The sequence below is a fragment of the Pseudovibrio sp. WM33 genome (assembly GCF_001623165.1).
Taxonomy (GTDB): domain Bacteria; phylum Pseudomonadota; class Alphaproteobacteria; order Rhizobiales; family Stappiaceae; genus Pseudovibrio.
Map to the genome: position 1 here is coordinate 73851 of NZ_LMCK01000055.1, position 45404 is coordinate 119254.

38 protein-coding genes and 1 pseudogene (2 of these 39 cut by a window edge) are annotated in these 45404 nt (G+C 51.3%); 15 read left to right on the forward strand and 24 right to left on the reverse strand.

Features of this window, described 5'->3' with window-relative positions; translation table 11 throughout:
- Together PsWM33_RS10130 and PsWM33_RS10135 are read right to left on the reverse strand one after the other, a co-directional pair.
- A protein-coding gene (locus tag PsWM33_RS10130; protein WP_208994501.1) for an alpha/beta hydrolase family esterase crosses the window boundary here: on the reverse strand, positions 1–559 show its 5' portion. 272 nt of this gene lie to the left of the window's left edge; only the first 559 of its 831 coding nucleotides appear in the window; its start codon is at positions 557–559; its stop codon lies off the left edge, out of view.
- 160 nt (positions 560–719) lie between these two features.
- Positions 720–1505, reverse strand: coding sequence for a potassium channel family protein (locus tag PsWM33_RS10135; protein ID WP_063300130.1), 786 nt, complete (start codon positions 1503–1505; stop codon positions 720–722).
- A gap of 209 nt (positions 1506–1714) precedes the next feature.
- Here PsWM33_RS10135 and PsWM33_RS10140 point away from each other — a divergent pair, with 209 nt between their 5' ends.
- The 3 genes from PsWM33_RS10140 (at position 1715) to PsWM33_RS10150 (ending at position 7198) form a co-directional block, all read left to right on the forward strand.
- Complete coding sequence (locus PsWM33_RS10140) at positions 1715–2635, forward strand: SDR family NAD(P)-dependent oxidoreductase (protein ID WP_063300131.1); 921 nt, start codon at positions 1715–1717, stop codon at positions 2633–2635.
- Between the two features lie 219 nt (positions 2636–2854).
- The gene (locus tag PsWM33_RS10145) at positions 2855–4009 is read left to right on the forward strand and encodes an efflux RND transporter periplasmic adaptor subunit (protein WP_208994502.1); all 1155 of its coding nucleotides are present in this window, start codon (positions 2855–2857) and stop codon (positions 4007–4009) included.
- A gap of 3 nt (positions 4010–4012) precedes the next feature.
- Positions 4013–7198 carry an efflux RND transporter permease subunit gene (locus PsWM33_RS10150; RefSeq protein ID WP_063300132.1) on the forward strand — a complete coding sequence of 1062 codons (3186 nt, stop codon included), beginning with the start codon at positions 4013–4015 and terminating at the stop codon, positions 7196–7198.
- Positions 7199–7250: 52 nt separating this feature from the next.
- Here the strand turns inward: PsWM33_RS10150 and PsWM33_RS10155 are convergent, their stop codons facing one another.
- A complete protein-coding gene (locus tag PsWM33_RS10155; RefSeq protein WP_063300133.1) occupies positions 7251–8501 on the reverse strand; it encodes a cyclic nucleotide-binding domain-containing protein in 1251 nt (416 codons plus the stop codon).
- A 289-nt stretch (positions 8502–8790) separates the two neighbouring features.
- On the opposite strand from PsWM33_RS10155, the gene PsWM33_RS10160 reads away from it, so the two are divergent.
- A complete protein-coding gene (locus PsWM33_RS10160) occupies positions 8791–9786 on the forward strand; it encodes a hypothetical protein (RefSeq protein ID WP_208994503.1) in 996 nt (331 codons plus the stop codon).
- A gap of 200 nt (positions 9787–9986) precedes the next feature.
- On the opposite strand, the gene PsWM33_RS10165 is transcribed toward PsWM33_RS10160, so the two are convergent.
- The 6 genes from PsWM33_RS10165 to PsWM33_RS10190 all read right to left on the reverse strand — a co-directional run bounded on the left by PsWM33_RS10165 (position 9987) and on the right by PsWM33_RS10190 (position 16957).
- Positions 9987–10766, reverse strand: a complete 780-nt coding sequence (locus PsWM33_RS10165) for an ABC transporter ATP-binding protein (protein WP_057461711.1) — start codon at positions 10764–10766, stop codon at positions 9987–9989.
- The gene (locus PsWM33_RS10170; RefSeq protein ID WP_063295022.1) at positions 10763–11518 is read right to left on the reverse strand and encodes an ABC transporter ATP-binding protein; all 756 of its coding nucleotides are present in this window, start codon (positions 11516–11518) and stop codon (positions 10763–10765) included. The genes PsWM33_RS10165 and PsWM33_RS10170 overlap by 4 nt, the downstream gene beginning before the upstream one ends.
- Before the next feature lie 12 nt (positions 11519–11530).
- Entirely contained in the window at positions 11531–12685 is a 1155-nt protein-coding gene (locus PsWM33_RS10175; protein ID WP_446737446.1) for a branched-chain amino acid ABC transporter permease, read from the reverse strand.
- Positions 12686–12692: 7 nt separating this feature from the next.
- Positions 12693–13721, reverse strand: coding sequence for a branched-chain amino acid ABC transporter permease (locus tag PsWM33_RS10180; protein WP_057461714.1), 1029 nt, complete (start codon positions 13719–13721; stop codon positions 12693–12695).
- A gap of 119 nt (positions 13722–13840) precedes the next feature.
- Positions 13841–15187, reverse strand: a complete 1347-nt coding sequence (locus PsWM33_RS10185; RefSeq protein ID WP_193778206.1) for a substrate-binding protein — start codon at positions 15185–15187, stop codon at positions 13841–13843.
- Positions 15188–15622: 435 nt separating this feature from the next.
- Positions 15623–16957 carry a globin-coupled sensor protein gene (locus PsWM33_RS10190; RefSeq protein WP_082826960.1) on the reverse strand — a complete coding sequence of 445 codons (1335 nt, stop codon included), beginning with the start codon at positions 16955–16957 and terminating at the stop codon, positions 15623–15625.
- A 333-nt stretch (positions 16958–17290) separates the two neighbouring features.
- Here PsWM33_RS10190 and PsWM33_RS10195 point away from each other — a divergent pair, with 333 nt between their 5' ends.
- Both PsWM33_RS10195 and PsWM33_RS10200 read left to right on the forward strand, forming a co-directional pair.
- Positions 17291–17755: an RrF2 family transcriptional regulator gene (locus PsWM33_RS10195; RefSeq protein ID WP_208991675.1), complete on the forward strand. Its 465-nt coding sequence runs from the start codon at positions 17291–17293 to the stop codon at positions 17753–17755.
- Positions 17756–17951: 196 nt separating this feature from the next.
- A complete protein-coding gene (locus tag PsWM33_RS10200) occupies positions 17952–20870 on the forward strand; it encodes a putative bifunctional diguanylate cyclase/phosphodiesterase (protein WP_063295024.1) in 2919 nt (972 codons plus the stop codon).
- A 775-nt stretch (positions 20871–21645) separates the two neighbouring features.
- On the opposite strand, the pseudogene PsWM33_RS28850 reads toward PsWM33_RS10200, so the two are convergent.
- Both PsWM33_RS28850 and PsWM33_RS10210 read right to left on the reverse strand, forming a co-directional pair.
- Positions 21646–21840, reverse strand: a pseudogene (locus tag PsWM33_RS28850) (2Fe-2S iron-sulfur cluster-binding protein); the annotation flags it as partial.
- A gap of 161 nt (positions 21841–22001) precedes the next feature.
- On the reverse strand, positions 22002–22820 hold the full coding sequence (locus tag PsWM33_RS10210) for a methyltransferase (RefSeq protein WP_063295026.1): 819 nt from the start codon (positions 22818–22820) through the stop codon (positions 22002–22004).
- Positions 22821–22983: 163 nt separating this feature from the next.
- Between PsWM33_RS10210 and gltS the strand changes: the two genes are divergently transcribed.
- Positions 22984–24240, forward strand: coding sequence for a sodium/glutamate symporter (gene gltS / locus PsWM33_RS10215; RefSeq protein ID WP_208994504.1), 1257 nt, complete (start codon positions 22984–22986; stop codon positions 24238–24240).
- Between the two features lie 38 nt (positions 24241–24278).
- On the opposite strand, the gene PsWM33_RS10220 is transcribed toward gltS, so the two are convergent.
- Complete coding sequence (locus PsWM33_RS10220; RefSeq protein ID WP_063286638.1) at positions 24279–24755, reverse strand: hypothetical protein; 477 nt, start codon at positions 24753–24755, stop codon at positions 24279–24281.
- Positions 24756–24995: 240 nt separating this feature from the next.
- Between PsWM33_RS10220 and PsWM33_RS10225 the strand changes: the two genes are divergently transcribed.
- Positions 24996–25592 (forward strand): DJ-1/PfpI family protein, encoded by a 597-nt coding sequence (locus PsWM33_RS10225; RefSeq protein ID WP_063300137.1) that lies wholly within the window; start codon positions 24996–24998, stop codon positions 25590–25592.
- A 50-nt stretch (positions 25593–25642) separates the two neighbouring features.
- Here PsWM33_RS10225 and PsWM33_RS10230 read toward each other — a convergent pair whose 3' ends face one another.
- The 4 genes from PsWM33_RS10230 to PsWM33_RS10245 all read right to left on the reverse strand — a co-directional run bounded on the left by PsWM33_RS10230 (position 25643) and on the right by PsWM33_RS10245 (position 28933).
- Positions 25643–27421, reverse strand: coding sequence for a M10 family metallopeptidase C-terminal domain-containing protein (locus tag PsWM33_RS10230; RefSeq protein ID WP_153039922.1), 1779 nt, complete (start codon positions 27419–27421; stop codon positions 25643–25645).
- A 41-nt stretch (positions 27422–27462) separates the two neighbouring features.
- Positions 27463–27666, reverse strand: a complete 204-nt coding sequence (locus PsWM33_RS10235) for a hypothetical protein (protein ID WP_063300139.1) — start codon at positions 27664–27666, stop codon at positions 27463–27465.
- Positions 27667–28144: 478 nt separating this feature from the next.
- Positions 28145–28597 carry a cysteine rich repeat-containing protein gene (locus PsWM33_RS10240; protein WP_063300140.1) on the reverse strand — a complete coding sequence of 151 codons (453 nt, stop codon included), beginning with the start codon at positions 28595–28597 and terminating at the stop codon, positions 28145–28147.
- Between the two features lie 24 nt (positions 28598–28621).
- Positions 28622–28933 (reverse strand): hypothetical protein, encoded by a 312-nt coding sequence (locus tag PsWM33_RS10245; protein WP_063300249.1) that lies wholly within the window; start codon positions 28931–28933, stop codon positions 28622–28624.
- A 371-nt stretch (positions 28934–29304) separates the two neighbouring features.
- Here PsWM33_RS10245 and PsWM33_RS10250 point away from each other — a divergent pair, with 371 nt between their 5' ends.
- A complete protein-coding gene (locus PsWM33_RS10250) occupies positions 29305–30279 on the forward strand; it encodes a hypothetical protein (RefSeq protein WP_063300141.1) in 975 nt (324 codons plus the stop codon).
- Between the two features lie 81 nt (positions 30280–30360).
- Positions 30361–30846, forward strand: a complete 486-nt coding sequence (locus PsWM33_RS10255) for a RidA family protein (RefSeq protein WP_063300142.1) — start codon at positions 30361–30363, stop codon at positions 30844–30846.
- On the opposite strand, the gene PsWM33_RS10260 is transcribed toward PsWM33_RS10255, so the two are convergent.
- On the reverse strand, positions 30843–31835 hold the full coding sequence (locus PsWM33_RS10260) for a GlxA family transcriptional regulator (protein WP_063300143.1): 993 nt from the start codon (positions 31833–31835) through the stop codon (positions 30843–30845). The two genes, PsWM33_RS10255 and PsWM33_RS10260, sit on opposite strands and share 4 nt — an antisense overlap.
- Positions 31836–31949: 114 nt before the next feature.
- Here PsWM33_RS10260 and PsWM33_RS10265 point away from each other — a divergent pair, with 114 nt between their 5' ends.
- Positions 31950–32741: an MBL fold metallo-hydrolase gene (locus PsWM33_RS10265; RefSeq protein WP_082826962.1), complete on the forward strand. Its 792-nt coding sequence runs from the start codon at positions 31950–31952 to the stop codon at positions 32739–32741.
- A 30-nt stretch (positions 32742–32771) separates the two neighbouring features.
- Here the strand turns inward: PsWM33_RS10265 and PsWM33_RS10270 are convergent, their stop codons facing one another.
- Positions 32772–33653 carry a LysR family transcriptional regulator gene (locus tag PsWM33_RS10270; protein ID WP_063300144.1) on the reverse strand — a complete coding sequence of 294 codons (882 nt, stop codon included), beginning with the start codon at positions 33651–33653 and terminating at the stop codon, positions 32772–32774.
- 128 nt (positions 33654–33781) lie between these two features.
- Between PsWM33_RS10270 and gstA the strand changes: the two genes are divergently transcribed.
- Positions 33782–34390 (forward strand): glutathione transferase GstA, encoded by a 609-nt coding sequence (gstA, locus tag PsWM33_RS10275; protein WP_063300145.1) that lies wholly within the window; start codon positions 33782–33784, stop codon positions 34388–34390.
- 142 nt (positions 34391–34532) lie between these two features.
- Here gstA and PsWM33_RS10280 read toward each other — a convergent pair whose 3' ends face one another.
- The 3 genes from PsWM33_RS10280 to pyrC form a co-directional block, all read right to left on the reverse strand.
- Complete coding sequence (locus PsWM33_RS10280; RefSeq protein ID WP_063300146.1) at positions 34533–37406, reverse strand: M16 family metallopeptidase; 2874 nt, start codon at positions 37404–37406, stop codon at positions 34533–34535.
- 359 nt (positions 37407–37765) lie between these two features.
- A complete protein-coding gene (locus PsWM33_RS10285; RefSeq protein WP_057461032.1) occupies positions 37766–38461 on the reverse strand; it encodes an orotate phosphoribosyltransferase in 696 nt (231 codons plus the stop codon).
- 195 nt (positions 38462–38656) lie between these two features.
- Positions 38657–39703 carry a dihydroorotase gene (gene pyrC, locus PsWM33_RS10290; protein ID WP_063300147.1) on the reverse strand — a complete coding sequence of 349 codons (1047 nt, stop codon included), beginning with the start codon at positions 39701–39703 and terminating at the stop codon, positions 38657–38659.
- Between the two features lie 409 nt (positions 39704–40112).
- On the opposite strand from pyrC, the gene PsWM33_RS10295 reads away from it, so the two are divergent.
- Both PsWM33_RS10295 and PsWM33_RS10300 read left to right on the forward strand, forming a co-directional pair.
- Complete coding sequence (locus PsWM33_RS10295; RefSeq protein WP_208994505.1) at positions 40113–40784, forward strand: nucleotidyltransferase family protein; 672 nt, start codon at positions 40113–40115, stop codon at positions 40782–40784.
- A gap of 340 nt (positions 40785–41124) precedes the next feature.
- Complete coding sequence (locus PsWM33_RS10300) at positions 41125–41781, forward strand: nucleotidyltransferase family protein (protein WP_063300149.1); 657 nt, start codon at positions 41125–41127, stop codon at positions 41779–41781.
- Positions 41782–41879: 98 nt separating this feature from the next.
- Here the strand turns inward: PsWM33_RS10300 and PsWM33_RS10305 are convergent, their stop codons facing one another.
- The 3 genes from PsWM33_RS10305 to PsWM33_RS10315 all read right to left on the reverse strand — a co-directional run bounded on the left by PsWM33_RS10305 (position 41880) and on the right by PsWM33_RS10315 (position 44626).
- On the reverse strand, positions 41880–43085 hold the full coding sequence (locus tag PsWM33_RS10305; RefSeq protein WP_063300150.1) for a hypothetical protein: 1206 nt from the start codon (positions 43083–43085) through the stop codon (positions 41880–41882).
- 94 nt (positions 43086–43179) lie between these two features.
- Positions 43180–43947: a creatininase family protein gene (locus tag PsWM33_RS10310; RefSeq protein ID WP_244276681.1), complete on the reverse strand. Its 768-nt coding sequence runs from the start codon at positions 43945–43947 to the stop codon at positions 43180–43182.
- A gap of 31 nt (positions 43948–43978) precedes the next feature.
- Positions 43979–44626: an NAD(P)H-dependent oxidoreductase gene (locus PsWM33_RS10315; RefSeq protein ID WP_208994506.1), complete on the reverse strand. Its 648-nt coding sequence runs from the start codon at positions 44624–44626 to the stop codon at positions 43979–43981.
- Positions 44627–45062: 436 nt separating this feature from the next.
- On the opposite strand from PsWM33_RS10315, the gene ctlX reads away from it, so the two are divergent.
- Positions 45063–45404, forward strand: partial view of a citrulline utilization hydrolase CtlX gene (gene ctlX, locus PsWM33_RS10320; protein WP_208994507.1) — the 5' portion only. 636 nt of this gene lie beyond the right edge of the window; the window shows 342 of its 978 coding nt (coding positions 1–342); it begins with the start codon at positions 45063–45065; the stop codon falls past the right edge of the window.

Here is a 45404-nt window from a genome sequence, read left to right on the forward strand (position 1 = left end):
CGTGGGTGTGATAAAAGTAGGTCAGCGGAGAAGGACAGGTTGCTGGGATCGGATCCCAAAAGGCACCGGCAATCGGTGCGAAACCGGCATAGTTCTCGCCCTTGTAACAGGCCAGATTCCAAACCATGGACCCCCCCATTGAAAAGCCTGAGAGTAGAATTTTTTTGCGGTCGATTGGGAAACGATCGGAGACATCACTCAGCATCTCATCAAAAAATTTAAACTCGTCACGATCCTGACTTGGAGAGCCGGGAAAGGACCAGGAACCGCCGATGCCCTGCGGGACAATGAGGGCAACTCCAAGCTCGTTTGCAAGATTGCGCAGAGCTTTATTCTGGATGGCGCGATCAGCTTTGCCCTTCCACCCGTGTAGGTAGATTATGGCGCCAATCTGTTCATCATCAGCCGGAGAATCCGGAAGTGCAACATAGTATTCACCGCTCTCAACTTCACAGGGAGCAGTCACACCACAGGTCGCTTCCTCTGCCATTGTCGCATTGGGAACCAACCCGGAAATAACCACGGTAGCAAACGTAATCGCACTTGTAAGAAGGCTCATGCCCATTCCACTTCTTGCCGCTCTCTCGGATTAAACCTATTGAAACTCATGGATAAATCCAGGAATTGCCGAGATTAATTTTGTTTATGCTAACATACGCCTCAAGGGCGGTCTTACTCTCAAAATTGATGCCGTCATTTACAGCTTACCGCGAGAGGGCCTACTGCCATTCCCCTTCCGTGGGAATGTGCAAAGTATTGCCGCAATGCTTGCAGTGAACGGCGTCATTATCGTGACGATTAAGGCCACAATCAGGACAGGCATATTTTACTTTAGACGGACGGAAAATGGTCTGGATCAGTCGCAAAAACAGTGCCACGCCAAACACCATGATGACGATTGTAATCCCGCGGCCCATCGTATCCGTCATGGTGATGTCGCCATAACCAGTCGTCGTCAGCGTTGTGACGGTAAAGTACAGCGCATCCATGTAGGAGTTGATGTCCGGGTTCAGGTGTGCCTCAATTACATAAACAATCGCGCTCACCATAAACACGAAGACCAGCAGGTTCATCGCTGAGTTGATGATCTCTTCATGCTCTTTGAACCACGAGAACGTCTCCCGCAAATCCTTCACCACATGGTAGGAGCGCAGCAACCGCAACATGCGGATCACGCGCAGGAAGCCGAGGTTCTCGATGAGGGCTTCAGCAAACAAGGACAGGATCACAATGAGGTCTGCAATGGCCGTGCTGTCAAAGGCCGCTCGGATAGGCCTTAGCGCAATTGTGAGACGGAACCCGTAGTCAATCAGCAGAATGAACCCGATGGCCCAGTCCAGCCGCGGATAGCCTTCCAGCTGGGGAAGCGTTGCAGAAAGCACGAAGTAGAGGATCGTGACCACATCAAACATCAGCAAGCCGATACGCCAGGAACGTCCAGCAGTGGTCTGCCCGAAGTACAGACGTCGCAAAGCACCCCTGAAATCGGTTATTGCTTCCTGCATAAAATTAGATCCCTCAATCCCGATAGCGTGCCCAGATAAAATCTACTAGCAAATGTGGGCATTTCTGCAAAGTCACTCAAGCTCGTCACGCATAAACTTTCGTGTGAGCGGTGCTATCTTGACCTGGCAAGAAAACAGTTACGCTTTCCCTCCGTGAGTTTATCGAAAAATTCTGCAACTGATTAAAGGGTTTCTGCTCTACTTCTGGCATGAAGAAAGCCAAGGCCATTCCGGTGCCACCACCTCCCGGGTATTTGGAGGAATGGCGGGCAACCAACAACACCTGTCTGGTAACGGGCGCGACGGATGGCATCGGCAGAGCGCTTGCGATCCGTCTGGCTGATGCTGGCCAAACCCTCGTCATTGTGGGGCGTTCTAAGGAGAAAGTGAGCGCCGTCCTCAAGGATGTTGGCGACGCCGGCCCCCATCGCTCCCACCGTGGCTTTGTCGCAGACCTCTCCCTCATCTCAGAGGTAGATCGTCTTGCCGATGAGATCTCGCAAAAGCTGCCGGACCTGAGCCGTATCGTCCTCTGCGCTGCCGAAACGCCGGGGTTTCGCGGCATTACAGGAGAGGGGATTGAGGCGGGGTTTGCGGTCATCTACCTCAGCAGATTTCAGCTGCTGAACAAACTCACACCTCTCCTCAAGCAGCAACAGGCGCCAAGGATTGTCTCCTTCGCCAGTCCGGTCACGAAGTTCGAACGACCAGACACGAGTGCGCTCAATGATCCTGATTGCACACTCGACAGCTGGGATCGCAGAACAGCACACACCAACTGTAATCTGCTCTTCTTGATGGAACTGGCTGAACAGTTGAAGAACACAGACATCTGCATCAACGCGTTCGGTCCCGGCCTTGTGCTGACCAAACAAATGCAGGGGTACAGCGTCATGAGACGGTTCTGTCTTGGCATGAAAAGCTCGCTGGTCGGCAAGTCCGCCCCCTATGCGGCCTTACCAGCTATGCACATGCTGCTCTCTCCGGACTTTGCGGACAAAACCGGAGGGTTCTATGAATGCGGAACAAAAATCCCGCCGGACAAGCAAATCCTGAGCAAAGAAATCCGCCAGCAATTCTGGACAGAAACCTCTCAGCTTGTGCACCTGGCACAGGCAAACAAGGGGTAAAAATTTCCAGAAACCGCTTTTTGTGACACCAGTCACGGGCTTTCCCTCGCGAAAGTGGGAGGACAAATGCACTTCTCAGTCTGACTTGATTTGCACGTTGCCAGGGGACCTTGGCAGCGAAGAATCGAGCTGTGCCCAAAGCCATCAAGGATTGAGTTACTTCCCTAGGGTAATGTTAGGCAAGTGCTGCCAGCAATTCTCAATGTGTAAGAGTAAAAAATGAACAACAAAATGGAATTCCCTGCCGGCCGGAATGGAAATCTGCTTTCATCAACGCGCAAAGCCGCCCTCGCATTTCTGGGAGCGTCTCTTGGCACATTTATTATGTCCTCGGCAGTCTTCGCTCAGGAAACTCCCCCCCCTCCAGGTGTTATTGTTGAGCCTGCACGCGAAGAAGTTATTGAAGAAGAACGTGTTTTCTCTGGCCGTACCGAGGCAATCAGTCAGGTCGCACTCATTGCCCGCGTTGGCGGGTTTCTGGAACCGCTGGAGTTCAAAGAAGGCCAGACAGTTCAACAAGGCGACCTGCTTTTTGTGATCCAGCAGGAACCCTATGAGTTCTCAGTAGAGCAATCCCAAGCCAATCTGGAAAGTGCTCAGGCAAAGGTCGATTTGGCAAAAGTTGACTTTGACCGCAAGGAGCAGCTCGTCAACCGGGATACGATCTCGGTCTCTGAACTTGATACAGCCCGCGCGAACCTGAAAGAGGCCAACGCCACTCTTGCTCTGCGTCAGGCAGATCTGAAACTCTCTGAACTGGATCTGAGCTACACCGAAATCCGCGCTCCACTGGATGGTCAGATCGGAACTGCTGCCTTTAAAGAAGGTGCCTACGTCAATGCCAACAGCGGAACTCTGGCAACCATCACGTCATTGAACCCCATTCGCGTGGCGTTCCCGGTTCCACAAGCACTGATCTTGCAATCTCAGCGCGCCAACAACTTCGTCACCAATAACATACTCATCCGAATCCGCCTGTCAGATGGCAAGTTCTACCAGCACAACGGAAAACTGGACTTCCTTGAAGCAGAAGCCAACCCGGGCACAGACACCGTCACCGCTTATGCAATCTTTGAAAATCCTGACCACCTGCTTTTCGATCACCAATTGGTTGATGTTGTTGCCAACGCCAAAGATGCCACGCCTGTATTGGTTGTTTCTCAATCCGCACTGCTGCTGGATCAGGAAGGCCCGTATGTGCTGAAGGTGAATGACAAAGACGTGGTCGAGCAGCAGCGCATCGCCGTTGTCGACCAGATCAACGGTCTTGTGATTGTTGGAAGTGGCCTCGAAAAAGGTGACCTGGTGATCACATCCGGCATCCAGAAAGTCCGTCCCGGAATTAAAGTCAACGCACAGCTGGCAGGTCAATAAACCATGATCTATGACATGTTTATTCGCCGACCTCGGCTGGCGATGGTGATTTCGATTCTCATAGTCGTGGTCGGTGCGATCTCGATTTACTCAATTCCGGTATCTCAATACCCGACCATTGCTCCCCCAACCGTGCAGGTCAACGCCACTTACATCGGTGCGGATGCGTTGACGGTGGAAGAGAGTGTTGGCCAGCTTGTTGAAGGGGCAGTCAACGGCGTAGACGGCATGCGCTATATGAAGTCGTCGTCTTCCAGTGATGGCACCTACTCGCTAACGGTCTACTTCGATCTGACAACGGACCCGGATATCAATGCGGTGAACGTTCAGAACCGAATAAGTACCATCGAGAGTAAGCTCCCGCAGGAAGTTAGGGATCAGGGCGTCAACGTCACCAAAAAGGCCGGTGATCTCCTGCAGGCGATTTCTTTTTATTCGCCGGATGAGACACATGATGGCCTCTTCATTTCCAACTACGTCACCATCAACATCGTAGACGAACTGAAGCGTATTCCAGGTGTGGGGGACGCCAGCGTATTCGGCGCGCAGGATTACTCCATGCGCATCTGGCTGGACCCGGTCAAACTCAGAGCCCTCAACCTGACAGCAGAAGATGTGATCTCTGCGGTCCAATCACAAAACAAACAAGCTGCTGTTGGTCGTATCGGTGCAGCTCCTCTGGCCGCTGATCAGCAACTTCAGCTGACAGTCACAGCAAAAGGCCGTTTGAACACGGTTGAAGAATTCCAGAACATCGTTCTGCGCGCAAATCCTGACGGCTCTGTGGTTCACCTGAGAAATGTCGCCCGCGTAGAACTCAGCAGCGCCTCCTATGACATATTAGCAGAATACAACCAGCAACCAACAGCGATGGTGGGGATTTACCTGTCCCCGGGCGCAAACGCTGTGGCTGTGTCAGAAGCGGTCAACGAGCGTATCGCGTATCTGGCGGAGCGCTTCCCGGAAGACCTCACATACATCTCCATCTTCGATACCTCACTCTTCGTGAATGAGATGATTTCGAAGGTGATCCACACACTGCTGGAAGCTTTCGTGCTTGTGACCATTGTGGTCTACGTCTTCCTTGGCAAATTCCGCGCAACCCTCATTCCGCTGATTGCTGTTCCGGTATCCATCATTGGCGCTGTCGCGGTGGCCTTCATGATGGGGTACACGGCCAACACCATCTCACTGCTGGCCTTGGTGCTTGCCATCGGCATTGTAGTGGATGATGCGATCATCGTGGTTGAGAACGTTGAACGCATTATGCATGAGCACCCCGATCTCACACCTGCTCAGGCAACGTCAAAAGCAGTTGGAGAAATCGCTGCCCCTGTGCTGGCAACCACGCTGGTGCTGCTCTCTGTGTTCGTACCTGTGGCCTTCCTGCCAGGCTCATCCGGTGTGCTCTTTAGAGAGTTCGCGGTCTCCATTTCCGCGGCAATGGTGATCTCCACAATCAACGCGTTGTCACTGTCTCCTGCTCTTTGCGCTATCTTGATGAAATCAGAAGACCTGACAGGCGTCATGGCCAAGGTTTCCAAAAAGATTGATGACGTCGGCCATAGTTATGCTGGTCTAATTAAGCGCATCGCAAAAATGTCGCTGCTTTCGCTGCCTGTAGTGGTGGGTTTCGCGCTCTTTGGTTTCCTGGTTGTTTCCAACACCCCAGATGGCTTTGTCCCGGATGAAGACAAAGGCTACGCCATGGTGCTGGTCAATTTGCCTCCGGGTGCGTCTCGCAACCGAACTGAAGCGGTCATGCGCAAAGCCGACGATATCATCCGCAAAGACCCGGCAGTCAACTCCACCACAATGATCATCGGGCTCGACCTGTTGGCAGGTGGCGGCTCATCACCAAACGCAGGCGTTTTCTTCGTCAAACTCAAGGATTATGAGGAACGTCCATCACGTGAACTGTCTTCTTTCGCCTTCGTTTATAGAACATACGGAGCTTTGGCAGGCATTCCGGAAGCAACCTTCTTCCCGGTCAACCCAGCTGCAATCGATGGTCTCGGCACGGTAGGTGGCTTTGAGTTCATCATGGAGGCACTGGAAGGTCAGGATCCAACGGTTCTTGCGCAAATTTCCCGCTCCTTGATTGTAGCAGCCAATGAAGCGCCTGATATCGCTTCCTTCTTCACCACCTTCAATGCAAACACCCCACAATTGAATGTGAAGCTGGATCGTGAGCGTGCTCAGGTGCTTGGCCTGAATGTGGCAAGTGTTTACAACGCATTGCAAGCCACGCTGGGCGGTTATTACATCAACGACTTCAACCTCTACGGTCGCACATGGACCGTTCGCCTGCAGGCAGAGCAGAAGTATCGCTCTGGTGTTGAAGACATCGGCTCCATCTTTGTCCGTTCAGACACAGGTGAGATGGTTGAACTGTCCTCCGTCGTGCAGACTGAGCTGTCGCGTGGGGCAAACACCATCACGCGCTACAACAACTACCGCGCAGTCGCGTTCAACGGCAATGCAGCCCCGGGTGCAGGCTTGGGTGAAGCTTTGACGGCGATGGATGGGGTAGCGGCCAAAGCACTGCCAAAAGGCTACGCCTATGAATGGACGGGGCTGGCACTGGAACAGAAAGAAGCTGCGGGGCAAACTGCACTGGTACTGGGGCTAGCCTTCCTGTTTGCCTATCTGTTCCTTGTGGCGCTTTATGAAAGTTGGAACACACCCATTCCCGTTCTGCTTTCGGTCGCTCCTGCCTTGGCAGGTGCCTTGTTGAGCCTCTGGATCTTCGGTCTGGCGTTCGATCTGTATGCGCAGATTGGTATGGTCATTCTGATTGCGCTGGCGGGTAAAAATGCGATCCTGATGAACGAGTTTTCACTCGAAAAACGCATTGATGGCATGGGGATCTACGAGTCCGCAATTGAAGGTGCTCGTTTGCGCTTCCGCCCGGTGATGATGACATCACTTGCCTTCTCCGCCGGTCTTGTACCGTTGGTCATCGCATCCGGCCCTGGTGCTGGAGCTATGGTTGCGGTGGGTGTGCCGGTGCTGGCAGGCATGCTGTTCTCAGCTACCATTGGTATCTTCCTCATCCCGACCCTTTACGTCAGCTTCCAATGGATGCGCGAAAAGGCTGGTTGGACCATCGAGGAAGGCCGTGCGGCAAGAGGATCTGGTGGTGAACTGGCCATTGATGCCAAGGAAGACAAACCATCTGAAAATTGATCTGAAAATGATCCTGATGACAATGAAAAAGGCGCCTCTGGCGCCTTTTTTGTTATGCAACACGCAGCAAGGCGAACCAGTAAAATGCCGCAAGCCCGGCAATCGCGTGGCTGGTGGAAACCGCCACCCATGACCGGCGATGCTGGAACATCACCCCCCAATAAAAACTCACCATAAACGTCAGTAAAACCGCCAGTTTGGAATAGGGCAGGTGGATGATAGAAAAGGCAACAGAAGCTGCAAAATTGCCCCAGAACACAGAGGAGAGCTTATGCGGCCCCAAGGCCGCAGTCACCGGAACCTGCATGCCACACCGAACAATGAACTGCTGAATAGGGCACATCACCAGCGCATAGAAAACCGCAAAGGCAACCTCAGGCCATCCCATAAACGGTCCTTGTACCTGATGCGTGAGAAAGTAGAAGGAAAACGACTCTTCTGAAGGATGCACAATGTACCGGGTCACTGCCATCACGAGAATGATCGGAACAGTCATCACCACCCCATAACCGAACTGGCTCGGGAGATGGCTGAATTCAAGCCCGAAGATGCGTGGCGGCAAATAAAGGTTTTTCATGATGTAAAACAGAATTGCCGCAAGAATGAAGTTCAGGCTCAAGCTGTAAACCGTCATCGCAATAAAGCCGTAGCCGTAATCATCAAACGTATTTTTGTAGAGGCTGATGAACAACGCAAATGACGACATGGCGATCATGTTCGCCACCAGCAAAACCGCATAGGCCTGCAAACGTCGTGACCGGATCTTGATCTCTTCCAGTACTCGGGAACTGCTTTGTTCCAGTTGATGCGCCGCCTGCCGGGCAAAATAGCGAAACAGCATGGAGTTGGTTTCAGTCGAGGTCGGCAGAGTGCCGTATCTGTTCCAGCTTAGCGAGGCGACAACCGTATCCCGTTTGGCCCGAACACTTGCGATGTAGCTTTGCGGCCCGACATGGGCACGAATATAGGCCAGTTCTCCCGCCACATCACCCGCTTTCAGGTGACCCAGAACAGTATCTGCCCCGTCCTGATCTTCTTTGATAACTTCCAGATCCCCTTCAAGAATGATGAAAAACCGATCAGCGCTTTGCCCTTGCACCAGCAAATCCTCATGGGCTTTGAGGGAGTAGTACTGGGCACAATCCAGCACCTCACGAATAACAGGCTGGGTTGGCAAACCAAGATCGAGAAGCCGCTGATGCAACTGCGTGCGATGGCGCGGGATATTGCCGTAGCTCACCTCAAGCCGTGATTTGTTTTTTTTAGGAGACTGTTCCTCATCGCGCTGGGACAGGAAGCGCATCTATGGGCCTTCTTTCAGTAACATCCTCGGCTGATCAGCCTTGTCGCGGATTTTACCCTGCCCGCGCCATCCTGCATGCACTTTGGCAAATCATGGTAATCCTGCGCCAATGGGATCTCTCAAATGCCATTCAACTCTATAGCGTATTCCCGAGAAGGGGCGGGTTTTCAGGTAAGAACAGGTGCCAAACTCTAAGGCTTTAGGGAATCTCTGGAAATGGTGGGAAAGATTTCAGAGTGGCGCCAAACAACCGTGCACGCTTAGATATCGAAAAGCGCAGGAGGGTTGGTTGGTCTTTTCATTGCTGCAATATAAATCCTATCAGTGGATGCCGCGAGACAGAGAGGAAAATCACTGCAAGTTTATCTCCAGCAGAGGCTTCGCCAAAACCTGCCAAAGCCGGAACCAGAAACTTAAGTCCTCAGTCCCTGATCTCGACGATGACCTGCTGGAGCATCATCATAACGGTGCTACGCTTTACATCACCACCGACGCCCTGCCGTACTTCGTCCAAACCAAACTGCTGCACATTCGCGAACCATTCGTCCTGCTCAGTGGAGACAGTGATCTGCCCATAGGGCCGGACACAACCCTGCCAAACACGCTGTCCTCACTTGATCTGAAGAACCTGCTATCCCATCCGCTACTGGTTGCATGGTACGCGCAGAACTTGGCTATCGAGCACGAGAAAGTCTTCAACCTGCCCATCGGTTTGGACTACCACACCATGACCGCCCGCAAGTCTCACGCCTGGGGGACCTTCCAGACACCGCTTGAGCAGGAAGAGTGCCTGCGCGCTGTGATCGCCAGCGCTGCCTCATTGGAAGACCGAGAAGTCCGAGCCTACTGCAACTGGCACCATGCAGCGCATCGCGGAGACAGAGCAGAGGTGATTGAAGTGGTTGATGATACCACCGCCTATTTTGAAAATGAGCACCTTCCTCGCGAACAGTCATGGCGTAAAAACGTACAGTTCCTCTTCACGATCAGTCCTTTTGGGGACGGAATGGACTGCCACCGCACATGGGAAGCTTTGTTTCTTGGAGCAATTCCCATCGTTAAATCCTCCAGCCTGAACCCGCTGTTCAAAAACTTACCAGTCGTGGTTCTGGATGATTGGGTCGAGCTGACCAGTGAACGTCTACTTGAGGAGAAACAACAAATTCTGGCAGGAACCTTTGACTTTTCCAGTCTCTACCTGAGTTTCTGGCAAGATCGTTTTCAGGGGCATGAACCTGCGCGCCAAGCACCGCTGAGCTATCAGCAATTCCTGGATACCCTGTGAGAAACGATGCGCCCAAAAAGAAAAAGACCAGAGGAACGAATCCTCTGGTTCAGGTAAAGGGTCAATAGCCCTTGGGGGAACTTGATCGGGATCTCCAAGCATGCTGAAAAATGCTCAGAAACACCCTGCAAAATAAAGCAAGTTGCAAACTCAGAAATAACGCAACCTGCTTTTGCGGAGCTGACGCTCTAACAAAATCGTCAGATCGCCAGATAGGTTTGCCGTAGCTCTTCGTTGTCGAGCACTTCCTGTGCCGTGCCATCAAACACCACTTCGCCCATGTCCAGAATAACCGCACGGTCCGCAAGGTGCAGGGCAGCCACAGCGTTCTGCTCCACGATAATCGTCGTGATGCCCAGTTCCTTCACGTTCTCAAGAATGCGCTCAATCTCCTGAACGATCACCGGCGCGAGGCCCTCATACGGCTCATCCAGCAACAGCAGCTTCACATCACGAGCCAACGCACGGGCCACAGCCAGCATCTGCTGTTCGCCGCCAGACATGGTCACAGCTTCCTGCTTGGCACGCTCGGCAAGGCGAGGGAAGTGATCGTACAGGCGCTCAATCGACCAACCGTGCGGCTCCGAAATCTGCGCCAACTGAAGGTTTTCCTCAACGGTCAGCCCTGGAATGATCCGGCGATCTTCTTGCACCAGCTGGATCCCGTTCTGAGCTGCCAGATAGTTTGGCATCTCATGAATAGGTTTATGGTCCAGCCAGATCTCACCATGTGTCAGCTGCGGGTCGCTGGCACGTGCAATCGCGCGAAGAGTAGATGTCTTCCCAGCCCCATTTCGCCCCAGCAGTGCAAGGATCTCACCTTCGCGAATATCAAAGCTAACACCCTGAACAATATAACTTTCACCGTAGTAGGCATGCAAATCCCAAGCCGAGAAGTAGGCCGGAGCACCACCCTTGGAACGCACAGGCGTAACACCCGGTGCAGTCGCGCCTTTGAATTGATCTTCGAGAATGGTCATACGTGCGCCCCTCCCAGATAAGCTTCCTGAACGCGTGGATCGCCTTTGATGTCTTCTGGTTGCCCCTCAGCAATCACAGTGCCCTGTGCCAAAACGCTGATTTTGCTGGCGAGGGAGAACACCACATGCATGTCGTGCTCGATAACAATCTTGGTAATGCCGCGCTCACCAATACGCTTCAGCAGATCAATGGTGTTGTTGGTATCAGCACGAGACATGCCCGCTGTTGGCTCATCCAAAAGCAACAGTTTTGGATCCTGAACCAAACACATCGCCAGCTCCAGACGCCGCTTGTCACCTCGTGAAAGAGAGTCTGCAGTCATGTCTTTCTTATCTGCAAGCCCAACATCCTCAAGCATATGCATGGCTTTGTCGCGTATCTCGCCCTGACCATCCACACGAGCCCAAGCGTTCATGGTAAATGCCCCATCTCGCTTGGCCAGAGTTGGGATCATCACGTTTTCCTGCAAGGTCAGATCACCAAAGATCTCTGGCGTCTGAAACACGCGGGAAACACCTGCCTGATTGATCTCATGCGGCTTAGCACCAATGAGATCCTTACCCAGAAAGGTCACAGAGCCCGTATCAGGGATCAGGCGCCCTACAAAGCAATTGAGCAATGTGGATTTGCCCGCCCCGTTTGGCCCGATGATGGCATGCACATGCCCTTGCTCGATGGAAAGGTTCACGTCATCGAGAGCTTTCAGGCCACCAAAGCGCTTGTTCACGCCCTTAACACTAAGAATTTCCATGGTTGCCTCTCTCTATTCCGCTGCATTGGCTGATGCTGGAGAATGCGAATGACCTGTTCTCTTGCCAACACGCGAAGGTCTCCTGCGGAACAGCTTGGTAATCCGGTTGAAGCCTTCCATGATGCCGCCCGGCAGGAAGATCACGATCACCATGAACAATAAACCAAGCGTCAAATGCCAGCCTTCGCCCACAAACAAGCTTGCAAGGCTCACCACTGCTCCCTCCATGAAATCAGGCAGGAAGGAGAAAATGGCATGCAGTGTCTGCTCGTTATACGCAGAGAAGATGTTCTCGAAGTACTTGATGAGACCTGCACCTAGGATCGGTCCAAGCAGAGTGCCGGCACCACCAAGGATGGTCATCAAAACCACCTCACCAGATGCCGTCCACTGCATGCGTTCAGCACCCGCAAGTGGATCCGTCACGGCCAGCAGGCTACCTGCAACACCAGCAAACGTGCCGGAAATGACGAAAGCAGCAAGCGTGTAAGGTCGTGTATTGAGGCCGGTATAGCTCATGCGGTTCTGGTTGGATTTCACAGCACGCAGCATCATCCCGAATGGGCTGCGGAAAATGCGTTGTGAAATATAAAACCCGATGATGAGCAAAACAGCACAAAAGTAGAAACCCGAGTACCCGGTCATCTCAATCCCAAACAGATTGGAGATAAGCGGACCGGACGCTTCTGAAGTGCTGTCAAACAACCGTGGGTCAGATTGCAGCACCCGCAAGCCAGTCTCACCATTGGTGATTGGGGTTAGTACAGAGTACGCCAGATTATAGCTCATCTGCGCAAACGCCAGCGTCAGAATGGAAAAGTAAATGCCTGACCGGCGCAGCGAGATATACCCAATGGCTACCGCAAACAGGCTGGAAAACACCACGGAAAAGAGCAGTGCTGGAATAGGGTTCATTCCCAGCAGTTTGAAGCTCCAGACCGCGGCGTAAGACCCGATGCCCAGAAAAGCTGCATGACCAAAGCTGAGATAGCCAGTCAGGCCAAACAGCAGGTTGAAGCCCAGAGCAAACAGGCCGAAAATCGCGAACTTCTGCAAAAGGTCTGGGTACCCGGCACCAATCGGTGCCAGCCAGATCGGCATTGTTAGGATTGCAGCTGTAAACAGCACAAGCATGAGCAGGTCGGAGCGTGGAGAAATCTTGGTCATCATTGGCTCAAGTCTCCATCACGCCCTTGCGGCCCATAAGTCCACGTGGACGAACCAGAAGGATAATAACTGCAACAAGATAGATAATGATCTGGTCGATACCCGGCAGAATGGTCTTCACCTCATTCATACTCGCAAAGCTTTGCAAAATGCCCAGCAGGAAGCCAGCAGATACCGCACCAGGCAGAGAACCCATGCCACCCACGACCACCACCACGAAGGACAGCACGAGGAAGTCCATACCCATGTGGTAATCTGGCGGAAGGATCGGCGTGTACATAACGCCAGCGAGACCTGCGACGACGGCAGCAACGGCAAAGACCAGCGTAAAGCGACGCTCAATGTTGATGCCAAGAAGGCCAACAGTTTCACGGTCGGCCATGCCAGCGCGAACAACCATGCCAAAGGTCGTGAACTGCAGGAAGGCAAAGACCCCGCCAATCACGCTAAGCGAGAAGAACAGATACACAATGCGCCACTGCGGATAGACGACAGTTCCCGGATCAAAGCCGATCCAAATGCCCAGGTCCATCGCGCCGCGCACCATATCCGGTGCAGATTGTGGAATAGGGTTTGCTCCGAAGTAAGTTTTGATGATCTCTTGCAAAACAATGGCCAGACCAAAGGTCACAAGGATCTGCTCAGCATGCGGGCGCTTGTAGAAGTGGCGGATCAAACCACGTTCCATCACATACCCAACCAGCAGCATGACCGGAATGGCAAATGCGATAGACAATGGAACAGAGTAGTTCAGCATCGTCGTGCCAGTGTCACCCAGCCAAACCTCAATGTAAGGCACACGGGTTTCCAAAGGCGTGCCCCAGGCAGTGGTCTTGGTTGGATCGACAACAACCTGCTCAAGGCCAATCAGTTTATTGAAAGCTACGGCACAAAATGCGCCAAGCATAAACAAGGCCCCATGGGCGAAGTTCACAACTCCAAGCGTACCGAAGATAAGCGTTAGCCCAAGCGCAATCAAAGCATAGGCACCGCCCTTATCAAGGCCGTTGAGAATTTGAAGAACGATGGCGTCCATCCGCTCTTCTCCCTTTAAATTCGTGAGAAGGTGCAAGGCATCCAATGCGGAACATTAGTGGTTCAAGCAGGAGCCATTGCCCGGCTGCAAAAAAAACTGCAGCCGGGCAAACGGTGCTGTTAGACCTTGTAAGGTCCAAGCTCGCCACCAAAGATCTCTGGGTCATACGTGACCTGAGAAGCAGGTGTCACTTCAACAACTTCCAGAAGGTCAAACTGGGAAGTCGCGTTCTCGTTGCCTTTCACGACCAGCACATCCTTGAAGCACTGGTGATCAGAGCCGCGGTAAAGAGTTGGGCCGTTACCCATACCGTCGAACTGGTGATCTTCCAGAGCCTTGATAACCTCTGCTGGATTGAAGGTGCCCGCACGCTCACACGCATCTGCATAAAGCAGTGTCTGAACGTAGCAGGTGTGTGCAGCCTGGGATGGTGGGAAGCCATATTCCTGACCGAACGACTTAACAAAGGCCTTGGAACCTTCGTCCTGCAAGGACCAGTTCCAGTTGGTTGTGCCGTAAATGCCTTTGATGTTTTCGCCTGCACCCTGAGCCATAAGGCGGGAGTACAGTGGAACGATGATCTCAAAGTTCTTACCATTTACAAGCTTGTCACGCAGACCAAACTGAACAGCCTGTGTCAGCGAGTTGATCATGTCCTTACCGTAGTGGTTCAAGATCAACACATCAGCACCAGAGTTCAGAACAGGTGCAATGTACTGAGAGAAGTCACCAGCACCCAATGGAGTGCGGACTTTGTTGACGGTTTCCCAGCCAAGGCCTTCTGTGGTGTTGGCAATGGACTCTTCCTGTGTCCAACCCCACGTGTAGTCAGCTGTCAGGTGATAAGCGCGACGGTCTTTGCCCATCTCTTTTTCAAGCACAGGACCAAGCGCTGCACCGGACATGTAAGCGTTGAAGAAGTGGCGGAAGCCATAGCGCCGCTTGTCCTTGCCGGTAGTGTCATTGGAGTGGGTCAGGCCGCACATAAATACGACGCCCATTTCCTGCGCGAGAGACTGCTGTGCAATCGCCACGCCGGAAGACGAGCCACCAGACCACATGACAACGCCGTCTTTTTCGATCATGCGCTTTGCAGAGGCGCGGGCCGCATCAGACTTTGTTTGAGTATCACCGGTGACGTAATCAACTTTCTTGCCAAGAACGCCGTTACCATTGAGCGAAAGCGGCTTCATGGTGCTCAGCATACCGCCGTCACCTTCACCGTTCAGGTGCTTGACGGCCAGCTGATAAGCACGCAGCTCGTCAGCGCCTTCGTCAGCATATGCGCCTGTTTGTGGCACGTTGAAACCGAAGGTGACTGTTTTGGAATTGGTTGGGTCATTGCGGAAATTGGTTTCAGCCCAGGCGCTGCGGCTGATAATAGTTGGGGTCGCCAGAACCAGACTACTGGCTGCTCCTGCCTTCAATAGGCTACGCCGATTCATCGGCCTACGAATAATGCTCATGAAATCCTCCCGAAAGGCAAAATGCCCGAAATGACGTGATAGAGGTCCCGTCCTCCTAAGAACCTGCCGCGTTCACCATTCCTTGTTCACCAGAAACAGTTACGTCAGCTCACGCAAAGGAAAGCCTAGTTCGGTAGTATAATGAATCGCAATTCGACTTATGGTTTTTAAACCAAAGGTTAATACCAAGTAACATTACATTAGATGTTGTAAATCGTTTGTCCTATTTAGTTTTCAGGAAGTGCTGCACTGCAAATGTGACCTGAATGAAATAAATGCATTTTACGTAAGGTGTCCGTTAAAACTGTAAAATGCTGAATTCATAAAGAATGTCGTTTAAATTTCTCAAGGCATGCAGAGCACTGGTGTTTGTCTTTTGGTTGAAAGACAAACACCAGTTTTTTGTAGTGCAGCTAACGCAAGTGCGAAGGCTTTCTATCGCAAGTTGCCGAGGAAAGTGCCAACCGAAGAACGCAGGTCAGCAGCCTGATTGGATAAAATTTGTGCAGCGTCAAGCACACCAGAGGCGGTTTTATCGGTTTCGTCCGCCGCTTTTTGCACTTGGCCGATGCTATCTGACACCTGCGTGGTCCCCAATGCAGCATCCTTGATGTTCACAGCAATGGATTGCGTCGCGATGCCTTGTTGTTCAACCGCACTGGCAATGGCATTCGCGCTGTCATTCATTTCTTCAATGATCACTTTGATCTCAGAGATAGCCTCTTTGGACTCACTTGTGCTCTCCTGAATCCCAGAGATCTGATCGCTGATCTGCACAGTCGCATTCGCTGTCTGCTGAGCAAGCGATTTCACCTCATGTGCAACCACCGCAAACCCTTTGCCCAACTCACCAGCACGCGCCGCTTCAATGGTTGCGTTGAGGGCGAGCAGATTGGTTTGCTCTGATATTTGAGTAATTAAATCAATAATATCACCAATCTCGATTGCCACTTGGGACAGATGATTGACCTGCTGGAAGGCCTTTGTGGATGCGAGTGTCGCGTTGGAGGCTGTAATCGTTGTTTTGTGAACCTGCTCGGCAATCTCGGAAATGGCAGTCCCCAGTTCCTCAGTTGCGGAGCGCACCGCCTCCACGTTTTGAGAGGCATCCAGAGACGCTGCTGCCACGCTGGAACTGATCTCGTTGGTGTGCTCTGAGTTGCCGGAAAGAGAAACTGCAGACCCATGTAGCTGATCTGCAGTGCTGGCAATGGAGGACGTGACTTGGCCCACGGATCCTTCAAAATGCTCTGCAAGGTCCGTTAGAAACTCTTGACGCGCCTCTTCCCCGGTCTGTTCATAAACCGCCAGCGCAAGGTCCATATCAAGCAGAATGACCTTGTTGAGGATGTGAGGCAGGTTCTTGCTTGATCGGCTGGAGCGGGAGAATAAGCCGCCACCAGACTGCTCAAGAAGAGCTGTGCTGAGCAACGTTCCCAACCTGCTGTAAGCTCCGATATACCATTGCGGTGTCAGGCCGAGCCGCTGATGCGTTCTGCCGATCCGCTGCACAGATTGAGCATAGTCATCATCCAACTTCCCGCTGCATATGAGCCGCCAATGCTCATGCTGCTTCTCCCGTGCATGACGCATGTGCTCTTCATTCTTGAAAAACTTCATGGTCTCAGGAAAGTTTCGAATGTGTCTATAAAACTCATCCAAGACCTCCGGCATGATTGCCATGATAATATCTTGGGAGTTTCCAAGTTCTTCCAGTTCTGCCGAAGAAATACAGTGATACTTCAATCGATCATCGATAGTTTCGCTCATTAGAAATCCAAGCTTAATAAATCATAGTTTTCGTTTATTTCAATTATTACGTAAGGAAATATTGGGGTCACGAAAGAGAAAAACGCAAAAAAAGTTACTTACGCTAAGTATAGAAGATAAATTCTAATTGACCCAGCGTAATGGTTCGGATGTGTGTAGTTGGTAATTGTATTTATATTTTGATAACTTTTGATGGAGATCAATGTTCCCATGTGAGTACTGCTCTTTTGTAGTATATGACCGGCGTCAATCAATAAAAATAATACCCCAAATGTTTTTATTAACTGTAATTCGATGAAGCAATTTCAGCTTTAGAGTAAGGTCGAGGTACCTATGAAATTAACTGGGATGACAGATGTAGCGGTACGCATACTGATGCTCATGGCTGTCAACCGGAGCGACAAGTGGACAATTGACCGCTTGTCTGAGGCAACCAACAGCGGGCGCCCTCAGGTCGCCAAGGTCGTGCAGATCTTAAACCGGAAGGGCTACATCAAATCCAGACGAGGGCGATTGGGTGGTCTGATGCTTGCTCATGCACCAGCTTCTATCAACATCGGTAAACTCATCCGGAATGTTGAAGACAACTTCGCACTAGTGGAGTGCTTTGCATGCAATCCTGCCAAACCATGCCCACTATCGGGTGTCTGCCGTTTCGAAGGCAAGCTGAAGCATGCGCTGAACTCTTTCATGGAAGAGTTGGATGCAATCAACTTGACGCAGATTATTGAAAACGCAGATGAAATTAGGACAAGCGTTGAAGTGAACGCTGAGAGAAAGCTAGAGCTCTCTGCCTAGTACGATGCAATTAAAGTGCATTTAACCAACCTGCTTTCGTGAGCATTAACCGACAAAACTCATAGTTTGGTAGTGCTCACGCCTGCTTAAGACAGTTTCGCGACAATCAGGCCTTGTTCATGAGACCTCTGTGCCCTCACGCACGAGGTTTTTGTTCATTTGGCGAATAGCAAACTGTTCGGCGCAGGCAATTTCTATGAGACGAGTCCGGCACTCAATTTCTCTTAAACTAGCAATCATCTCTGTTGTCGCCATTGCTCTATCTTATTTCGCGCTAACATTTCTCGTTGTAATTCAATGGAAAAGAACGCTTCAACTCCAAAGTGAGCAACTCTCTCAAATCGCTGTAAACCAGTTTTCCACCACGCTTGAACGCGATGTTGCGTTGATAAGACACCGTATCCAGTCTCAGCTATCCGAAACCGCAGCCAGCCTTTCTGCCATTGGCGAGCGCGGCGACATCGTAAAAGCCGCAGAAACCCGCGTCTGGGCAGGTGATGTGAACATCCTGTCACTGGTGCAGGAAGGCACGCCGCTTGATGCTATTATCCTGCTGAATTACCGCGGCCAGATCGTCGGAGCATCCAAGCGCGCCGATCCGGGACTAATCCAGAAACAGCTCCTCAAAGTTCATCTGAAACAGTCGCTTAGCACTGTCTGGACACCGTCCACGGGCACAGGCCCAGCCGTCAGATACACGCTTCTTCCAGCCACTCAATTTGGCCCGTTATTGCCGGGGGAGCCTGATGCAGGCGTCTCTCAGGTCCTTTATTCCTCACTCATTGACCCGGGGACCCAGTGGCGCGGAGCCTTGGTGGCGCAGCGTTGGTTTCCCTTCAATTCCGGTGTAATTGACGAATACAGCAAAATCTCAGGTGCCGAGATTGCGATCTTCTATCAGGACAAGCTGGTTGGCGCCTCGCCACATGCACCGGTCGAAGCGCTGCAAATGCCTGAAAACCTGCGTAAACTTAAGATCCTGAATACCGCATTCGAGTTCTGTGACAACGGTCCATCCCCGCTCGTGATTTGCGCCTTCAAGCCACTGGAAGTCTTGCTGGACGCACAGGAACGCCTACGCAATGTGGGCGAAGAGACCAGCGCTCAGACTTTCCAGCGGCTTATCGTTTTGGGCTTCACAGCCTGCCTCATCATCTTCATCGTAGCCCTGTTTGTTTCCCGCAAAATGTCTCAGCCATTGCAGCGCATCGCAGATGCTCTCTCTGATGTGGCCGGAGGGAACTTCGATGTGCGGGTAGAAGGTACCCGAAGAATGGACGAGGTCGGAGAGATTGCCCGCGCCGTCAAAGTGCTCCAAGCCTCCGCTCGTGAGCGCGACAGTTTGCGTCTCAACATCCAGCGCAAGAACAAGGAATTGCGCAAGCAAGAACAGCAATTGGTGAAGCAAAATACGTTATTCGACGCTGCTCTCAACAATATGTCTCATGGGTTGTGTATGTTCGATACACAGAAAAGATTGATTGTGTTTAATCAGCGCTTTGATGACATCTTCGCTTGTGAGCAGGGTGAGGGGAAAATTGGTATGACATGGGACGAAATGGTCCAATGTATGCCGTTGGCTCAGGAGTTCTTGGAGGAGGCAGACGAAAACTCTGTCGCTCAACAGCACTGGCCCAGCTCAGTACGCAGCACCTTCACGCTCACACTGCAAAGCGAGCAGGTCATTCTGATGACGCTTGAACCACAAGATGGCGGTGGCTGGGTTGCTATCTTCGAGGACATCACCGACAGGCAGCGCATCAGTGATCATCTGAGCTATCTTGCAACTCACGATGCCTTGACCAAACTGCCCAATCGCTTGCTGATGAACGAACGCCTGCAAGAGATGAAGCAAGCCGCCCTTGAGCAGGATGAGCACTTTGGCATTTTGTGGATGGACCTCGATGAGTTTAAGACCATCAACGACTCATTGGGCCATGCTGTTGGTGATAAGCTCCTGTGCCACATCGCTAAAATCCTACGCGAACAGGTAACCAACAAAGAGATGGTCGCCCGTCTCGGAGGGGATGAGTTCGCGATCCTATCCAAGTTGCCTGCTTCGCGAGAGGATCTGGAGCAGCTTGCCAAAGAAGTGCTGAAAGTCATTGCTTCTCCATGTTTCCTGGAAGGTCATGAAATCGTGGTCGCTGCGAGTGTTGGGATCGCGACATTCAGCAAGGAACATCAAAACGTGGATGAGCTTATCCGCTTTGCCGACCTTGCTTTGTATCAGGCCAAAAATGATGGCCGAAACACTTTCCGCTTCTTCGAAGATGATATGGCTGCCAAGATTAAGCAACGCCAGACCTTGATCACTGATCTCTATAAAGCTACCGCAAACAGGGAGCTGGAGGTCTACTTCCAACCACAAGTCATACTGGCAACCGGCGAAATCTCGGGGTTTGAGGCACTACTGCGCTGGAACCACCCACGCTACGGTTTCATCTCACCATTTGAATTCATCCCTTTGGCAGAAGAAACCGGTTTGATTCTGGAGATTGGGGCATGGGTGCTGGACGAGGCCTGCTCCCTAGCCGTTGGCTGGCCCAAACGGGTGAACTTGGCGGTCAACCTGTCACCACGCCAAATCTACTGCGAGCAGCTTTTGCCCGTTGTTGATGATGTGCTGGCCCGCACCGGTCTGGATCCCGGACGACTTGAGCTGGAAGTGACAGAAACCGTGTTGCTGGCAGATCATCTGCGCGTGCGCCAGACCTTGGCGAAGCTGCAGCAGATCGGCGTGAAGATCTCCATGGATGACTTCGGAACGGGCTACTCCTCACTGAGTACGCTTCGCCGTTTCCCCTTTGACAGGATTAAAGTCGATAGATCATTCGTGATGAGTATGACTGAGGATGACGACTCCCGCTTCATCGTCAACTCTGTCATAGATCTTGCAAACAGCCTGGGTATTACAACCACGGCAGAAGGCGTTGAAAGCAAAGAGATCTCAGAGCAATTGAAGGCTATGGGATGTACAGAAGCGCAGGGCTACTACTTCGGCAAACCTGCACCACCCAATCAGGCGCTCTTTTGGATGCTGGAAGAAGCGCGCGGCATCACATTGGAAGCTCAGGTCAACAACTCAAAACTGACCAAGAAAGCCGCTGGCTAGATAGTCACTCAGCAGGTTCCATCACAGCGGCATCATCAACGGGTTCTGCCACATCATCCCACGGTTGGAAGTTTGGAATACGCCCGTAAGTGGCTTGTGCCTCAATGAAAACATGCTCAAGGCTGGCAATAAAGTCGCGCGAGCCAGCCATATAAGCCATGTCAAACTCGGTGAGATCTGGCAGCAATGCTTGCAGGGTTTCAGCGGCTCCAATACCTTGCAGGTCTGCAAAGGTCGGCTGTATGCCACGACGGTTCAGCCAGTTAAACACCTGCTGAAACTGGTCTTGTTTCAATGATTGATCCAGAATGAGTATCTTCTCACGGCGTGGCTGTCCCATGACGGAACTCAAAGCCATTGCCCAGATTGGAGGCAGACTGTTCGGTCCAGCAACCATAATCAGTGGCTCATCATCATGCCCAAGAAAGGATGAGCCATAAGGACCGGTAATGCCAACACGTCCCTTCACATCGCCTTTCTTCGCGAGCATCGCAAAAAGATCAGGGGTATTAGCCTGCTCAATGAGGAAAATCAGCGTGTTGAACTCTGTTCCTGCATCCAGCGCAAAACTGGCGAACAGGTTCACCCGCTCCTGGCCGCTAAACTCAACATGGTAATACTGGCCCGGATGCCATGAAATCGGCTTGGTAAAGCTCAGGCGCAATTCGAAGAGGTCTTCGGAAACCTTCCGCACTGCAGAAACATGCCCCTTAAGCGATTGCAACTCAGAGGATGCGGGCAGCATCAGCTCAGCATCGCCAGCAACCGTTGCCTTACAAGCAAGAACAGTGCTTTTCAGCCGAGAGCCATTGGCTTCCACCTCACCGGAAATCACAGTAACACGCGTGCTTTCACAAGTGCTATTCCCGCAGTCACACTGCAAAGCTAGTCCACCGCGCTCAGCGACTTCTAGAAGTGTTTCACCAAGCTTGGCATCAATTGATCTGCCATTGATATTAAGACTGGTCATGGGCACCCATGTTGCTCCGCATATGTGACGGACGTATCTAAGGTTGTGCAAGTTATAGAGCTACACGCTTATTTCCTAGGAGGAAATCTAAGTCATTCGCGACATTAATACAATTTTAACAATTAATAGTCACCTGACTTTATCTAGTTATTTTTACGCCCTTAGCTCTTCTTGTAGGCCGCAATAACCAGATGACCCGGAACTGGCTCACCCTGTTCAAAGCGTACGGTGATCGGCGAAAGATCAAGAATGGTAAAACCACTGCTCTCCAGCAAGCTCCGAACATAGCTCTCAGCGTGCGCAAACCGATGGTACTTGCCCACCATGAAGTTCTGCTCGCCTAACTCCTCTGCAGGAAGTGTCTCGGAGGAAAATGCAAAGACACCATTGGCTTCAATGTTGCCCGCTACACCGGCGAAAAACTCTTCCAGTTCGCCCATGTAGGGCAGCACATCAGTCGCGACGATGAGGTCCCAGCGCTCTTCTTCCTCAACCTTGAGAAATTCAACCACTTCACCCACGTAAAGGTCGTCGTAGATTTCCTTCTCATCCGCAACTTCAACCATCCCCTCGGCAATGTCCACGCCGGTTTTATGGGGTACTAGGTTATTCAGGGCTTCGCCGGAAAGGCCAGTCCCGCAACCAAGATCCAGCAAACGTTTGAAGGAGCCAAGTTCCAGCTTTTCAATCTTGTCGCGCACCATCAGTGGAACGGAATAGCCAAGCTGATCCACCAGAACCATGTCGAACACTTCGGCATGCTGATCAAACAGCGTGCTCACATAAGCATCCGGCGCTTTGAGCGGCGCATTTCCTTTGCCCATACTTGCCAGGCGAACGGCCACGCCACCATGATCTTCCGGATCTAACTCCAGAACTGCTTTGTAGGCTTCAGCAGCCTCGTCAAACTTGCCTGCTTTTTCCAGATCCAGAGCCCGGTTATATGCGTCAGCAAGTGCTTCATTGTCTAGTTTAGTCATGGGGACAGTTGAGCCGCTGTAATATTGAAATTGAAGGTCTTCCTTACACAAGAAATTCTCGAAAATCTACGCAATACATAAGGTTTTGTTGCCGCATCAGAGTAAATAAAATGGATCACCCCGATTAAAATACGCAGATCACTTTTAAACGGCAAGTGAGGTCATGCTGATAGAACCAAGGCTGGTGAACAGTGAGGTCCGTATGGAAGGTGCGCAACCTGAGCTAATTGAGATTGATCCATTTACGACAATCACAATTGCAATCCTTGTTTTGTTTGTCGGACGAGAGCTCGTTCGAAAAAGTGTAGCCCTTCGCAAACTGACGATCCCTGACCCTCTGGCTGGCGGATTGCTGTGCGCCATTCTTGTTACTGTGCTGACGGTCTGGTGGGGTGTGAAACTTAAATTCTCGACAGAACCGATTGATTTCTTTCTGATTTACTTCTTCGCGGCAATTGGCCTTCGTGCAAAGGTGAGTGACCTTCTTACAGGTGGCAAACCACTTATCATTCTCATCATCATTTCCTCGGTGTTCCTTGGCGTTCAGAATTTTGTCGGTATGGGGGCGGCCAGCGTCTATGGCTATCCAGTACACACAGGCATCATCGCCGGGTCAGTCTCGCTATCCGGCGGGGTAGGGACAACGCTTGCATGGGCACCAATTTTTGCTTCAGAACTTGGCGTCGCAAATGCACAAGAGATCGGCATTGCCTGTAACACAGTTGGCATCGTGTCTGCGTGTATCATCGGCGGACCAATTGCTCAGTACCTCATGAAACGGCATAAACTGGCAGGATCCCTCGGCACAGACGAAGCTGTCGGGCAGAATTTCAAGGATGATGGTAAGCTGAATCTGCACTACTACGATGTTCTGGGCGCCGTCTTCTTCATAAACATGGCAATTTTCATCGGCTACATGATGTATCTTGGCCTGCAGGAAGCTGGTGTCGTTATTCCGGTATTCGTGCCAATTCTTGTCGCAGGCATCATCATAAACAACGTGGGCCGCCTGCTGTTTCGCAACTACGACAATGTTGGCCGCGAAAAAGGCATGGCGATGATCTCAGACATCAGCCTCGGTATCTTCCTCAGTATCGCGCTGATGACCATGGACCTGTTGGTGGTCTGGCAGTTTATGGGCTTCGTCGCACTGGTGATGTCTCTGCAAATCGCGCTTGCCATTAGCTATGCACTCTTTATCGTCTTCACCTCCATGGGCAAGGATTATGATGCAGCCGTTATCGCAGCAGGCTTTGGCGGGATAGCGCTCGGTTCCACGGCCACAGCCGTGTTGAATATGACCTCCGTCACCCGTCAGTTTGGTGCATCGCCTAAAGCATTCCTCATTGTGCCACTCACCTGCGGCTTCTTCATTGACCTGATGAACACCTGGGTGATCTCAAACCTGATTGCGCTTTGATGAGCATGAAGTCAAAGCTGAAAACATGGCTGGTGTATTTAAGGTCGCACGAGCAAATACCGCGAGATCGTTGCATACGGTCCAGCCTCATAATGCACCAGCTCCATTGTGTCAGAGTTTATCATGCGCCCCTGCATAGTGCCTGTGTCAGGGTGCTCAACAAGTGTAATGGACGCGCCGTCCCATCCGATCATCCCAATCACGGGTTCTTTGGATTTTGAGACCTCGGACCGCCCATCATGATCTCGCCCAGACCCGGGACTGACCTGCCAGAAGAAAACTCCCTCCAGCACCGGTCCTGTTTGCTCATCTATCCGTAAATGAGAAGGTCCGTTCTCCTGACTTTGGATATCCCGATGCCAGTAAACAGCATCTTTTTTGATCACCACCCATTGCCCGACCAGCTCTGGATAATGCTGTGGCGGCTTGCCATCAATTGCAAAGGCAACAAACGTGGCACACCCCATCATCAGTGCTGCAATCGCAGCCTGAACAGGAAGTTTCCATTGCCCCATTTATGCCTCCCCAACTCAACTTGAACTCACAGGGCAACACATCTCAGCCAAGACCTAAATCCCTGGGATCTGACGTGGTAGTTCAGATCAAAGAAATCTGCTTGTATGGAAGCAAGAGCATCTGTTTTGTCGTTCTCATAAGAAAGGGATAGCCAATCCTGCCTCTGGAACATATAGTGAACAGAGTCTATTGTAAGCGATGGCGATCAACCCGGATGATTGTTCAAAAGGATATTTGAAATGACGAAGATTGCAGTGATCCTCACCCAAGGCTTTGCCGATTGGGAATACGCATTGATTGCTGGCACTGGCGGCCCATTTTTCGGTATGCAGGTTGAGTTCTTCACCCCTCAGGTCGGTGAAGTGAAGTCGCAAGGCGGGCTCGCTGCGATTGTCTCGCGTAAGCTGGATGAGATCAGGACGTTTGAACCAAGTGTTATTGTCGTTGTTGGGGGAACAATCTGGGAAACCGAACAGGCTCCGGATATCGCAGATCTGCTCAGGGCTCACCACGAACGCGGTGGTGCTGTTGCTGGAATTTGCGGTGGCACATTGGCTCTTGCCAGAGCAGGTCTGCTGAATGAAGCGAGACACACATCAAACAACGCAGAATTCCTGCAGCAAAATGCGAAAAACTACAAAGGTGCTGAACACTACCAGTCAAGTGCATCCGCTATCTCGGATCGTGGCGTGATTTCTGCTCCTGGAACGGCCCCGGTATCCTTTTCAGCAGCTGTTCTTGAAGCCGCCGGGCTCGCCACTGATGCTCTTCAGCAGTTTAAGGCCATGCTTGGCGCAGAGCATTTGGAACCAGCAATGGCTGAGGCGTCCTCTTAAGATCTGAGTCAGTGCCCTGGGTTGATAGGGCACTGACCAGTTTCTGCTGACTACACGAAAGCAAAGTCGCTTTCGCCAAGGAGTGCAGCATCCACATTCACCAGAGAAATGGAGTTTGTTCCAAAGGTGATCACGGTATCTCCGCCATCATCAAAGATGGTGAGGTTGGCAAACTCTGCCATGCGGCTCTTGATCATGATGAGATCACTGCCAAGTTCAAAGTCGTTGATGGTGTCATCACCTCCCAGATTGAAGAAGCAGAAGTTGTCAGCGCCTGAACCGCCTGTCAGCGTGTCGTCACCGGCACCTGCAATCAACTTGTCCGCACCGGAGCCTCCGTCCAGAGTATCGTCCCCGGCACCGCCTTTCAGCACATCATTGCCAGAGCCACCACGCAGGGTATCGTGACCGTTTCCGCCAATCAGCTTGTCCTTGCCGCCGTTGCCGAGCAGCGTGTCATTACCAGCTTTGCCAACTAGAGTATTGCCAGCCGCATTGCCGATGATGGTGTCATTGCCACCACTGCCAATCGCGTTTTCAATAACGGCATTGTAAGCAATCGCCAGATTACTTAGGCCACCACCCACATCGGAGAAGGAGCCATCAATGAGGCTGATCATCTGGTTGACCTTACCAGCACCTGACATGTCGATGGTGTCATTGCCACCGGCATCCCAAATGGTCACCGCGCTGGGCATCTTCTCGGAGAAATCGTAGGCACCACCAGCATTGGAGTTGTAGCCGTAGACCGTGTCATCCGCACGGGTGGTCATATTCACCCCGTAAAGCTGCTGAAGTGCCAGCACATCCAGCGGCATGAGCGTGTCCGGGAAGCCACCGTAGCCGAGGTTGGAATCGGCGTTACTCTCATCAAAATAGCTCATCACAGAATACTGCTGCGTATCCTGACGGAACTGAGCATGTTCATCATAAGTAATGCGAACACCCGGACCCGCATTGTAGTCCCCCGGATGCGCCAGCCCCACAGCATGGCCGATCTCGTGCATAACAGCAAAGTGGCTGTAAGAGCCGGTTGGCAACTCATCGGTTGAGACACTGTTCGTGTTCAGCCAGACGTCGCCTTCATTCTCACCTGCGTCCGGTGAACCTGGGTAGTAAGCATAGGCACCAGCACCATCCGTGGTGGAGTTGTAGTTGGAAAACAGCATGGTCGCATCGTCGGTGTATCCGTCCGGGTTCACCCGATCAAACGAGATATTGGCAATTTCTGAGTAGGAGGCCAGGACCTTCTCAATAGCTGCAATCTGTTCATCAGTGACGTGTGCAAACGTGTCTTCAACCCCGTTATTGTTCTCACGGAAGCCATAAGTCACTGTCGCAGCTGTACCCGGTCCACTCCACGAGAGGCCAGGGCGAAGCAAGGCACCAGCACCCATATTGCCGTCATAATAAGCTTTGTCGCCTTCTACGGCAGACAAGCCGTACTGTCCGGTGCCCTGATCACCATAGGACGCCACATCAAGATAGAAAGTTCCGCTGGTTGCTGCGGTAAACGTAATGGTGGAGTGTGTGCCCGGTCCTCCATCATCGTCATCCACCAACAAGTTCCCATCGGCGTCCCGCAGGCGCAGATAAGGATCGTCCAAGCGGCTTTCGCCATCAAAAGTGCCAATAGCAGCAAAGGTATAGGTCTGCCCGGCAACCAGCTCGACTTCATACCAGTCGTGGTCGCCATCACTGGTAATAGTGCCCTGAACTGTCTCGAAGATATTGTTGTCCGATCCTTGCGCATCCTGCCCCGTGTCCCTCAAACGGTAGGATGTGGACGCGTTGTCTGCGGCATCTCTGGTCTCATAGAGATTTGTCATTATGTTTCTCCAGCTTAAAATGGACATTCAGATGAATGAGTTCATTTTTGCTGGGGCTTCGGAAGGTTGTCCGTCCGCCCAGCATCTTCCAGGCACGCACGTTCCACTTGCTCAATGGCATATTGAACAGTCCGCTGTTGCTCCTTGCTGCTTTGCAAGGGGCTGCCAGCCACAGCCTCCTTCAACCGTTCAATGGCATAGGAACAAGTGGGTTTTGAGTAGGGCCGGTCAGGATTAACCGGCATTGAGGCTCTCACTCCGAAAGCGGAAAAACAGAAAGCAACAACCGCAATAAGCAATCTGGCGTTCTTCATGTGTCACAGCATCCAGTTCAAAAGCTCATGGACCATCAGAGAAGAGCAAAACACAGGTCAGGCAACAAACAATAGTTATTCATGACCGGTAGAAATGACGTCTACCGATGACCTCCCACACATTATGTAATTATCATGCGTACATGAATTTACTAGCAGTTGACGTAGGGGCAGAAAAACGAAATATCCTTAGGCGAATATATGCAAAAAGCATTATTCATCAAAGATCTGGTATTATTGATAGATTAGGTAGATTTATCGTGCATTATTATCAACTAAAATGACATCAATTAATGTAATTATATTGCGCTCGTGAGGGGTGGTTTAGTTTTATTCATTAGATTTCACGTGGATGAGCTGGCTGATTAACTGATTTTTCTAATCAGCCAGCAAGTCTACGCTACGGCAATCAAGAGTCTTTTTCTTTCAGGCCAAACTTCTCACTGAAGACTTCGATCACTTCTTTGCACTCAGCGCCTACTTTATCCTGCTTCTCACTCAGGCAGGTTAGGACACGACCACCGCCAACTGCTGTTTCTGAACATTGAGCTTCAATATCTGGAGCACAAATTGCCAGAGCCTGTCTGGCGTTCGCGAAGAAGAAGTCCAGGGCATCGGCGAAATCATCAATCGCAGTGGAGCATTGCTTACTGAGTTTATCCTCGTAGGCATACATGCATGCAAAAATGCGACCTTCTCCGGGTGTCACTTCCTTACAATGAGATTTTATCTCTGGTTCACAGGCTTCAAAAACGCCTTGGGCTGCATTCTTTCCTGCTGTATCCTGCGCCATCGCATTGTGTCCGGTGGCCGCAACCAACAAGCCAAGACCGAACAAGACAGCTCCGAGTGATTTAATCATTTTGGGGTCTCCAGAATAGAAAAATTACGGATTAACAACGATATAGACAGTCACGCCGTTTTGAAGGACAGGTCTGTAATAGACGCCGCCACAATTGTAGTAAGAATTGTATGGGCTGCAGCCAGATATGGACTGACGATAGTTGGTGCGTCTGGATGTTCTGCGAGATGTTCGCCGTGAGACGCGTCTTGATTGATTGAGATGAGGGTTTTGGGCGTTGGCTTTGCCGACAGAAAAGAGGAGAGCCACGCCTGTTGGAAGCTCGGTAAAGTCGATCTGGCTGGTATAGCCGAGTGATCCTGCGATGACCGCTGCTGCGAGTAATTTCAGTCGCATGTTTGTTTCCCTGAGTTGATGTGGTCTTTGGCACCAAACCAGTCCGATGAACGGGTGCGCTGGAATTTTGCCAATCGCTTCAGCCATCGGCTTCCACGCATTTGAAGATGCTTAGGGACAAACGTTAGAGTTATCTTTCAGGGGTTACTCGTGTTTTAGGCATACAAAACCTCAGGGCACTTCGCAGGGCAACGGTTCAAGTCAGCATCAAGTTTTCATGGGGCAAAAGCTTCAAGTTTGCTCAAAGCTTGAGAGATCTCCTTCAAACCGTTTTCACTCAATCTCTCATATATGGAGGCAAGAGCTTTCTAGCTAAGCATAATGGATCGTAAAGAAATTAAGCTGTCACCGCATTGGTCTGGAGTTGCTAAATGTCGGATGTAGACGCACAAATCATCCCGCCAGAGGTTGAGGCCTGGGCAGATAATGTACTAAGCGCTTGTAATCTCAAATGGAACGGTCCGACGAAAAGTTTTGATCGCGAACCTAAAGAGAACCTGCGCATTGATGGCAAAACGCCCGTCGCGGATCACATCAATTACCTACGCAAAACATTGAAGGATACATATGCCAGACGATCTGAGATTGCAGGCAAGGCGAAACTTGACCGAGAGCTTGCGGTGCACCTCCAACACTTTGATCAGGCCTATGTCGCAGTTGATAGTAATATCGACAAAGCACAGGCCAGTATGGGCAGCGGCGACGCAGGAGGCGCAATCAGTGATGCTGTGGACCAGCTCGAGTTCATGAGGGATGCGCTGGAAGCAGCTTATTACTCCGCAGCAAAAGACCCGGAAGAAGCCTACGCCGAGTTGCGTGAGAAAATTGATGCTGCCAAGGCTGAACTGGACGAGCTGGGTAAGGAAAAAGAAAAAAATCAGGATGATAACGCCCGAGAAGAGTTTGAGGACATCTACTCAGAAGCCAAGGATGGGCTGGATCAATCTTTGAAGACGTTGGAAGCTGACAAATTCCTCGAAGCTGAAGAAGAGTTGGAAGAAGCCAAAACCGTGATGCTCGATTTGCGACCTGGCAACAGTGAGGATATCGCCAAACGGAAGAAAGAGTATCAAGCTGCTGCCGAGGATGCCCAAAAGAACATCAAAAACCTGTCTGGCAAGCTGGGTACTTTGAGTAATCCGGACAAAGTCGCCGAATTCAACAAACATAAAGCCTCTGCAAACAAGTTGATCAAGAAGGTCGAGACCGCTCTCAAGAACGGCAAGGTCAAATCTGTGCGTTCAGATATTCCGAAGCTGAAAGGTGAAGTTGAAAAGATGAAAGCTTGCTTCAAGGTAGAGCCAAAAGCAAAAGCACCGCCCAAGGTCAAATCCGGCAAAAAGTAACCCTAGGTGCAAGCTGAGCAAATGGCTGCTGGTCAACACGCAGCCAACGACAGAGCAACATAATCAGGAAATGAGTGCCCCATGAAAACCACAGGCAAAGCCCTCGCGATGTGCGCTGCAATCTTGTTGAGTGGCTCAGCATTGGCTGCAGAGACTGACCAGAAGACCGTCATCAATCCAGACACCCTGTCGGATTCAACCAAGTCTGGGTACGCGCAGATTGTCGTTGTCGCTCCGGGTGCTCGCATCGCATATGTGGCTGGTCAGGTGGGCATTTCCAAGGATGGATCAAACACCTTTGAAGAACAGGTCGACCGGACTTTCGACAACCTGATCAAAGCGCTCGAAGCTGCTGGGAGCAGTGTGGAAGACACGGTGAAAATCACCGTACTGATTAAAGATCATGACCAGTCCAGACTGGATTATGTCAACAAAAAGCGTCGCGAAATCTTTGGTGCCAGCCCACCAGCAAGCACACTCATTCCAGTGCCGGTCCTTGCGACCGATATTATCGAGTTCGAAGTGGATGCCATTGCAGTTGTGCCAGAAAAAGCACCTGTTGATTAAGGTACTTGCCTGCGAAACTTCTGCCTGTACTGGGCTGGTGAGACGCCAACCTGCGCAAGGAACGAGCGCCTAAATGCGTTCTCGTCAGAATAGCCCAATGCCTCAGAAATCGTGGCTATTGGTGTCGTCGTATACTCCAACTGAGACTTCGCACGCTCACAGCGGATGTTCAAAATGAATTGCTGCGGAGACAGTGACAGTTCTCGCTTAAAGTGCCGCAACAGGCTGCGTGTGCTCATACCCAAAAAGCCAGCAAGCTCCTGTACTTTGAGGGGGCGTGAGGATAAATTGTTCTGCACCCATTGGTCCGCACGTTCAATCGTCTCATCCCGTGTTTTTTCATGCCACGGGATCATGAAGGGCTGCTGCAAGCCTCGGTTTTCTTCAAGAACCATAAATCGCGCACATAATCTGGAAAGGGCAGGGCCTTCCAGCCGGTTGATGAGATGTAGCGCAAGGTCCAGAGAGGAAGTGCCCGCAGCGCTGGTAATGACATTGCCTGCATCAACGAGAATCTCATCACCGGCCAGCTCCACACCTTCATAAGCCGCGCTAAATTCCTTCTGCTTCCACCAGGTTGTTGTGGCCTGCTTTCCCTCTAGCAGTCCCGCTTCAGCGAGTAGAAACGTGCTGGTACAACTCGCAGCGATGATGCTGCCGTTTTGAGAATGGTGCTGAAGTTGCTCAGCAACACCACGGAACCAGTTTGTGCTGATCGTACATTGCGGCGCTGAGGTCGTGCCAATGCCGGGAAGAAACACCACATCAGGCGCAAAAATCTCCTCTAAGGAGCCATCAGGGGTCACTAAAATACCGTTTGAAGATCGAACTGGCTCGCCATCTAAAGAGTAAGTCTGGACCTGAAACGGCATGACCTCGTCGCCACGCACCTCTGCAATCTGGTTTGCAGTCTTGAATATGTCTGCGGACCCAAAGGCTGCGAGCCCCAGAAAGTTCTCCAGCAGAAAAATTGCAATGGTTGAAGTCATGCTCAAATCTCATATGGCGGATTATGTATGATTTGTGTCTAGTCGGACTATATCAAATTCCCAGCCAAAAACTAGGATCAACGGACCAAGGTCAGGTTAGAGCAGTAGGTCAGGATGAAACTTCACTTTCTTCGCAATGCAACCCTCATCATTGAGCACAAGCAACACCGCATACTGGTTGATCCCATGTTGGGTAAGGTTGGATCACTGCCAAGCTACAGCTTCATCCGACATAAAAGCCTGAGAAATCCGATGGTTCCGCTGCCTGATGGTGCGCAGCAGCATCTTGAGGGTCTGACAGCGGCACTGGTAACGCATTGTCAGCTCGGCCATTCAGATCATTTGGACGGTGCAGCAAAGAAACTGCTGCTCTCAAAGAAAATCCCGACTTACTGCCGATTGGATGATGAGGAATTTATTGGTAAAAGGGTAATTCCCACCGTGCCGCTGAAGGATGAACAACGCCAACCCTTCTTCGACGGTTACATCACTCCAATCCCAACAGTGCACGGATACGGCTGGATTGCCGGATTCATGGGCCCGGGCGTGGGGTACTTTCTCGAGCTCCCCGATGCACCCTCGCTCTACATTTCCGGAGACACTGTCCTCACCAAAGATGTTCGCCACTGCCTCAAAACCTTGAGGCCCGACATTGCAGTTGTCGCAGCAGGCAACGCAAGTCTGGATATCGGCAAGGACATCCTCATGTCGCTGGATGAGATCATGGAGTTCATCAGACTAGCGCCGGGACAAGTTATCGCAAACCATCTGGAGGCCATAAACCATTGCCCTGTAAAGCGAACGCAGCTGCGGGATCTGGCACAAAAATCTGGTGTCAGTGACAAACTCCTGATCCCGGCAGACGGTGAAACACTCATGTTCAGCAAACAGCCGGAGTTCGCCTGACTGTAATGAGGCGATCCGGCGCCTGCCTGCTCAGCCCTCGGTTCCAATCAGGTCATCCCAGATGGCTTGTGCGACAACGCCAACGTCTCTGTCGCGCTTCCGGATCTGAAACAGGCGGGACTGGCGTGGCTGGAAGCCTTCAACGTTCAGCTGAACCAGTTCACCACGTGCCAGTTCCTCTTTGATCATGTGCTCAGGTATGCCACCCCAGCCAAGTCCAGCTTTCAATATCTCCTTTTTGGCTACAGTGTCTGTCACCGTCCAACGCAATCCTCCAGGCAACAAATCCTTGCTTTGAGTAAGGGCTCCACTGCCACTGTCTGCCACAACAATCTGAGTATAACTCTGCATTTCAGTGGCCGATTTCATATGCATGCTCTGTGCGGGCTCAAAATCGGGATGTGCGACAGGTAAAATGGTGACATCGGCAAACGAAACCGCCTCTACTCGCTCCTCGGGAACACCATCCATAGTGGCGATAATGATGTCAGCACTGCCACTTAGCAGTCGTTCAATCAGACCACTCAGGTTCTCTCGAGAAAGATGAATATGTGTTGCGGGGAACTCTGATCGTACACGACCAATGATACCCAGAGTAGGTTGTAAAGGCAGAGTTGCAGCAATTGCGAGCGAGACCTCAGCCTCTTGCTTGGCATTGAGTGTTTTTGCCAAACTCCCTAGCTCGTTCATCTGTTGCATCACCCGAATGGTTTGTCTGTAAAAGATTTTTCCTGCCGAAGTCAGCTTCGGACGATAGTCCTCTCTGGATAGCAAGACTATATCAATCTCCGCCTCCAGTTTTTTGAGCATGTGACTTATGGCGGATTGAGACTTGTTTAAACGCTCCGCTGCACCGCGAAAAGTTCCTTCAGTCACAATGGCATGTAAAACAATCAGTTGCTCGTAGGTCATAGACACTGCTCACTAAACATGATTATAAAAAATAATCATTATCGTGAAAACTTAATATTATCAATCAATCATGAGGGTTGATATCCCTCGGGGTCTGAAAATAAAAACCTTGAGAAAAGAGCCTTCCCATGAAATTGTTTTACAAACCCGGCGCATGCTCACTGGCAACACACATCACACTGAATGAGATTGCCATATCATACGAGATTGATCGCGTTGACACTGAGGCCGGAAAAACCAGCACTGGTCTCGATTTCAAAACCATCAACCCAAAAGGTTATGTTCCTGCACTTCTGCTGGAATCGGGTGAGGTGCTCACTGAAGGTGCTGCAGTCCTGCAATACCTTGCAGACACACATCCAGAACACGGGCTCGCGCCCAAAGCAGGCAGTGTTGCTCGTGCACGGTTGCAGGAATACCTGAACTTCATCAGCTCCGAGCTCCACAAGGCTTTCACTCCGCTATTTACACCATCCGCATCTGTGCAGGAAAAAGAAATCGCTGCAAAAAGTGTAGGGGCCAAATTGGACTGCTTTGAGAGCCTGTTTAGTGATGGTAGATCCTATCTATTGGGTGAGAGCTTCTCAGTTGCGGATGCCTACCTCTTCGTTGTCTGTAGCTGGCCGCGCCTTGTCGGTATAGATCTGAAGAACTGGCCAAACCTTGCGGAATTTGCAGAACGGGTCAGCCAACGCTCATCGGTTCAGGCAGCAATGAAAGCTGAGGGGCTGATCTGATAAGCATCTCGCCGGTTTATGTAAAAACTTATGCTTATAAGCGGTTGTCTTGATGGTCAGACAATAGATGATCATCAACAGCGTTTGTGACAGACCTCGGAAAAGAAACGCAGGGCATTGGCTCTGCGTTTTCTATACTGCTTCATTCTGGCAGAATCTTCAGCGTCACATTCCGGTCTGGCACCAGAAAATCTGATGCTGCCACGACCAGATCGTCCGGGGTGATCTGCTCCAGAATTGTCGTGTAATTCTGATAGCGCTGGATTGCCTCAGGATAGCTTACAGCCTGACTTGCCAGTTCAAACCACAGCCCATTGCTGTGTTCGGCATTGTTCATGGCTTCCAGAATAGGCTGACGCGCACGCAGCAACTCATCCGCTGTGATGTTGCCCTTCACGTGCAGCTCTTTGACGATATCCTGATAAACAGTCTCCGCCGCATCCACATCATCCAGTTTCAACTTGCTGGACATTCCAATATAGCCGAAGCCTTTGATTGTGTTGGAGTTCATGCTGAACGCATAAGGGCTGTAAGTCGCGCCCATAGCCTCACGCAGTTTATCGCGCAGACGAAGCTCTATGACGCCCTGCAACAACTGCAGCGTATAGCTCTGCGTTGCATCTGCATCATCGCTGGTTTTCCAATAATGCTGCAAAAGCGCCGCGTCACTGTCACCCTCATGGGTCAAAGATACAGCCTGCGCCTCAGGAAACTCAATACCAGTTGCGTAGCTATGCTTTGGCGCCTCAAAGGATTGCTGCAAAGCACCGAAAGTCTCGGCAACCGCATCCAGAGCGGTTTGGACCTCAAGGTCGCCTACAATACCAATCTCGATCGGGCCCTTTTGAGCGATGCGAGAGATGATTGGCTTCAGCTCCTCATAGTTCCGCTCCAGCAGAGCTTCTTCACTTCCTGCACCCCAGCGTTTGTCGCCGCTATGCAAAATGCGGGAGAACTCGCGGCCACGAACAGCCTCAGCAGAGCTGCGGAAGTTCTTGTAGGTCTCTTTCAGGCTCTTTTGGTAAAACGCTTGCCCCTCAGGACGATAAGCCGGATCCGTCAAATACGCTGCGACCACCTGCAATTGCAGCTTCAGATCGTCCGGCGTTGTTCCGTATTGCCCGGAAATTCCATCTTCGCCAAAGGAAAGACCAACGCCAACTTGTGTACCAGAAAGAACCTTGTCCAGATCAGCAACCGAGTACTTGCCAAGACCGCCAACAATAAACGCACTCTGGAAGAATCCGGCCAAACCATCTTTATCAGCCGGCAGGTCTTCAATACCGCGACCCGTGCGCAGGGAGACAAACACCTTACCCTTGTCAAAGTCCGTCTGCTTGAAGTTCAGCACCACGCCGTTTTCAAAAGTATAAGAGCGGATCTGCCCAAAACTGCTGATTGTCTGCTGGGCAACTTTGCCTTTGGGGCCAAAGCTTTCATAGTCAAAGCTGGTCAGCGACTTGGCTTCAAAGGCTGCAACTGGCTGCTTCTGGCTCTCTTCAAACACGGAAAGAATGGTCTCTTCTGCATTTGGAAAGGTTTCGGCAGTTGTCATAAACAGGTTTGGTTTTGCACCTTCCCAAAGCTCAAGCAGTGCCTTTGAGACTTGCCGCGCTTTCAGATCAGAAAAGTGTTTCTGGAAGAAGGCCAGATCATCGGCAGAGGATGTGGTGACGCTCTCATTGAGCACATCGCGCACGAGAACATTGGCGATTGCGCGGTTTGGAATAGTCTCTTCCGCTTTCACCGCAACTTCCAGTGAGTTGAGCCGGTTCACCAACTGCCGGTCAACTTCTTCCTGTGTCACGCCATAAGCCAGTGTTTGCCGCAGTTTCTGCTCCAGCAACGCAAAACCGTCCTGCCACTTGTCGGTGGCAACGGTCGCGCTGGCAACAACGGTGTTGGCAAAGTCTTCGCTGTAATAATCCGTGCCGGCAGTGACCATGGTATCGTGAGAGGCAAGGGCTGCATCGCGCAGCCGCTCTTTCAAAATACTGATCCCGATCCTGCGCAGCGTGTTCTGAATGCGGTTCTGCTGGTTATCAATCAGCTCTTGAGAAGGTTTGACGAGATAAATGCTCAACACGGTAGGCAAAGACGGTTCTACAAAAAGCGCAGCACGCGGGGCTTCGGCAACCTTCAATCTCCCAAAATCCGGCTCTTCGCTGTCCAGCTGCTCTGCATTCGCAGGGCGCTCCCAATCCGCAAAGTGCTTTTGAATGGCAGCTTCTGTTGCTTCAACATCAATATCGCCAGTCACAACCACTGTGGTCCGACCGGGCGTGTAGTAGCTCTCATAAAAATCACGCAGGGTTGCCTGGTCAACGGCATCAATGCCGTCCATTGTGCCAACCGGCAGCAAGGTGCGCTGTTTAATGCCCGGATAAAGGTAATCAAATCTGGCAACCAGCGCGTCATAGCCCGGGCCGTAATTGCCGCGCACTTCAGAGGCGACAACACCGCGCTCACGGTCAATCGCACTTGTTGAGAGCGTCAGTTCACTTGCTGTCTCACGCATAATAAACAGCGCAGTGTCCAGCAACTCCGCATCTGCTGAAGGCAGAGAGAGACGATATGTAGTGTTGTTCAGAGTGGTCGCTGCGTTGGTGCCTGCGCCAAAGGCCAGCCCTGCGCGCTCCAGCAACGCAACCATCTCGCCTTCCGGCACATTGCTAGAACCGTTAAACGCCATGTGCTCCAGATAGTGGGCAGCACCCGGTTCTGCCCCTTTTTCCAAAGAGGAGCCAGCATCAACCGCCATACGAACCTCAATCTGGTTCTTGGGGGATTGGCTCTGAACCAGCAAATACCGCATACCATTGGGCAGCTGACGAGAGATTATTCTGGGATGCAGTTTAAGGTCAGTCTCAGGAAACCAATAGGACTGCTGATCTTGGGCAACCTGCAACGTGGGCTTGGGCTGAGGCGCCGCGGCATCCTGCGCATAAACAGGAACAGAAAAGACCAGTCCAGTGCTCAGCAGTGCTGGCACCATAAGGTGTCTGATTACGTGCATTATTGTTTCCCTGCGCCCTGCCCAAATTGCCTATGTGCTCTTGTAGTGGTGTTCCCGGTGTGAAGATGTTCACGAAAGCACACCCCCATGCTTCAGCGCGCAGGTTTTGCAGACTTTGTTGAAGCCCGTCACAAAATAATTCCTAAGCTGAACCCGAGTACCCGCGAGGTCTTCACCTCATAAAAGCTACATCTGCGTAATTATCATAAACTTTGCTGTTATCTATATGCTTTCGCTTCATGTTGCTTTTGTGGCAAAAACAACTTTGAGGCTATGATGTAAAGCAACGCCACAAAACAAAAAACGCAGAGCCAAAGCCCTGCGTTTTCATCAAATCTTGTGTCTGGCTATAGCTCCGCTTAGAGCGGTAGTTCGCTGACACCACCGTTGGCTGCGGACCATTCCAGCGGATTATTGAGGAACTTCTCAACTTCGTTCACCTTCTCAGCAGAGAAGTAATCGTTTGTGCGGCAAACGCGCAGGATGTCGTGCCATGTGGCAAGGTAGTGCAGGTTTACGCCATGCTCTGCCAGCTTGCCTTTCGTTTCCGGGAAGATGTCGTAATAGAACACCACCAGCGTGTCTGTCACTTCAGCACCCGCCTTGCGCAGCGCTTCGCAGAACTTGATCTTAGACCCGCCATCGGTGGTCAGGTCTTCCACCAGCAGAACGTTCTGCCCCTCGTGAATATCACCCTCAATTTGCGCATCACGGCCATAACCCTTTGGCTTTTTGCGCACATACTGCATTGGCAGCGCCATCTTATCTGCAATCCACGCAGCAAACGGAATACCAGCCGTCTCACCGCCTGCGATCGCATCAAACTTCTCAAAGCCCGCATCACGCAGCAGGGTTGCCACGGCAAACTCCATCAGGGTGCCGCGAATGCGCGGGTAGGAGATCAGTTTACGGCAGTCGATGTAAACCGGGCTCGCAAGACCGGATGCCAGAATGTACGGCTCTTCTGGACGGAAGTTCACCGCCTTGATTTCCATGAGCATTTTTGCGGTCAGTTCCGCCATCACTTCGCGGTCAGGAAAAGAATTGGAAAACATCGCTGTCCCTCAAGTCACAGTAGGTGGTTTAGAGCGTATTCCCGAAAAGTGGTTCCGGTTTTCGGATAAGAATACACGCGAAAACAAAGATCTTGAATGTGTGGGATGACAGGGAGCTGGCATCGCACGCATTCACGTCAAAAAAAAGCAGCTTGCCCCGGCCATATTAGGTGCAAACTGCTTTGAAACTCATCTTTAGGTCTCAACCTTCCAGAATATATCAAATCCCGGATTGAAGAGGGTCACCGGCCCGTCCGGTGTTGGAATACTCGGCGGGTAACTGACCTTTTCATCGGCCTTTACCAGATCAATGGTCGCCTCGTTTGGTGCCATGCCATAAAACGCCGGACCATTGAGAGAGGCAAATGCCTCAAGCTTGTCGAGCGCGCCTTCCTGCTCAAACACTTGTGCCAGACAGCTCATGGTATTTGGTGCGGAGAAGATGCCAGCACAGCCACACTCACACAGCTTGTTCTGGTCAAGATGCGGGGCGCTATCTGTTCCAAGGAAGAAACGGGCATCGCCAGATGTGGCCGCAGCACGCAGCGCAAGGCGGTGTTTCTCCCGCTTCGCCACAGGCAGGCAATAGAAGTGAGGCTTGATGCCACCGACCAGAATGTCATTCCGGTTGATGATCAGGTGGTGCGTGGTGATCGTCGCCGCCAGATTGTCACCGCCAGACTTGGCATAATTGACGCCTTCTTCCGTGGTGATGTGCTCCATCACCACTTTCAGCTTAGGGAACTTGCGGCGGATCGGATCCAGCACAGTCTCAATGAACACTGCTTCACGGTCAAAGATGTCCACGTCAGACGTCGTGACCTCACCATGCACCAGAAGCGGCAAGCCAATCTCGGCCATGCGTTCCAGAACACCCGCCACCTTATCAAAGTCGCGCACACCACTTTGTGAGTTGGTTGTCGCGCCAGCAGGATAAAGCTTCACCGCAGTCACCAGACCAGACTTGGCTGCCTGCTCCAGATCATCCGCATCGGTGGTCTCTGTGAGATAAAGCGTCATGAGGGGCGTGAAGACGTGCCCCTCTGGCATGGCTGCCAGAATGCGATCCCGATACCCGGCGGCATCCTTGCTGGTGACAACAGGTGGGACCAGATTAGGCATGATGATCGCGCGGCCAAAATTTGCAGAAGTTGACGGCAGAACGGCCTTCAGCATCTCGCCATCACGTAAGTGCAGGTGCCAGTCATCAGGCCGTCTAATGGTCAGGCGGGTCTCGGTCATCTTCATGCTCCGTGTGGTCGAAAGGCTGCGCGACACCGGTTTACTGCCCAATGCCACCAAATCTCAAGGAAAAACTGATGCTTTCGAGCATCTCGCACAAATACGTAGTTATGGGAACTAGCCCTTCGGGTGAAATGCGCTGCGTAACATTGCGAAAAGTACGCAGCTAGGTACTTCCCACTATCCACATCTTCATAGTTTCAAAGTGCCCCGCACAAATCCTATGCGAATCTACCTGTCAATTCTCACAGGTCGCCAAGCCCCAAATTTACATGGATTGATCTGGTGGGTGGATTATCATAATGTTCCTGTTATGTACTAAGTTAATTCACTTTTAGTTCTGGTTTTTGCAGGCGAGTCGTTACGGCAGTCTTCACAGCTTGATCTCTTTCAAATGAAAATCGTGTCCATGTCAGTTTTCACGACCTTCGCCTCATCCGGCCATTCAACTCTCAAGGAGAAGATCACCTCCTTGCCATCACGTGTTTCCCCTGTTCACCATGGCGCAGGTGAGCAGGGGCGCGTGTACTTTATCGAAGAGGTCATCCGCTCAACCGTGCTCTATGATCTGCTGAAGGTCTTGCGTGACGCCCGGTTGCCAGATGCCTGGCTTGCGTCGGGCGCAATCTACCAAAGTGTCTGGAACGCACTGACGGGCAGGGAGGCCGGACACGGCATCAAAGACTACGACCTGATCTACCATGATAAGGCGGACACATCCTACGAGGCCGAAGACCGTGTGATCACCAGCCTCGCCAAAGCTTGCGAACCGCTGGGGCTTCCAGTTGAAATCCGCAATCAGGCCCGCGTGCACCTCTGGTTCCCCAAGCACTTCGGCATGGACTATCCCAAACTCGGATGCTCGCTGGAGTCTCTCCTCTACTACGCCTCAACAACCCACTCCGTCGCCGCCCGCCTGCACGACGATGACCGCCTGCAAATCGAAGCCCCCTTCGGACTGGAACCCATCTTCCAAATGCAGATGCTCCCAAACAAAGTCCTGCCCAACGAAGAAACCTTCACCCGCAAAGCCAACCGTCTCACCAAGCACTGGCCGGAACTAACAATCATCCCTTGGTAGGCTGCCCCCAAATTTTATCCGCCTACCCAAAAGCCCGCTTTTCGATCTCAAAAGCGGGCTTTTGCACACCAACCACTTGTAAGAATTGAGATAACGATCTGAGCCATAACAACAAGCGACCTGCAATTGATCCTCAACATTGTTTACCAAGGCCCAACCCATCAATGGATTATCTCATTGGAATCTTTTAGTAGTTAGAAAGAGTAGAGCATCTCCCCGAGGCATGGCTTCCAGTCTTTGGATCAGGATATGCATAAACATGAAGTATCAGAGCATCACCAGTGATCCGGTTTGATCACCCGATACTCTGAAATGAACCGGTGCAGGCGTCATCAGGGCTATGCCAAAATTAGTGTGTCACTCAGCTTTGGCCAATGCCAACTTGGAGTACCTGGATCAGGCAACGCTTGCGGACCCTCAACTCACCAGTGAGGAGGATCGCAAGCGGTTACTTGAGCTGGTCCTGCGCTCCAACGCGCATCTGATTTCCGCAATGAAAGGCATCAGATCCCTCCGTCTGCCGGACTGGTGCATCTCCGGCCCTTCCATCGCATGGCCTCTTTGGACTGCATTGAAGGGCAAACCCGCCATGGCTGGCAATCACCAGCTCTACATCACCTACTACGATCCATCAGAGCAAGCCCTCGAAAAAGAAGCCACCTACCTGCGCCATATCCGTCAGATCCTGAGCGCTGGGCCTTATCAGGTGCACCTGTCCAATCAGGCAGGTCATGTCATCCATCATGACAGCGAGCGGATGAGCAATGGAACACCAGTCACATGCACCGCAGAAGCTTTGGTGCGCGATCCCGTCCAAACCTATGCACTCGGCGTCCGCTTAGAGACCAACGGAACCTTCACCGTTCTGGCGCCGTTCGGATTGTCTGGCGTTTTTTCAATGAAGATGGAACGCAATACCGGATACTGCGACGAAGAGTACTTCCTCTATAAACTCCGCCGCGTTGAAGCCATGTGGCCGGGAGTTGCTCTCAGATAGCTTTTGCTGGGGCGTTTTCCCAAAAGGTGTCCCGGCCTCTGGGCAGGAATATGCGTGTAAACGAAGAGATAGATCTTGGCACGTGTACGAGCCATGTCTTAACGAAGCGGCTGAACTGGCAAATAGCCTCTTTCTATCAAATGTACGGTCAAACCAACTGGAAACGGCAGGGCAACTGCATTCTCGTAATCGCACTTTGAACTTGGTGATCTATCCGGGCAAGCATACTTCCGGAGATCCTCTTGATCACTCCGACTTTTCTCTGTGGCTTGTGCGACAGCCTCCATCCCGTCTCCCAACCGCGCCCGAAGAGCTGCCCAACCTGCAAGGAAACCATTTTCACCCCAAAGCGCCTTCTCAGAGCCAGCTAACTCCTCGAGATAGGCCAGTTCTTTGCGAAAGGCAGGTTGATAGGCAGGGTCCATATTCACATCGGTGATTTCGTCGTAATAGAGCTTTTCAATGTAAAGCGGCGCAAAACTGCCTGCGTATGGCGCGAAAAGATAAAAGAAGCTGTTGTCAGCACTCACAAGCTCAAGTGTGCCGTCACCATCCAAGTCCTCAAAGCTATAGCCATACCCGCCATCCAGCACAGCGCCCTGAACCGTCACCCAGCTTCCCTCTCGATTTTGCGTGATGATCTGTTGATCCACACAGCAATGCGCCCCACCCGTAAACCGCTTGATCACGACCTGAGGAAACTCAGTCTCCCTGGCAAGGCGAATAACCTCAACGCTCTGGCCGTACTGAGGAAAATAACTTGGCTCCGTCTCAAACGAGAACACTTTATTCTGCCCAATCCATCCAACAACCTGCACCTTCGAATTCTTTGAGAATTCATCATTCGGGTCAGCCTGTTCCGTGATGAGGCCTGCATCGATACGCAGCTTTTCGAGTTTCAGAGAAAAATGGTTCTGCGCTTCAAACTCTCCAAAACGCGAGTTTCTGACGGGCCATACAGTCTCCAAGTAGCGGCGCCCGTGAGACAGATAAGCATCCTCAGGCAAATCAATCGAAATCTGCTGGCGTGCCAGTTGCAGATTTTTAAAGTTTACAGGGCCAACAACCACTCCAAACCAGCCGTTTTCTGAGCGAACCACCCGCACTTTATCCTGATAGGGTGTCCCTTGCAGAGCTTCCTGAAAGCCTTCCGCCAGCTGTACGGCTTTGGTTGCATCCTGCTTGCTGGCAAAAACAAGCCATTGTTGCCCGCCTGAAAGGCTGAGACTGTCTGCTGCAAAACTGATGCGTGGCGTACTGAAAAGTGTGAGCAATAAAACTGAAATCACTTTTAGAAATTGCATTGCTCAACTCCACATACAGTACTAACTAAAACCAATTAAAACAGGTTCTCCTGGTTGCTTCAAAGAGTTTCGCCAAAGCTAGCAACAGGAAACACTAATCAAACCGATTGATGTCGAAATCCGCTGTCTCTTGTAAAAACTCAATAAAGCCATCCACTTGATGCTCGGCGGTCAAACGCCCTTTCTCTGAACTTGCATTTGCAGCATTTCCCACTGTCCCATGCGGGTTCAAATCAGAAGCAATCCAGCCATAAGAAGGGAGCCCGGTTGGCCCCAGCCGGGCATTTTCATCAAGATCTTGAGCTGTTGAGCGGAAGTCTTGTGCATGCAACATGTCAACAAGGTCTGCCCGGAAATGCAGCATCAACGAAGTTTCCTCATCGCCTCCATGCAGCCCAAACTTCAACTCTTCTTCGCTAAATAGCCCTTTTGGTGCTCCAAAGCTGGACCAATGACATTTGCCAACCAACATCTTGCAGCGAATGCGAAGCTCCCGTGCGACAATGCCAATCAGATCGAGATTACCTCCATGAGAGTTGGCGATGATCATTTTCCGGATGCCACAGGCGGCAACGGAAGCACCAATATTAATCCAGTGTTTGGCTGCTGTATCCGCTCTCAGTGAGAGTGTCCCAGGCGCATGAATATGTTCATCGGACTTCCCGATGCATTGCAAAGGCAGAATGCGGAAGTCCAATGCTTCCGGTGCACGGGCACACAAGGTCTCAAGCATGCCCTCATTAATGTATGTGTCCACGCCAAGAGGTAGATGAGGTCCATGTTGCTCAACAGCGGCTGTCGGCAAAATTGCAATAGTCCTTTGAGCGTCGACTTTCTCAAAGTCAGTGGTTTTAAAATCCATCCAATAGCGTCGAGGAAACATGGCGGGTACCTCAGGAGTCTGTCGCTGTCCTCAGGCCATCTTTAGTTGGCCTGATAGGAGGGGGGTATGCTTTGCAGAGGCCTCGGGTCTTTCGGTCAATCACCTTTAAATGACGAAGCCTCGAGCTTTCAGTAGAGCTGTCCATGTTGTAATGGGCGACATATCTGGTTTTTACCCAAGGATTGCAAAGCACACGCACGCCGCGCAAAATGGTTTTCTTGCCGGGCGTGCCCATAAGAAAACTAAGCCATCTTGGCGCACCGCAGGTGGTAAAAACGGCAAGTTTCTTAATGTTCTGCAAATTTGGTTTGATCGCACCCTCTTCAGTCAGCTTAAAAGCAACTCCTGGCACCAGCACGCGATCAAGCCATCCTTTGATCATGGCAGGCAAGCCATACCACCAGGTTGGGTAAACGAAGATCAGCGTGTCGCAGCGCTGCAGTACATCAATGTGGTGCTCAAGACCCTGTTTGTTGAGAGATGTGTTCAAATAGCTGTCCAGATCGCTCTTGGTAAGGACAGGCTGAAAACCCTCCTCATAAAGATCAATGAGATCCAGGCTGACGTGTTGACGCTTGAGTGTCTCCATCACCTGATCAAGGACAGCTTTGCTGAAACTTTCAGAATTTGGATGACAATAAACGATCAGGGCATGCATGTTTCTATCCGGTTCAAATGTATTTCTATCAATTTATACCATGCTTTATGTCAGTTGATGCCTGCTTCTCATTGAGTTTCATCATTATGATCCTATGAAAACCGTCAGGTCCGTAATCCTTCTTAATTCAGCTGAGATTTTTGTAACCTAATGATAATATTAGGATAAATATGAAAAGTACTCAATTTTATTATGCTGACTCTACGGTGCATTGAAGTAATGTCTCAATATTTACACAATTTTGTATACTTTTTAGTGCGTACTTTCTGAAAGGCCAATTCAGAAGACAAGCTGTGAGCCACCAGGAGGAGGTGAGCCCCGGCAAGAAGAAGCGAAATCGCCAATCAAAAATAAAAACCGCTTCCAATCCTCCCAAAAAGTAATCTGCGCCCGATGAATGGTGCACTGTGTAACTCATCAAAAAGAAGCAGAACCAATGACGAACCACAGACCTACTCTCCGATCCGTTCAGGCTCCATCTGCCGTTGTTATGATCCGCCCTTTGTTTTTCAGCACAAGCAAAGATGCAGCTCAGAGCAGTTCTCGCAGTCTTATTGGTGAATCTCAAAGAGACATCGATTTTGCAGAACAGGCATATGTTGAGATTTCTGCCGCAGCAGATGAGTTGAGTAGGCATGGTGTTGATGTTCATCTGTTCGAAGATAAGTCCCGTGACACACCACACTCTGTTTTTCTGAACAATTGGTTGTCTACGCATGCAGGCGGTTATGTCACCATCTACCCAATGCAGGCGGAGAGCCGTCGAAAAGAACGTCGT

Bases quoted from the DNA above. Each gene is read 5' to 3' on its own strand.
- PsWM33_RS10135 (WP_063300130.1), bottom strand. From the start codon at position 1,505: ATGCAGGAAGCAATAACCGATTTCAGGGGTGCTTTGCGACGTCTGTAC.
- PsWM33_RS10140 (WP_063300131.1), top strand. From the start codon at position 1,715: ATGAAGAAAGCCAAGGCCATTCCGGTGCCACCACCTCCCGGGTATTTG.
- PsWM33_RS10145 (WP_208994502.1), top strand. From the start codon at position 2,855: ATGAACAACAAAATGGAATTCCCTGCCGGCCGGAATGGAAATCTGCTT.
- PsWM33_RS10150 (WP_063300132.1), top strand. From the start codon at position 4,013: ATGATCTATGACATGTTTATTCGCCGACCTCGGCTGGCGATGGTGATT.
- PsWM33_RS10155 (WP_063300133.1), bottom strand. From the start codon at position 8,501: ATGCGCTTCCTGTCCCAGCGCGATGAGGAACAGTCTCCTAAAAAAAAC.
- PsWM33_RS10165 (WP_057461711.1), bottom strand. From the start codon at position 10,766: ATGACCATTCTCGAAGATCAATTCAAAGGCGCGACTGCACCGGGTGTT.
- PsWM33_RS10170 (WP_063295022.1), bottom strand. From the start codon at position 11,518: ATGGAAATTCTTAGTGTTAAGGGCGTGAACAAGCGCTTTGGTGGCCTG.
- PsWM33_RS10175 (WP_446737446.1), bottom strand. From the start codon at position 12,685: ATGACCAAGATTTCTCCACGCTCCGACCTGCTCATGCTTGTGCTGTTT.
- PsWM33_RS10180 (WP_057461714.1), bottom strand. From the start codon at position 13,721: ATGGACGCCATCGTTCTTCAAATTCTCAACGGCCTTGATAAGGGCGGT.
- PsWM33_RS10185 (WP_193778206.1), bottom strand. From the start codon at position 15,187: ATGAGCATTATTCGTAGGCCGATGAATCGGCGTAGCCTATTGAAGGCA.
- PsWM33_RS10190 (WP_082826960.1), bottom strand. From the start codon at position 16,957: ATGAGCGAAACTATCGATGATCGATTGAAGTATCACTGTATTTCTTCG.
- PsWM33_RS10195 (WP_208991675.1), top strand. From the start codon at position 17,291: ATGAAATTAACTGGGATGACAGATGTAGCGGTACGCATACTGATGCTC.
- PsWM33_RS10200 (WP_063295024.1), top strand. From the start codon at position 17,952: ATGAGACGAGTCCGGCACTCAATTTCTCTTAAACTAGCAATCATCTCT.
- PsWM33_RS10210 (WP_063295026.1), bottom strand. From the start codon at position 22,820: ATGACTAAACTAGACAATGAAGCACTTGCTGACGCATATAACCGGGCT.
- gltS (WP_208994504.1), top strand. From the start codon at position 22,984: ATGCTGATAGAACCAAGGCTGGTGAACAGTGAGGTCCGTATGGAAGGT.
- PsWM33_RS10220 (WP_063286638.1), bottom strand. From the start codon at position 24,755: ATGGGGCAATGGAAACTTCCTGTTCAGGCTGCGATTGCAGCACTGATG.
- PsWM33_RS10225 (WP_063300137.1), top strand. From the start codon at position 24,996: ATGACGAAGATTGCAGTGATCCTCACCCAAGGCTTTGCCGATTGGGAA.
- PsWM33_RS10230 (WP_153039922.1), bottom strand. From the start codon at position 27,421: ATGACAAATCTCTATGAGACCAGAGATGCCGCAGACAACGCGTCCACA.
- PsWM33_RS10235 (WP_063300139.1), bottom strand. From the start codon at position 27,666: ATGCCGGTTAATCCTGACCGGCCCTACTCAAAACCCACTTGTTCCTAT.
- PsWM33_RS10240 (WP_063300140.1), bottom strand. From the start codon at position 28,597: ATGATTAAATCACTCGGAGCTGTCTTGTTCGGTCTTGGCTTGTTGGTT.
- PsWM33_RS10245 (WP_063300249.1), bottom strand. From the start codon at position 28,933: ATGCGACTGAAATTACTCGCAGCAGCGGTCATCGCAGGATCACTCGGC.
- PsWM33_RS10250 (WP_063300141.1), top strand. From the start codon at position 29,305: ATGTCGGATGTAGACGCACAAATCATCCCGCCAGAGGTTGAGGCCTGG.
- PsWM33_RS10255 (WP_063300142.1), top strand. From the start codon at position 30,361: ATGAAAACCACAGGCAAAGCCCTCGCGATGTGCGCTGCAATCTTGTTG.
- PsWM33_RS10260 (WP_063300143.1), bottom strand. From the start codon at position 31,835: ATGACTTCAACCATTGCAATTTTTCTGCTGGAGAACTTTCTGGGGCTC.
- PsWM33_RS10265 (WP_082826962.1), top strand. From the start codon at position 31,950: ATGAAACTTCACTTTCTTCGCAATGCAACCCTCATCATTGAGCACAAG.
- PsWM33_RS10270 (WP_063300144.1), bottom strand. From the start codon at position 33,653: ATGACCTACGAGCAACTGATTGTTTTACATGCCATTGTGACTGAAGGA.
- gstA (WP_063300145.1), top strand. From the start codon at position 33,782: ATGAAATTGTTTTACAAACCCGGCGCATGCTCACTGGCAACACACATC.
- PsWM33_RS10280 (WP_063300146.1), bottom strand. From the start codon at position 37,406: ATGCACGTAATCAGACACCTTATGGTGCCAGCACTGCTGAGCACTGGA.
- PsWM33_RS10285 (WP_057461032.1), bottom strand. From the start codon at position 38,461: ATGTTTTCCAATTCTTTTCCTGACCGCGAAGTGATGGCGGAACTGACC.
- pyrC (WP_063300147.1), bottom strand. From the start codon at position 39,703: ATGACCGAGACCCGCCTGACCATTAGACGGCCTGATGACTGGCACCTG.
- PsWM33_RS10295 (WP_208994505.1), top strand. From the start codon at position 40,113: ATGTCAGTTTTCACGACCTTCGCCTCATCCGGCCATTCAACTCTCAAG.
- PsWM33_RS10300 (WP_063300149.1), top strand. From the start codon at position 41,125: ATGCCAAAATTAGTGTGTCACTCAGCTTTGGCCAATGCCAACTTGGAG.
- PsWM33_RS10305 (WP_063300150.1), bottom strand. From the start codon at position 43,085: ATGCAATTTCTAAAAGTGATTTCAGTTTTATTGCTCACACTTTTCAGT.
- PsWM33_RS10310 (WP_244276681.1), bottom strand. From the start codon at position 43,947: ATGGATTTTAAAACCACTGACTTTGAGAAAGTCGACGCTCAAAGGACT.
- PsWM33_RS10315 (WP_208994506.1), bottom strand. From the start codon at position 44,626: ATGCATGCCCTGATCGTTTATTGTCATCCAAATTCTGAAAGTTTCAGC.